The sequence below is a fragment of the Roseobacter sp. FCG-D35 genome (assembly GCF_033436665.1).
In the GTDB taxonomy this organism is placed as follows: Bacteria; Pseudomonadota; Alphaproteobacteria; order Rhodobacterales; family Rhodobacteraceae; genus JAWQFO01.
Genome location: NZ_JAWQFO010000007.1, coordinates 168142 through 222454, shown reverse-complemented (window position 1 = coordinate 222454; position 54313 = coordinate 168142). Strand labels below are relative to the sequence as shown.

The following is a 54313-nucleotide window of genomic DNA, read 5'->3' as shown; positions in this document are numbered from 1 at the left end:
GCACCGCCTGCTGCTCGACGTCATCAAGGACGAGTTCGAGCGTGTCGGGGTGCTTGAGATCAACGCGGTGCAGGCGCTTTTGCTTTTCAACATCGGCGAGAACGAAGTGACGGCGGGCGAGCTCAAGACCCGCGGCTACTACCAGGGCAGCAATGTCAGCTACAATCTCAAGAAACTCGTCGACATGGGTTACATGCATCACCAGCGCTGCGACATCGACCGCCGCTCGGTCCGGGTCAGGTTGACCGAAAAGGGGCGCAAGATCCGCGATGTCGTCGCGGCACTTTTTGCCAGGCATGCCGACGGGCTCGAACAAAAGCAGGTGCTTGGCCCGGAAGGCATCGACGACATCACCCGCTCGCTCAAGCGGATGGAACGGTACTGGAGCGAACAGATCCGCTACATCTACTGACGTTCGGGCGCTACCGCGTCTTCGTCCGCCGCGACCAGTCGGGCGTCGCCGGGCAGATCGAGCCGGCTGACCAACTCCCCGTCAAGTTCCCGCCGCAGCTTTCGCGTCATCGCCTCGGCGTAGGCCTCGTATCCAAGCGCGGTCTCGACGAAGGCGTCCGGTCCCACGATGACCTCGGCCCGGAAATAGGCCGACAGCTCGGCGATCTCGCCCATGCGCCCCTCGCCAGTCCGGCGCGCTTCGGTACCAATCACGAGACCGTTGACCGTCACGCCGGAGGCCGCGACCGATGCTTTCACGTCGCGCGGCCGCGGCCCGAGGTTGGACTTCCCGTCACCGGACAGATCCAGCGTGTGCCGCGCGCAACCCGGCTGTTGCGCAAGATAGGCGACGCCGACGCTCATCGCCTCGCCAAGCGCTGTTCCGGGCGTCGCGTCGCGCCGGCTGGTCGCGGCAAGCACGGCGCTGATCGCGGCAATGTCGCCACGTGAGGTCACGGGCGTCCATGGAACCAGTGTCGCCTGGTCTTCGGGGCCGCTCCATTCGAAGATGAGCAGCGATATCGGTGCATCGGGGCGGCTCAGAAGGGCGCGCACCACGCCGTCGTCGTTCAGCGCAGTCACCACCCCGTCAAGCTGCATCCGGTACTCGCGCAGGTCGACCGATCCCGAAACATCGAGGCCGAGCGCGAGCGCCTGCCGGCAATCGGCCTGCGCCTGTGCGCAAAGGCCCAGAAACGCCACAAAGACGCCGACCGCGCGCAGCACCCGCTCAGCCCCGCCCGCCGGGGCCGGCACCCGGCGCCGCGCCGACAACGGGCGCGGTCAACTCGCGCTCGAGCTTGCGGCGCATGGCGCGTTCGTAATCCTCGAACCCGTCGGCGATCTCGAGAAAGGCGCCTGCGCCCCGGATCACCTCCTGCCGGTAGAACGCGATCAGCCCGGTCTCGACCTCGAAGTCCGCGCCGTTGACCACCAGCCCGTTGACGGTAACGCCGTCGAAGGGAAACTCAGCGTAGGCGAGCGCCGGGGCGAAACCTTCGTTGTTCTGTCCGTCCCCGGCGATGTCCAGCGTACGCGACAGGCAGGGCGGCGCCTCGGCCAGCAGGCCCGCGCCGAACCCCAGCGCATATCCCATCGCCGTTGGAAAGTCGTTGTGGCTCCGCCGGCTCTCGGCGATCGTGAGCGCGGCATCGAGCAGCTTGGCATCGCTGTCGATCAGCACCCAGTCAAGCAGCACTTCCTGATTGTAGCGCCCGGACCATTCGTAAACGGCCAACGCCACCGGCATGTCGGACGAGAAGAAGGCGGCGCGCACCTCCGGGGCAGCCAGCGCCGCGGCCATGCCGCCGCGCTGCAACCGGTCCTCGGCAGCATCGACCGAGCTCGACACGTCGAGCGCAAGAAGCAGCGCGAGTCGGCACGGCCGCGCCTCTGCAGCGCTCGCGCCGAGGGCCAGCGCGAGCAAGGTCGCCGCCGCGCGCTTCACCAGTGGCCGGTGTTTTCCATGCTCTGCCAAGGTTCCGCCGACGGCAGATCGTCGCCTTCCTGCAGCAATTCGATCGAGACGTTGTCGGGCGAGCGGACAAAGGCCATATGCCCGTCGCGCGGCGGACGGTTGATCGTCACGCCGTTGTCCATCAGCTTTTGGCAGGTTTCGTAAATGTTGTCGACGCGGTAGGCGAGGTGCCCGAAATGCCGGCTGTCCGAGGGCAGCCCCTCGTCACCGTCCCAGTTGTAGGTCAGTTCGACGGGACACTCCTCCTGCCCGGGAGGTGCCATGAACACCAGCGTGAAGCGGCCCTTGTCGTTCTCCATCCGGCGCGTCTCTTTCAGGCCGAGCAACTCGTAGAAGGCCATCGACTTCTCCAGATCCTTCACCCGGACCATCGTGTGCAGATACTTCAGGCTCATTGCGCGTTCCTTTCACGTTCCATCGCGCCGGAACCTAGCATGCCCCGCCACGGTTGCCAGCGCGATCAGAACTTCGATTCGATGCCGACCGACACCGAGGTCTCGCGCGTGTCGAAACGGCTCACGTTGGAATACTTGCGCCCCGTGCTGATCCGCAGGTTGGGCGCGAAGCCCGCGTAGTCGATGTCGGGAAAGAAGAAGTTCACGTCCCCGTAGACCGACTTGTCCTGGCGACCGCCCGGTACTTCGAAGACCGCGATGTAGTCCGGGTAATCCGAATAGCCGAGCGTCAGACCAGCCGTGACCCGGGCCGGGCCAAGCTTGCGGTCGAAGCCGTAGACCGCCCGGAGCGCGGCGGAGTCGTAACGGGCGTTCTCGAAGTCCGAGGTGATGCGCTGCAGGTTCAACGACATGCCGATGGCGTCGCCGTTGGCAAGTTCGTGATCGACCGCGCCCACGAGTTCGTATTCGGTAGCGTTGAACAGCGAGGCGAAATCGTTGAACTGTCGCTCGACAGATCCGTCGAGAGACAGCGCAGTCGCATCGCCCAGTCTCCAGCTTCGACCGGCATTGAGCTCGATGAAGTCGTAGCTCGGATCGCCACCGTACCACAGCCGCCCGACCGCCCCGCCGACGCGGGCGACGCCCTTTGCCTCGCCCACCGCAAACGCATGGTCGAGCGTAGCGGCGAGGTAAGTGTAGCCGAAATCGCTGTTTGAGACCTCGGGCGCTTTGTCGCGCGCCTCGTCGTTGAGGGCGACGCGCTGGATGTAGACGCGGAGACCCGCGGAGGTCTGGCTGCGATCATCGGCCCGCAGCCTGTAGCCGAGATTGAAGTCGGTCGCGAAAACGGTTCCGGGCAGGGCGAGCGCGGCGCCGCTCAGCACGCCGGTGAACGGAATGCCGTCGATCACCTGCAACGCGGAATCCGCCCCGTCATTGACATTGTCCGACGGCCGCACGGCGGTCCGCAGGTAGAAGCTGAACGGGTTGATCCGCCGCACCCGGGCATAGTCCTCGGCGATACGCTGCTCGATCTCGACGCTCGGCGCGTATTGCGCCGCGCGCCGCAGCCAGATCTGGGTCGTGGTCGGTCGTGAATCGGCAAATGCGAGCCGCGCGGCGAGCTCGGCCGACTGGAACCGGCTCAGATCGTCCCCGGAAAGCCGGTAGGCGCGCGCCGCCGAGCGTCGCCCCCTGCCGGGCCGGCCCAACTGCCCCTGTGCCTCGGCGACGAGATAGTGGACGACCGCGTCGTCGGGGTTGGCGGCCAGCAGCGCCTCGCCGAGCCGCACCACCAGCTCCGGCGCGTCGCCGGCTGCGGCCGCCTCGATCGCGATGCCACGGGCCTCGTCGACCGAAAGCGTGACCTCGTCCGGTTCCGTGTCAGCGCCGGCGGTCGCCGCGCTCAGGCAAAGACAAAGCGCCACGGCCCTCGGGACGTGGCGCATGGCCCGGGCTGCCGCGCGCAAGAGCACCTAGGGCTTGGGCTGTTTGCAGAGGCGGTCCTGCCCCTTCTTGCCACAGGCTCCCATGACGAACACGCCGTGCTCGATGATGCCGTCGAAGCCGTTGATGTGCTCTTCGGCCTTCAGGACGCCCGCGACCTCCGAGGCGCCCTTGCCGCCGAAGACGCCGCCGTAGCTTCCCTTGACGGTGTTGCCCTGAGAGACGGTACTTGTGAAGCTGCCGTTGTCGTCGATGTTGCCCGCGTCCAGTGCAAGATCGCGGACCCGCAGTGTGTCGCCGTCGCCGTCGACGTAATCGACCACCTTGCGGCGGGTGATGATGCCATCGACGCGCCGGTCCGAGAAACTGCCGGTCACCAGCGCCCGGCCCGTGACCTCGGCGGCCTGTTTCGAGCGGAAGGATTGCGGCGTGCCGTCCTTGACCTCGATCAGGTCCTCGCCCGACCCCTCGATGTTGAGCATGCCGACATAGCGCCCGGCATAGCTGATCAGGCCGCGCTGCCGGTTGCTGCCCTCGTCGACCGGGGCGGAATAGGTCTTGGCGGAGTAGCGACCGCCGGCGAAGAACTCCTCGAACTGGCCGCCGGTGACCACGACCGCGGCCCGGGTGCCCCGGATATCCTTGACGTAGGCCGTGCTGTGCCGGTCCAGGGACCCGTCCTGCTGGGTGTAGGCCTCGTAACCCGCGCGGTCGAGATTGGCGCGGCGGCGGTACTTGGCACGGAACGGGCTGTCCTCGAGGTCGACGCCGCGGATGGTCAGCGTTTCCTTGTTCGGGTTGTAGCTGAAGCCGCGCAGGTTGCCGGACAGCTCTTCCGGAATATCCGGACCGGTCGGCTCTTCCGTGCCGGGGCCTTCGGACGCGCTGTCCTCTTCGAACGGGTTGCCGTCGCCGCAGGCCGCAAGCGAAAGGCACAGCACAAGGCTGAGGGTTGGAAGTTTCATGCTCGACTGCCTCTGTCTCGAATTTTTTCGACAGTTTCCTTCCGCGCCGCCTTTTGTCAATTACACCAAAGCGATGCGCACGGCGTGTGTTGCAGCCTTGCCGATGCGCAATACCGCATATCGCGGTTCCCGCCTGCCGACCTGCCAGATATAGTGCGACACGACTCATCTGGTAGAAAGGACCGTCCCATGCCGCTCAGCCCCGACCAGCAGGCCGAAATCGACGCGTTGCGGGCCGAGCCCCGGCCCACCCTGCGTGCGGTGAGCGAAGGCATGGAGGCGCATCTCTACAAGGCCGTGCCGGTGCTTGACCACGGTTTTGTGCGGGTCATCGACTACATGGGCGACGACGCGGCGATCTGCCAGGCGGCGCGGGTCAGCTATGGCCGCGGCACGAAATCGGTCTCCAACGACGAGGGGCTGATCCGTTATCTCATGCGCCACTGGCACTCGACTCCGTTCGAGATGTGCGAGCTGAAATTGCACGTCAAGCTGCCGGTCTTCGTCGCCCGCCAGTGGATCCGGCACCGCACCGCCAACGTCAACGAATACTCCGCGCGCTACTCGATCCTCGACCGCGAATTCTATATCCCCGCGCCCGATGCGCTGGCCGCGCAATCGACCGTCAACAACCAGGGCCGCGGTGCGGCGCTGGAAGGCGCCGAGGCGGCGCGGGTGCTGGAGATCCTGAAGGCCGACAGCAACCGGTGCTACGACCATTACGAAGAGATGATCTCGCAGGAGGGGCAGAACGGGTTGGCGCGCGAACTCGCCCGCATGAACCTGCCCGCGAACGTCTACACCCAATGGTATTGGAAGGTGGACCTGCACAACCTTTTCCATTTCCTGCGGCTTCGCGCCGACACCCACGCCCAATACGAGATCCGGGTCTACGCCGAGGCGATCTGCGACATGGTCGCCGACTGGGTTCCGGCGGCATATCGGGCGTTCGAGGATTATCGCCTGGGTGGGGCGACGCTCTCGGGCAAGGCGCTGGAGTGCCTCCGGCGGATGCTCAAGGGTGAGGAGGTCACGCAGGAGACGTCCGGTATGAGCAAGGGGGAATGGCGGGAGTTTGAGGGGGTGATTGGGTAATGGCGAATGGTCGGTCCGTTCGACTCTACCTCGCAGACGGTACTGCGACTGGAATTCTCACTGCTGAAATTATGAATTGGACTGGTCATGTACTCGCTGCGCCTCGCACTCGCCTCGAAGATGCACTTGGCAGATCCGAACTGAAACGAACAGGTGTGTATTTGCTTTACGGCCCCGATGATCAGGGGAGCAGTCTGACAAGAGTTTATGTTGGCGAGGGTGATGAGATTGGCAAGCGCCTGTATGAGCACAATAAGTCTAAAGATTATTGGGATCATTTTATTGCTGTTACGAGCAAGGATATGAACTTGACCAAGGCGCATGTGCGTTTTCTCGAGGGACGAGTAATTGGGTTGATTGAATCCGCTAAAAGATCGGTAATCGATAATTCCACAGCGCCATCGTTTGAATTACTTCCTGAGGCAGACATCTCAGATATGCATACTTTCTTAGAAGAAATGCAGTTGATTTTCCCGGTCATTGGCTTTGATCTCCTGAAACAACAGAAGAGTAAGGCTGGTGGAACCGCCATAAGGCATACGGCGACTCAACTTGAGCCAGAGCTAGCGGAAGTTACCTTCATTCTAGAAAACAAGGGCGCCGGAATATCTGCGCGCGCAGTGGAGAGCGAAGGTGAGTTCGTTCTGATGGCGGGGTCTGTAGGTTCGCTCAAGGAAAAGGTTTCATTTAATGAAAAAGTTAAATCATTCCGTGATGAAGCGAAGAATTTTGGAATTATGGTTCACGAGGGTGAGAGGAATTTTCGCCTTTGTGAGGATGTTTCTTTTGGGAGCCCTAGCGCAGCAGCTGTTTTTCTCTTTGGAACATCTCGTAATGGACGAACTGATTGGATAGTTGAAGGTCGTAACGTAAACTACGGGACATGGAAGCAGGAACTCATCGACGCTATGTCTGCCCACAAAGGTATGGAAAATTAGCCCGACTTCGGTGTTTCTCGCTCGGCAACGCCGGGCAGCACCCGACCCGCCCCTCAGGGCGGAAGCTTCTCGCCCACCCTCGGGTCCGGCGCTACCCTCATCGCGTAGACGAACTCCGGCGCACCCGAAAACCTTCCGAACCGGCGCTGGGCGCAAAAGACCTACGCAGAATGCCGATCTGCCGCATCGCAGAAAAAAGCCGCGCCCGAAGGCGCGGCAGTCGAGGCAGGTCTCAAAACTCAGGCGGCTTGGCGATCGTGGCGGCCTTCCTTCACTTCCTCGATGATCTTCGCCACGAAGGCGTCGAGATCTCCGGGGTTGCGGCTGGTGATGATGCCATGGTCGGTCACCACCTCGGCATCTGTCCACTTGCCGCCGGCGTTCTCGAGATCGGTGCGCAGGGACGGCCAAGAGGTCACGTTGCGGTCGCGGGCGACGCCGGCTTCGACCAGCAGCCACGGTCCGTGGCAAATCGCGGCCAGCACCTTGCCGGAGTCAGCGAAGCCCTTCACCAGCGCAATGGCCTCTTCGTTCATGCGCAGGATGTCGGGGTTGATCTGCCCGCCGGGCAGGACCAGCGCGTCGTAGGTCTCGACAGACGCCTCCGAGATCGACAGGTCCGCCGGAACGCTCTCGCCCCAGTTCTTGTCATCCCAGCCGGTGATCTCGCGGCCTTCGGGCGAGGCGACATGCACCTCGGCGCCGGCCTCGCGCAGTTTCGTCAGCGGCACCTGCAGTTCGGACTGTTCGAACCCGTCGGTAGCCATGATCAGGATTTTCGCATTGGTGATCTCGGTCATGTCATGCTCCTTTCTCTGTCGCCCCGCGGCGCGGGGATCACCCGCACAACGGGCATCGTGGCGCGAGGTTCCATGTCGCCGCGCGCCGCGCGATCACGGTGCCGTCACCCGTCGACTGCGCGGCCCCCGGAACGCAGCGCCGTGAAATCGCTGGCGTGGCGCGACCGCCGGTGCTAGAATTCTATCGGTGGTAGTGACATTCCCGGCCGGGCCCTGCAGCCGGAGCGCGCACCCTCACGCGGCTCCGAATGGTCCGGCGGCATTGCGCGCTTCGCCGGTTCGCGCCTGCCCGCCCTCGGGGGCGTGCAAGGGCAACAACCGACGGAACTCCTGACCTCCCCCGGGGCAGCGCGATGCGCCAGCCGCCCGGTCGCTCCGGGCGGCTGTTTTCATGGCGGGGGACGATAACCCTTTGACAGCGCGGGCGCGTCGGTGACACTCGCGCCCATGCTCATCCTCGACGCTCTGCCGGACGACTTCACCGAGAACCCGTTTCCGCATTACGACCGGCTGCTGCGCGAGGCGCCGGTCTGCCCGCAGCCCGACGGCTCTGTGCTGGTGGCGCGCCATGCCGACCTGACCGCGATTTACCGCGATACCGAAACCTACATCTCGGACAAGCACGCGGTCTTCGCACCCAAGTTCGGACCCGGCAGCCCGCTCTACGAGCACCACACCACGAGCCTCGTGTTCAACGACCCGCCGCTGCACACGCGGGTCCGGCGGATCATGACCTCGGCCTTGACCCCGCGGGCGCTGCAGCGGATGGAGCCGGGGCTGATCTCGACCATCGACGCGCTGCTCGACGAGATGCCGGACCAACCGGACCTGATCGAGGACTTCGCGGCCTCGATCCCCATCCAGGTGATCGGCAACCTGCTCGACGTGCCTACAGCCGAGCGCGGGCCGCTGCGCGACTGGTCCCTGGCGATCCTCGGCGCCCTCGAGCCGGTGCTGAGCAGGCAAGAGCTTGACCGGGGGCATGAAGCCGTGCGGGGGTTCAAGGCCTACCTTGCGGATCTCATCGCGCGGCGACGGGTCGCTCCGGGGGATCCCGAGACCGACGTTCTGACCCGGCTGATCGCGGGCGACGCCGACGGCAAGCTGTCCGAGATCGAGCTGATCCAGAACTGCATCTTCATTCTCAACGCCGGGCACGAGACCACGACCAACCTGATCGGCAACGCGCTGGCGCTGCTCCACGACCATCCGGACCAGAAGGCGCGGCTGCAGCTAGAGCCCGGGCAGATCGACAGTGCGATCGAAGAGGTGCTGCGGGTCAACTCGCCCAACCAGTTCGGCAATCGCGAAACTGCGCGGGCGGTGACGCTGGGCGGCGTGTATATCCCCGCGGGCACCAACCTGCACCTGTGCATCGGGGCGGCAAACCGGGATCCGGAGGTGTTCGAGGCGCCCGACCGGTTCGACATCGCGCGACGCCCGAACCGTCATCTGGCCTTCGCCGGCGGCCCGCATGTCTGTGTCGGGCTGACGCTGGCACGGATGGAAGGGCGGATCGCTGTCGCAAGTTTCCTACAGCGATACCCGGATTACGAGATTGCTGCCCGGCGGCACGGTGGGCGCGTGCGGTTTCGTGGCTACGCGTCGCTCGAGGCGCGTCTCGGCTAGACCGCGCGCGTCGGCCCTGCGATTGGTGTCCGACCCTGGCGGATCGGACGAGGCGAATTCTTCCGGGAGCCGTCTCTGACGGGCCTTCGAATTGCGATGAAGCGGGTCAGGCGACCCGTGAAACCGTCAGAGCAGTTTCAGGTCGGTCGCCATCTTGCGACCGTCGCGTCCCTCGGACAGCTCGAAGCTGACTTTCTGATTGTCGGCCAGCCCGGTCAGACCGGAGCGTTCGACGGCCGAAATATGCACGAAAACATCCGACCCTCCGCTCTCGGGCGCGATGAAGCCGTAGCCTTTCGTCGTGTTGAACCATTTCACGGTGCCATTTGGCATGGTTTCCGTGCCTCCTTTAGACAGTCTTGCCGCACGACAAGTCGCGTGCGGGCATTCAAGTGCGGAGGAAGACGCGGTCAGCAACCCTCCCCCACGTAAGGAGATTGCACGTCGGATTGAAAAATCAAGGCAAACAGGATGAAAGTTGCGGAGATTCGCGATGCGCAACCGGAGGGAGGGAAAATCGAGTGCAACTCTACGGTCTGAAGACATGCGACACCTGCCGGAAGGCGCTGAAGGCGCTTCCCGAGGCGGAACTGGTCGACGTGAGGGCCGACGGCCTGCCCGCAACGGTGTTTCGCCGTGCGCTGGATGAATTCGGACCGGCGCTGGTCAACACGCGCTCGACAACCTGGCGCGGGCTCGATCCGGCAGAGCGCGATTTGCCGCCCGCCGATCTGATCGCGCAACACCCCGCGCTGATGAAACGGCCGCTGATCGATGCTGGCGGAACGCTGCACCTCGGCTGGACGGACGAGACGCGCGCGGCGCTGGGAGTCTGACCTAGCTGGCGAACCGGCGCAGGGCGCGGTCGGCCGAGAGTGGCCCGGCGCCCTTGAGGACGAGGACCAGCAGGACGAAGACCCAAAACGTGCGCTGGTCCATGATCACGCTGTCGGGGAACCGGTCGAACCAGGCGCCCATTGTCGCCGGGTCTTCGAGTGCGCCGTGGCCGTAGATGTCGGTGAGGCTCTGGACCACGACGAAGCCGATCATGCCGAGGGCGGCGAGGCGGGTCAGCAGGCCGATGACTATCAGAAGCGGCAGCACGAACTCGGCGACGGTTCCGGCGAACACCACCGCCCAGTGCCAGAAGGCAAGTTGCGAGGTGTCGTAGCCGACGGCCTCCATCGCTTTGGGAAAGATCTGCGCATAGGCGCCTACCGAGGGCCGGAAGAGGCCGAAGATCCCGTCGCCCAGCTTGGTGACGCCGGAAACCCAGAAATAGAACAAAAGGGTGGCCGCGAAGACGAAGCGCGCCAGCAGGCTCAAAAGCCAGTCGGACCGGTTCAGGCGATCGGCGATGTGAAGGTAGACTGAATTCATGGCGTTTCCGATTCCACTTCGAGTTTCAGGGCGCCCGTGTCGAGCGCGAGCGTGAGGGTCGCGGCAAGGTCGAAGTCCGGATGTCCAGACAGCACCGCCTGCTGCGCGGCACCAAGCGTCTTCCCGTCCTCCAATGCCTCAAACCACGCCGCCGCTCCATTCCGCAGAAGATGCGGCGCGGGGTCGTAGTCGGTCCGGACCACCAGAACGTCCTGCGCCACGGCGCGCGGTTTCGGCGCGCCCGGCTGCATCGTGAAACGCCAGATGTCGAACAGCGGCCAGTCAGAACGCAGAACGATGCTGGAGGGGGCCAGCTTCAGCCGGAGATCGTCGAGGGTGTCGGGATCGATATGCAGGTCCTCGGGCGCCAGCGGCATGCAATCCGCCGCGTGGTAGGAGCGCCGCAGGGCGAGGTCGAGCCGGGCGCAGTCGGGCAGGTATCCGAGGTGCGCAAGCGGTTCGTAGGACGCCAGAAAGCGGGGCATCGTATCCCCGTAGAACATCATCACCGGCGAACTTGGTGGCGACGTGCGCAGATAGGCCAGCGCCAGCGGGTCGAACTTGTCCCCGACAAGCCTGCGCAGCAGCGGAAACGCGACACGCAACGCGTCCAGCAGCGAAACCGTGACATTGTTGCGATAGACCGAGAAACGCCGTCCGGCGGTGCGGTCCGCGGCATCGTGCAGCCCTTCCGGCACGGGCGTTTCGGGGTTCAGCAGGGCGGCCCTGAAATCGCTCTGCGAAACGCTCATGCGGCCTCTTGTCGCGACAGGCTGGCGGCGACTCGGCCCGCTTCGGAGCGCAGCCCGGCCCAGTCCGGCACGTCGTTGTCGCGCTCGAGCAGAACGGGACGTGGGCCGGAGCGGGCGAGGGTGTAGTCGAGAAGCGCCCAGACCGGTTCGACCACCGGCTTGCCGTGACTGTCGATCAGAAGCGGCGCCCCCGTGTCGTCGGCATCCTCGTCATGCCCGCCGACGTGCATTTCGCCGACATGCTCCAGCGGGAAAGCGTCGATGTAATCTTGCGGCGACTGGTCGAGGTTCACCGCCGAGACGAATACGTTGTTCACGTCAAGCAGGAGTCCGCAGCCGGTGCGCGCCACGAGTTCAGACAGAAAATCGGTTTCCGACCACGTGCTTTCGGCGAACGTCAGGTAGCTCGACGGATTCTCCAGCAGCATTCGGCGCCCAAGCGCCTCCTGCACTTCGTCGATGTGCCTCGCCACGCGCGTCAGCGTTGCCGTGGTATAGGGCAGCGGCAGCAGGTCGTTGAAATACTCCGCGCCGTGGGTCGACCAGGCGAGATGCTCCGAAAACGATGCCGGCTGGACCGTCTTCACCAGATGCGCCAGCCGCGCCAGATGCTCGGGGTCGAGCGGACCCTCTCCACCGATGCTCAGACCGACGCCGTGGACCGACAGCACGAAGCGTTCGGACAAGGCCCGCAGCTGCGCCTGCGGACGTCCGCCGTCGCCCATGTAGTTCTCGGCATGCACCTCGAGCCACGCGACCGGGCCGGGGTCGGCCATGAGGTCGGCGAAATGCTGCGGCTTGTAGCCGACGCCGGCAGCATTGGGCAGCCGTTCGAATCTGTCCGGGGTGTCTTTCATTCCGACCATCCAGCGATGGGGAGCTCGCGCGCAAGACCAGCGGGATCGCAGCGGCGGGCGGTGGTCCGCCCGCCGGTTCGAACGCGGGTCAGGCCGGCAGATCGCGGTCCAGCGGCTCCAGCGAGCCTTCGCGCGGCGTGCCATCAGCCATCTCGGGCAGGTCGATCTCGGTGCATGTGCCCTTGTCGACCAGCGTCCAGGCATTGCCCTGGTAGTCGGTCACAGAAGTGCCGGCGCAGGTCGTGCCCGGTCCGGCTGCGCAGTCGTTCGCGCCAGCCAGAGACACACCATAGCATTTCTCTTTCGCGGCGGCCTGTGCCGGCGTGGAATGCGCGACGAGGGCCGCGGCAACGGCACCGGCGACAGCAACGGTTTTTACAGTATTGGACATGGTTAGCTCCCTTGCACGGTTCTTTCGTGTGGACATTTGTAACTCGCCGGGCATGCGCGTCGCTACTCACGACCGGGTGAGTCACGCTCGCGTCAGCACTGCGTGTCGCATAGCGCTTGAAACCGACCGCGTGCACGCCCGAGAGGTGAGAAATGTTACAATCGCGCGAGGCAGTTGCGCAAGCGCGTCGCGCAAACCGCGGGATTGTTACAACTGATCCGGCGGTGTCGCTTCTCGGGCAAGGGCCGCTGTAACATCGTCGAGCGGCTCTACCGCGGTGCGCTTTTCGCCAAGGCGCCGCACGGTCACGGTCCGGTCCTCGACCTCGCGCGCGCCGACGGCCAGGATGACCGGCACCTTGCCCACCGAATGCTCACGGACCTTGTAGTTGATCTTTTCGTTCCGCGTATCGGCCTCGGCCCGGATACCGGCGGCGCGCAGGGTATCGACGACCTCCTGCACGTAGTCGTCCGCATCCGAAACGATCGAGGCCACGACCACCTGCCGCGGCGCCAGCCAGAACGGCAGCTTGCCTTCCCAGTTCTCGATCAGGATGCCGATAAAACGTTCGAACGAGCCGAGGCAGGCGCGATGCAACATGAACGGGCGGTGCCGGTCGCCGTCCGCGGCGATGTAATTGGCACCCAGCCGCTCGGGCAGGTTCGGGTCGACCTGGAAGGTCCCGCATTGCCAGACCCGTCCGATTGCGTCGGTAAGGTAGAAGTCGAGCTTCGGACCGTAGAACGCGCCATCGCCGGGTTCGAGCACGTAGTCGCGGCCCACCGCCTTGATCGCATTCTCCAGCGCCGCCTCGACGTAATCCCAGCTTTCCTCGGTCCCGACGCGTTTCTCGGGCCGGGTGGCGAAGCGGATCTCGAACGACTCGAACCCCAGTTCCGCGTAGACATTGGCGAGGAAGTCGATGAACCGCGCGCATTCCGATTGGATCTGCTCTTCGGTGCAGAAGATATGCGCGTCGTCCTGGGTGAAGCCGCGCACGCGCATGATGCCGTGCAGCGCGCCCGACGGCTCGAACCGCGCACAGGAGCCGAACTCGGCCAGCCGAAGCGGCAGGTCGCGGTAGGACTTGAGACCCTGGTTGAAGACCTGCACATGGCAGGGGCAGTTCATCGGCTTCAGCGCGTTGATCCGGGTCTGGTCCTTGTTCTTGGCCGAAGCATCGTCGGTCTCGCCATCACGGCTTTCGTCGACTTCGACGAGGAACATGTGGTGCTGATACTTCTCCCAGTGGCCGGACGCCTCCCAAAGCTTGCGGTCCACCACCTGCGGCGTGTTGATCTCGCGGTAGCCCCCGGCGCGCTGCTTGCGGCGCATGTAGTCCTGCAGGGCGGTGTAGATGGTCCAGCCATTGGGGTGCCAGAACACCTGTCCCGGCGCTTCTTCCTGCATGTGGAAGAGATCCATCTCGCGGCCCAGCTTGCGGTGGTCGCGCTTGGCGGCCTCCTCGAGCATTGTGAGGTGGGCCTTCAGCTTCTCTTTCCCGGTGAAGGCCACGCCGTAGATGCGCTGGAGCATCGCGCGCGAGCTGTCGCCGCGCCAGTAGGCGCCGGCGATCGACATCAGCTTGAAGGAGTCCGCCGGCACCTGCCCGGTGTGCTGCAGGTGCGGGCCGCGGCAGAGATCCTGCCAGTCGCCGTGCCAGTACATGCGCAAGGGCTCGTCGCCCGGGATCGCCTCGATCAGCTCGACCTTGTAGGGCTCGCCATTGTCCTCGTAATGCCTGATCGCGCGCGCACGGTCCCAGACCTCGGTCCGGACCGGGTCGCGGGCGTTGATGATCTCTTTCATCTTCTTTTCGATCAGGCCGAGATCCTCGGGCGTGAACGGCTCTTCCCGGTCGAAATCGTAGTACCAGCCGTTCTCAATCACCGGGCCGATGGTGACCTTGGTGTCAGGCCAGATCTCCTGCACGGCGCGGGCCATGATATGTGCGAGGTCGTGACGCACCAACTCGTTGGCCTGCGCCTCGTCCTGCATGGTATGGATCGCGATGCTGGCGTCCGCCTCGATTGGCCAGGCGAGATCCCAATGCTTGCCGTCGACCGTGGCGCTGATCGCCTTCTTGCCCAGCGAGGTCGAAATACCGGATGCGACTTCGGCAGGGGTGATCCCGGCGTCGAATTCGCGCGCATTGCCATCGGGAAAGGTCAGGGAGATTTGTGCCATATCGGCCATCCTCGTCGGTTTGGCGCCTACGAGACGCCCGGTTGCGGGTTATGTGCGCGGTCTATGTGCAGCCACGCCTGCGGCAAGTCAACCCAAGCGGTCGGTTCCTTGTGGTTCAGGGTCCGGCGCGTGTTATGCTGACACCTTCCCCGCGCCCCGGAAGGAGCCACAATGCCCAAGCCGAATCCCAGCTTCGACCTCAGCATCCGCGATATCGACCTGATCGAGGCCGCGCTGCATACGGTCATCCGCGACCTGTCGATTGATCGTATCGAGAACCCGGAACTGCCGGCGGATGCCGATGCCGACCCGCTGCGCCAGATCCACGACCTGCTGGGACGGCTGCACAACCAGAAGACATTTTTCCGGCCGGGCGCGGATACCTACATCGGTGGCTGAAAACTGCTGACAGGCTTTGGCAGCCGATCTTCTGCCGGGGATTGAAGCCCCGGAGAACTCGTGGGCATGATCGCCTTCAAAGGAGATCCCATGCCAGAACCGAACTACCTCGACACGCCGCAGGGACGGCGCATCGGCTATCACCGCAGCGATGGCCAAGCACCCTGCGTGGTCTTCCTTGGCGGGCTCAAGTCCGACATGGAGGGCACCAAGGCGCTGCATCTCGAAACCTGGTGCCGGGCGCGCGGCCAGGCCTTCCTGCGCTTCGACTATTCGGGTCACGGAATCTCATCCGGCACGTTCGAAGACGGCTGCATCGGCGGCTGGGCCGAGGACACGTTCGAGGCCGTGCATGCGTTGACCGACGGGCCGCTGATCCCGGTGGGGTCTTCGATGGGCGGCTGGCAGGCGCTGCTGCTCGCCCGGCGCATTCCCGAAGGCATCGCGGGGCTGGTCACCATCGCCGCGGCGCCAGATTTCACCGAAGACGGCTACTGGGCCAGCTTCACCCAAGAGCAGAAAGACACGATCGAAGCAGGCGGCACGGTGGAACTGCCCTCGGACTACATGGAGCCTTACGTCGTCACCCCGCGCATGATCGAGGACGGGCGGCGCAACCTTGTGCTGCGCGATCCGCTGGCACTGCCGTTTCCGGTGCGCTGCCTGCAAGGCACTGCCGATACGGCAGTCAGTACTCAGACCGCCCTGCGACTGCTCGATCACGCGCGCTGTCCGGACATGCGTCTCACGCTGGTCAAGGATGCCGATCATCGATTCTCGGACCCACCCTGCCTTGGCCTCATCGAAGATGCGGTGGCCGAGATCATCGACATGGCGGGCTGAAGACGTGGAGCAGCGGATCAGCCTCGTCACGCTTGGCGCCCGCGACGTTGCGGCGCTCGCCAGCTTCTACGAAGCGCTCGGCTGGCAACGCGTCGACAGCCCCGACGGGGTCGTGGCCTTCGACCTGCTTGGCCAGACGTTGGGGTTGTTCGGGCTTGAGGACCTGGCCGCGGACATGGGCGTGCGGGTCGAAACGCTCGGCCACGGGGCCGTCACGCTGGCGCACAACCTGCACACGCCCGAAGAGGTCGATGCCCTGATGGCGCGCGCCGAAGCCGCCGGGGCGCGCATCGTCAAGCCGGCGGCAAAGGCGTTCTGGGGCGGCTATCATGGCTACTTCGCCGACCCCGAGGGACACATCTGGGAGATCGCGCACAACCCGTTCTCGCCCCTGGGACCCGGCAACCGGTTCCGCTGGAACGGTTACGGAGGCTGACGCCATGCGCCGCCCGGCAAGCATGTGGAGCCTCGAGACACTGGGTCGGGTGCGGCTGTCGCGACACTTCTACATGCGCGACTTCCTCTATTCCGAGATCAACGGATTTCACGGCGTCCCGAATGTGCCGGCAAACCCCGATCTCGCCATCGCAAACGGGCGGATGCTCTGCACCGAACTGCTCGATCCGCTGGAAGAAACGTTCGGGCGTATCGCGATCCGCTCGGGGTACCGCTCGCCAGAACTCAATGCCTTCGGCAATGAAAACAGGCTCAACTGCGCGCGCAACGACAACCCGCTGGAGTGCCACATCTGGGATCGGGATGAAGGCGAGATGGCCATCGCGGGCACCTCGCTTGTGATCCCGTGGTTCGCCGACCGCTACGCCGAAGGTCGCGACTGGCGCGATCTGGCGTGGTGGGTGCACGACCATCTGCCTTTTTCCGAGATGTGGTTCTTTCCCAAGCTTGCCGCCTTCAACCTCGTCTGGCGCCCGAAACCGCTGCGCACGATTTCGAGCTACATCGCCCCGCGCGGAATGCTGCTGCGGGCGGGTGAAACACCAGATGAACCTTTCGAGGCCCGGCGCAGGCGCTACGCGGATTTTCCGCCGTTCCGGGGCATCGATCTGCCCTGATACGCGGTACGTCGGCGGAAATCCGGCGCTCCCGCTTGCAGGGCATCCGCGGCCTGATAGTGTTGCCGCGGGCAGGAATTCAAAGGCTGGCGACACGTGAAACCCGCGACGGATCAGGTCGAGACGGTGCTCGAGCATGGCTGAACCGCTTGTCCTTCTGCCTGGCATGATGTGCGACGCGCGGCTCTTTGGCCCGCAGATCGCAGAGCTTTCGGCCAATATCGCCGTGACCGTCGCGCCGATCACCGGCGGCGAGCGGATCGAGGAGATCGCCTCGGGCCTGCTCGACCTTCTGCCGCGGCGTTTCGCGCTCGCCGGAGCCGGCTTGGGCGGCAACGTCGCCATGGAACTTCTGCGCCGTGCGCCCGAGCGGGTCAGCCGCATCGCCCTGATCGCGACCAGTCCGCTGGCCGAGACGCCGCAGGTCGCCGGCGAACGCGAGTCCCAGATCATCGCGGCGCGCACCGGCCGACTTGTCGCGGCGGTGCAGGAGCGGTTGCCGAAAAGCGCGCTGGCGCCTGGGGCCTACCGGGACGAGGTCGTGGCATTGATGCTCGACATGGCCGAGACCCTGGGCGCGGATGTCTTCGTGCGCCAGTCCCGGGCGCTGCAGCGGCAGCGCGACCAGCAGAAGACCCTGCGAACCTGCAAGGTGCCGGCGCTGGTGCTCTGCGGCGTGCATGACACCATCTGCCCGGTCCAGCGCCACAGCTTCATGGCAGAGCTCATCCCCTCCGCCGAACTGGTGGTCCTCGACCACTCGGGACATCTGCCAAGTCTCGAGCAGCCCGGTGAAACCACCGATGCTCTGCTGCGCTGGATGAAGGCGCCGATGCTGCTGCGCTAGGCGTGCGCACCTTTCGGCGCGGCGTCGGCGACGGTCGGCAGCTCGCGGACGTTGTCCTTGTTCACGGTCTTCGATCTGCCGCCGGACCCCTGCTTGCTGCCGGCGCCGTTTGCGTCGATGAATTCCAGTACCAGCGGGCGGATGTTGTTGCGCCAGCTTTTGCCGGCGAAAATGCCGTAGTGCCCGGCACCCTCCTCGAGATGGCTGGCTTTTTTGTCGTCGGGCAGGCCGGTCAGCAGGTCGAGCGCGGCGACGCACTGTCCGGGCGCCGAGATGTCGTCCTTGGAACCTTCCACCGTCTTGACGGCCACCGTGGTGATCTTGCCGATGTCCACCGCCTTGCCGGCGACGGTGAAGCTGTTGCTGGCGATCTCGCCGTTCTTGAAGATGCGTTCGACCGTGGACAGGTAGAATTCCGCCGTCATGTCCATGACCGCGAGATATTCGTCGTAGAACTTGTTGTGTTTGTCGTGATCGGCGGCTTTGCCCTGAGCGACCCGGTTAATCTGGTCGCGGAAGGCCTTGAAATGCGTCTCGGCGTTCATCGAGATGAAGGATTGCAGCTGCAGCAAGCCCGGGTAGACCATGCGCCCGATGCCCGGGTACTTCATCCCGACGCGCTGGATCATCATCTCTTCGAGCTGGCCCATCGTCACGCTGTGGCCGAAGTCGGTCACCTCGGTCGGGGCCGCGCCGGGATCGATCGGACCGCCGATCAGCGTCAGCGTCCGCGGCTGTGCCGAGGGATCCTCGTCGGCGAGGTAGGCGGTTGCGGCCAGCGCCAGCGGCGCGGGCTGGCAGACCGCGATGACATGGGTGTCGGGGCCAAGTTCACGCAGGAAATCGACGAGGTAGAGCGTGTAATCCTCGATGTCGAACTTGCCTTCGCTGACCGGGATGTCGCGGGCGTTGTGCCAGTCGGTAATGAAGACATCGGCATCCGGCAGCAGGCTGATCACGGTCGAGCGCAGAAGCGTCGCGTAATGGCCCGACATGGGTGCGACAAGCAGAATCTTGCGCGCCTGCGTCTTGCGACCGGGCACCACGAATTGCAGCAGGTCGCCGAAGGCACGCTCGACCACGATCTCGGTCCGGACCGGGGTCTCCTTGCCGTCGCCGCGGACCATCGGCGGAATGTTCCAGTCCGGCTTGACCACCATGCGCTGGAACGTCCTCTCGGTCACCTCGCCCCAGGCGCTGAGCCAGGTCAGGGCGGGGTTCGGCATCAGTGCGAACGCGGGGTAGCCGCCGATGGCCTGGGCCGTCGCGCCGAGCCACTGGTTGGTGTTGCGGATCGTCTCGATGAGGTCATAAGTCGCCAACTGGCGCATGGGGGGTCTCCTTGTTACAATCCGGATTTATCCGGCCTCCGACGTTTCGCCCCCTGAAGCCAACGGCGGAATGCTGCACCTGCGAAGATAGGGAGGAAACATTAACATGACAACACAAACCAAGGTGGACTCCCCAGCTTCCACGGAATCCCTGGAACGGATGACCGAGAATCTAAAAAAGGTTGAGGAACTCACCGAGCGGTTGCAGCGTGTCCTGACAAACCGCCAGCCGCATAACCCGGCGCTCGACGGCCCGAATCAGGAATTGTTCGGAAGGGCCGCGCAGGCCTACTGGGCGGAGGCGATCAACAACCCCGCCCGCGTCATCGAACGGCAGATGTCCTACTGGTCGGATACGATGAAGCATTTCGTCGAGGCCCAGCAGACGCTCGCCAAGGGGCGTCTGGCGGCCCCCGAGGATCCCGGCCCAAAGGACCGCCGCTTTGCCAACCCGCTCTGGGACACGCACCCCTATTTCAACTTCGTCAAACAGCAGTACCAGATCAACGCACAGGCCTTGATGCAGGCGGTCGACGACGTGTCCGACATGGACCCGAAGGAAAAGCGCCGGCTGGCCTATTTCTCGCGCCAGATCGTCGACATGATGTCGCCGACCAACTTCCTCGCCACCAACCCCGACGCGCTGGAGCGCGCGGTGGCGACCGAGGGGCAGAGCCTCGTGCAGGGGCTCGAGAACATGATCCGCGATCTCGAGGCCAACGACGGCGAGCTGATCGTGAAACTCGCCGACGAGACCGCCTTCGAGGTTGGCGGCAACATCGCGACCACGCCAGGCAAGGTGGTATTCCGCAACCGGATGATGGAGCTGATCCAGTACGCACCGGCGACCGAGAAGGTCTACAAGACCCCGCTGATCATCTTTCCGCCCTGGATCAACAAGTTCTACATTCTCGATCTCAAGGCCCAGAACAGTCTCGTGAAATGGATCACCGAGCAGGGCTATACCCTCTTCGTCGTGTCTTGGGTGAACCCGGATCCCAGCTACCGCGAGATCGGGATGGAGGATTACATCGAGGATGGCTACCTCGCCGCGATCCGCGAAGTGAAGGAGATCACCGGCGAGAAGCAGGTCAATGCCATTGGATACTGCATCGCGGGCACGACCCTTTCGCTGACGCTGTCTCTGCTGAAACAGAAGGGCGACAAGTCGATCAAGTCCGCCACCTTCTTTACCGCACTGACCGACTTTTCCGACCAGGGCGAATTCACGCCCTTCCTGACTGACGACTTCATCGACGGCATTGAGGCCGAAACTGATGAGAAGGGGCTTCTGCCCTCGGCGATCATGGCGCGAACCTTTTCCTTCCTGCGCTCGACGGATCTGATCTACAGCCCGGCGATCAAGAGCTACATGATGGGCGAGACTCCGCCGGCCTTCGACCTGCTCTACTGGAACGGCGATGGCGCGAACCTGCCGGCGAAGATGGCGATGCAGTACCTGCGCGGGCTCTGCCAACGCGACGAGTTCGCGCGCGAGGGGTTCGACCTGCTGGGGCACAAGCTGCAGCTTTCGGATGTCGACGTGCCGCTGTGTTCGATCGCCTGCGAGGGCGACCATATCGCGGCCTGGAAGGATTGCTACCGCGGTGTCCAGCAGATGAGCTCGAAGGACCGGACGTTCATTCTCGCCCAGTCGGGACATATCGCCGGCATCGTCAACCCTCCGACCAAGAAGAAGTACGGCCACTACACCAACCCGGACCTCGACCTCGAACACGACGACTGGCGTGCCGGCGCGGATTTCCACGACGGGTCCTGGTGGCCGACCTGGGAAGCCTGGTTGAGGAAGCGATCGGGCACCAAGGTCGAATCGCGCGAACCGGGTGATTCCACGCATCCCCCCCTGTGCGATGCGCCCGGAACTTACGTAAGGTCAAAGACCGGCGGTTGAATTTCCATACATTCCCGCATCTTGCGCCTGTTTGCTGCGCTGCAGAAAAAACCTTGAAATGCCGCACCGCAGCATGTATGTAATCGACAGACGCAATGAGGCGGGATCGACCTGCCGGCGAGAGAAAAGGAATTTGGAAATGAGCAAGACCCCCGATATGACCGTCATGTTCAAGGACGTCATGGGCGCCTTCCCGGTCGACACCAAGGCGATGGAAGAGGCTTTCAAGACCACCGCGACGCTGAACGAAAAGCTGAGCGGCGTTGCCCTGAACGCAGCCGAGAAGTCGACCGAACTGTCGACCAAGTGGACCCAGGACACCCTGACCAAGCTGGGCCAGATGTCCAAGGCCAAAGCCGAGCCGGCAGACTACGCCAAGGCCGCTGCCGACTTCGCATCCGCCTATGCCGAAGGTGCCGCCGAGCACATGGCCGCTTACGCTGAAATCGTGAAGAAGGCGCAGATGGAAACCGTCGAGCTGATGATGGCCGCCGGCAAGGACATGAGCGAAGACGCGACTGCTGCCGTCAAGAAGGCCGCCAACGACGCGACCGCCGCCGTCAAGAAAGCTTCGGCAGCGAAGTAATCCTCCGCGACCCTGCGCCGACGGCCTCCCACGCCGGCGCGATCGCGACGGGCGGGCTTGCAAAAGCCCGCCCTTTCTTTTTGCAAAACGCTGTCCTAAGCTGCGCTGCAGCACGTTCAGGCGGGGAGATGGCCGGTGACCGACAGTGACAAGAAACCCTTGCTCATCAAGCGTTACGCCAGCCGACGGCTCTACAATACCGAGACGAGCGATTACGTCACGCTCGAGGATATCGCGGGCTTCATTCGCGAGGGGCGCGAGGTCCAGATCGTCGACCTGAAATCCGGCGACGACCTGACCCGGCAATACCTTCTGCAGATCATCGCCGAGCATGAAAGCCGCGGAGAATCCGTTCTGCCGGTAGACGTGCTCAACGATCTGGTGCGCAGCTACATGACGCCCGGAGCGAGCGTCGTGCCGCAGTTCCTGCAGGCGTCCTTCGAGATGCTGCGCAACGGGCAGTCACAGATGCTGGACCAGATGTCTGCGCTGAATCCGATGGCCAAGATGCCGGGGTTCGAACTGATGCGCGCGCAGCAGGAGGCCTTCATGAAGGCGGTGTCCGGCGGCGTCGGCTGGGGCGCGAGCGGCCCGCAGCCCGAAGAGGACGAGGGCGCCGGCAAGGAAGACCTCGACGCCATCAAGAAGCAGCTCGCCGAACTCCAGGACAAGTTGTCGAAGCTGAAATAGCGTCCGCGCCTCAGGCCACCGCGCGGGCCGGTGCGACCTTCTCGACGGCTGTCAGCAGCACGTCGGCAACCGCGTCGAGTTCCGCCCGTTCCAGCCGAACGGGCAGGCGCACGTCACAGGCCCGCATCAGCATCGCCCGCGTGCGTGGCAGGTCCGGCAGATCCTCGATGAACCGCCAGTTCCAGAATGCCCGCGCATTGTCCGGGCTGGCACCGAAGACCTGAACCTTGACGCCCGAGGCACCGGCGGCGTCCGCAAACGCCGTCACGGCGTCGTCGTCGAGACCCACCAGGTTGAACTGGATCGAGTCCGGTGCGCGCTCTTCGCCAGGCAGCGGCTGCGGCACCTCGATCCACGGCGAGGCGTTCAGCCGTTCCGCGACATGGTCATGGTTGCTCCGTCCCGCCATGACCCGGCGGTCCAGTTCGGGCAGTTGCGCGCGGATGATCGCGGCAGAGAGGTTCGACAGGCGCAGGTTGTAAAGCGGCAGGCGGTTCTGCCATCTGGCGAAGGCGTCCTGCAGGACGGGATGTTTCTTCCAGTTGTGCTCGTAAGCGCCGGACATGATGATCGCGCGGGCCACGAGATCGGCGTCACCGGTGACGAGGATGCCGCCTTCACCGGCATTGATCATCTTGTAGGACTGGAAGGAAAAGCAGCCGACGCGCCCGATGGTGCCGATCTTGCGACCCTTCCACAGCGTGCCGAGCGAATGTGCGGCATCCTCGATCACCGGAATGCCCGCCGCATCGCACAACGCCATGATCGCATCCATGTCCGAGGTGTGCCCGCGCATGTGGCTGACGATCACCGCCGAAATGTCCTGTGCGAGTTTCGCTTCGAAATCCGCAAGGTCGATCCGGTAGTTCGCGCCCACCTCGCAAAGCACCGGCTTGCAGCGCGCATGGATGACCGACGACGGCACGGCCGCAAAGGTGAACCCCGGGATCAGAACTCGCGCGCCCTGGGGCAGGCCCAAGGCTTCGAGCGACAGGAACAGCGCGGCCGAGCAGGACGACACGGCGAGCGCGTATTTCATGCCCATCATCTCGGCGAACTCGGCTTCCAGCAGCGACACCGGCGCGTCTTTCGCCGCGGTGTAGCGGAACAGGTCGCCGGATTGCAGCAGCCGGTCGATCTCGCCGCGCACCGCGTCGGGGATCGGTTCGGCGGCATGCATGTCGGGAAGGGGCATATTTCGATTTCCTTATACAAGGTTTTCGAAATACTAAATCAGCCGCGCCCGGTTCGAAAGTGAAACTTGCGTGACGAGATGCCGCGTGAATCAGACGCCCAGACGGTCACGCATGGCATACCAACTCATCGCCAGCACCAGCAGGGGCGAACGCAGCGCCGCACCGCCGGGGAACGCCGGCGTCGGAATTGCTCCCATCGTGTCGAAGCCGTCGCTCTGACCTTCGACGGCCTGCGCCATCAGTTTGCCGGCATGGGTCGCCGTGCCGACACCGTGGCCGGAATAGCCCGAGGCCGACAGCACGTTCGGCGCGACACGTGCGAGGTAGGGGAACCGCTTGATGGTGATCGCGAGTGTCCCGCCCCAGGCGTAGTCGATCTTGACGTCCTTGAGGTGCGGGAAGACCACGCTCATCGGCTTGCGCACCTTGGCGGCGATATCCGTGGGAAAGCGGTAGCCGTAGCTCTCGCCGCCGCCGAAAAGCAGCCGCCCGTCATGGCTGAGCCGGAAGTAGTTCACCACGAAGCGGCTGTCGGCCACTGCGACGTCCTGCGTCAGGACTTCCTGCGTCCCCTCGCCGAGCGGTTCGGTGGCGACGACGAAGTTGTTGATCGGCATGACCCGCGCCGCGACCTTGCTGTCGAGCGACGACAGGTAGCCGTTGCAGGCGAGGATGACGTGATCCGCCGTGACCTGTCCGGCATCGGTCCGCACCACGGCGGGCGAGCCGTGGTCGATGCGATGCACCTCGGAGCGCTCGCAGATCCGCACGCCGGCCTTTTCGGCGGCACGGGCCAGGCCCAGCGCGAAGGCCAGCGGATGCAGATGCGCCGCGTCGCGGTCGAGGATGCCGCCCTTGTAGTCGGGAGAGGGGCAAAGCGCGTTGCACGCGGCTTCATCCAGCACGTCGAGCTTGTCGTAGCCGTAGCGGTTTTCGAGATGCGCGGCGTAGCCGTGCAGGTCGCGGACCTCCGACGCCGTCGATCCGGTCCAGGCCACGCCGGGCTTGAGGTGGCAGTCGATCTCGTGCCGCCCGATCAGGTCCTTGACCAGCGCCTTGGCCTCTTCGCCAAGCTCCCAGAGCGCGCGTGCCTGCGCCTCGCCGGCCATCTTCTCGAGCGTCACCTGGTCCTGCCGCTGACCGCTGCCAAGCTGTCCGCCATTGCGCCCGGACGCTCCGAAGCCGACGCGATGGGCGTCGAGCAGGATTACCGACCGCCCGGCCTCGGCGAGATGCAGCGCCGCCGAAAGCCCCGTGTAGCCGCCGCCGATCACGCAGACATCCGCCTTTGCCGCACCCTTGAGCGGGGCAAAGGGCGGCAGGTGTTCGGTGCTCGCGGCGTACCAGCTTTCGGGGTACGCGCCGCGCGTGTCGTTGGCGTGCAGCAGGTTCACGGGGCCTCGCAGAAAAGGATCCAAAGATCAGACGTTGAGCAGAAGGTGCTCGCGCTCCCAGGGCGAGATCACCTGCAGAAATTCCTCGTATTCCGAGCGTTTCACGATGCCGTAGACCCGGGCGAACTCCGACCCCAGCACTTCGTGCAGGCTGGTCGCATCCTCGAAAAGATCCAGCGCCTCGCCGAGCACGCGCGGGATGTCGCCCTCGCCGACATAGGCATCGCCCTTGAACTCGGCTTTCGGACGCTTGCCCTCCATCAGCCCGAGATACCCGCAGGCAAGGCTGGCCGCGATGCCGAGGTAGGGGTTGCAGTCCATCCCGGCGAGGCGATTCTCGACGCGGCGCGCAACCGGGCTCGACAGTGGAATGCGGATGCCGGTGGTGCGGTTGTCGCGGCCCCATTCTAGGTTGATCGGCGCGGCGTGATCCTTCACGTAGCGCCGGTAGCTGTTGACGTAGGGCGCGATCACCGCGAGGGCCGCGGGCATGTGGTTCTGAAGCCCGGCGATGAAGTGGTAAAAGGCCTCGGTCTCGTTGCCCTCGGCATCGGAGAACACGTTCTCGCCGCTTTCGAGATCGAGCACCGAGTGGTGGATATGCATGGCACTTCCCGGTTCGTCCGCGATCGGTTTAGCCATGAAGGTCGCAAAGCAATCGTGCCGCAGCGCCGCCTCGCGGATCAGGCGCTTGAAGTAGAACACTTCGTCGGCCAGTCGCACCGGGCTGCCGTGGCGCAGGTTGATTTCGAGCTGTCCGGCCCCGCCTTCCTGGGTGATGCCGTCGATCTCGAATCCCTGCGCTTCGGCAAAGTCGTAGATGTCGTCGATGACCGGCCCGAACTCGTCGACCGCGGTCATCGAGTAGGCCTGGCGCGCCGCCGCCGGGCGGCCGGACCGGCCCATCATCGGCTTGATGTCGTGCGCGGGGTCGAGGTTGCGCCCGACGAGGAAGAATTCCATCTCCGGCGCGACCACCGGCTTCCAGCCCTGGTCGTTGTATAGCTTGCAGACATGCTTGAGCACGTTGCGCGGGCTGCAGGGCACCGGTGCGCCCGTCCGGTCGAAGGCGTCGTGGATCACCTGCAGCGTCCAGTCTCCGGTCCAGGGCGCGGCGGTCGCCGTGCTCATGTCGGGGCGCAGGATCATGTCTTTTTCGATGAACCCGTCCTCGCCCGCGGCCTCGCCCCAGTCGCCGGTGATGGTCTGGTAGAAGATGCTGTCCGGCAGGTGAAAATAATCCTGCCGCGCGAATTTCGACGCCGGGACCGCCTTGCCGCGCGCGATGCCGGGAAGGTCCGAGATGATGCATTCGACCTCGTCGAGCCTGCGGCCTTCGAGAAAATCCTTCGCTGCCTGCGGCAGCTGTTCCATCCAGTCGGCCATCAGGCCCTCTCTTTCCTGAAGAATTCCGCCATCCGGCGGGCCACGTCCATGCGGTCCGTGGGCGTGTCGAGCTGTGCGGTCGCCGCGGCGAGAATTCCGGGATCGACCAGCCCCTGTCCGCGTGTCCGGATCAGCCCGTCGATGAAGTCCGAATCGTATTCGGGATGCGGCTGGATCGTCCAGATCCGGTCGCCGTAGGCCAGCCCGGCATAGCGGCAGAAGTCGTTGTGCGCGATGACCTCGGCCTCTTCGGGCTTTTCGACCACCTGGTCCTGGTGCCAGGCATTGATCGTGACTTCCCGGCCATCGAGCTCATAGGCGGTACGGCCGACCGACCAGCCGCCGTCGAATTTCTCGACCCGTCCGCCCAGAGCCTGCGCGATGATCTGGTGCCCGAAACAGACGCCGATCATCGGCCGCCCATCGGCGTGAACTACGCGGATGAAGTCTTCGAGCGGCGGAATCCAGTCGTGCGGCTCGTAGGCGCCGTGCTTGGAGCCGGTGATCAGCCAGCCGTCGGCGTCCTCGATGCTGTCGGGAAAGATGCCGTCGACCACCGACCAGCTGGCATAGCTGAATTCGTCGCCCAGAAGGCGCTCGAAATAGGCGTCGTAGTCACCCTTGTCGCTGAGTTCTTCGGGCGGGTGCCCGGTGATGAGAATGCCGATCTTCATTGGGGGCGTTCCGTTGGTTTTCCTGTCGTCCGTCAGACCGTGTCGAGATAGATCGTGACCTGCTCGGACGGAGTGAGTTCCTGCATGTAATGCAGCTCCTGCCGCTTGGTCAGCACGAAGTTGCGAATGAGCTCGGTCGGGAAGATGCGCTTGATCTGGTCGCACTCCTCGAAGGCGGCGATGGCGCTGTCCCAGTCGCCGGGAACCTGCGGCAGGTCGGCGGCATAGGCGTTGCCAGTGATCGGTTCGGGTGGTTCGATCCCGTCCTCGATCCCGTTGATCGCGGCGCCGAGGACGGCGGCCAGCATCAGGTAGGGGTTCACGTCGCCGCCCGAGACCCGGTGCTCGATCCGCCGCGCCTTGGGGCTGCCCGAGGGGATGCGGATCGCCGAGGTGCGGTTCTCGTAAGCCCAGCTGATGCCGGTGGGCGCGTGCGCGCCGGGCACCATTCGGTCGTAGCTGTTCAGATGCGGCGCGAAGACCAGCGTCGAGCCGACCATCGCGTTCATGCAACCCGCGACCGCGTGGCGCAGCAGCGCCGAGCCTTCGGGCCCGTCGTTGTCGAAGACGTTGTTTCCGTTCTTGTCGAGCACCGAGAAATGCGTATGCAGGCCGGAACCGGAGTAGTCCTCGTAGGGCTTGGCCATGAAGCTCGCCGCGAAGCCGTGCTTGCGTGCCATGCCCTTGACCAGCATCTTGAAGAGCCAGGCATCGTCGGCGGCGCGCAGCGCGTCGTCGCAGTGCATCAGGTTGATCTCGAACTGGCCCAGCCCGGCCTCGGAGATCGCCGTGTCGGCGGGAATGTCCATTTCCTCGCAGGCGTCGTAGAGATCGGTGAAGAAGGTGTCGAACTGGTCGAGCGCCCGGATCGACAGCGTTTCGGCCGCCTTGCGCCGCTTGCCCGAGCGCGGCGAGACCGGCACCTCGAGGTTGCGGCCCGAGTCGTCGATCAGGAAGAATTCGAGCTCGACCGCACAAACAGGCGTCAGGCCGCGGTCCTTGTAGCGTTCCAGAACGCTGCGGAGGGCGTGGCGCGGATCGCCTTCGTAGGGCCGCCCGTCCTCGCGGAACATCCAGATCGGCAGCAGGGCGGTCGGCGCGTCGAGCCAGGGCATCGGCATGAAGCCGCGTTCGGTCGGTCGCAGGACACCGTCGCGGTCACCGGATTCGAAGACCAGCGGGCTGTCGTCGATGTCCTCGCCCCAGATGTCGAGGTTCAGCACCGACATCGGGAACCGGGTGCCGTCCTCGACCACCTTGTCGGCGTAGCGGCTGGGGATGCGCTTGCCGCGGGCCTGCCCGTTGAGGTCTGCCGCGGCCACACGGATCGTGCGGACCTGCGGATTCTTGCGAAGCCAGTTCTTCATTGGTCACCTGTTGGCGGGCTGGCTTGCGGGCGTTTCGGCCCTTGCGATGGCCAGCGCCACGCGTAATTTGATCAAATTCCTGATACTACCGGATCAGGTTCGGACGCAACCGCAATTTGCTGCGTGTCTGCCGCGGCAGGTGACGGTTGAGCCGGGCGTTTATGAGGCCGAAGACCGAGATCACCACTAGTGTCAGCAGGATGAAGTAGCCGGCAAGGATCGGGTAGGGCACGAAGGGGTTGAAGGTCTTGTCCGCGAAGTAGTTGGCGTAATAAAGCGCGTCGCCGCGCTGCTGCCAGGCAGGAAACCCCGAGAAAAACACCAGCGCCGTGGCGTGGAACAGAAAGATCGCCTCGTTGGTATAGGCGGGCCAGGCGAGGCGCAGCATCGTCGGCCAGACGATACGCCGGAAGCGCGGCCAGCCGGTCATGCCATAGGCGTCCGCCGCCTCGGTGTCGCCTTTCGGGATCGACTGTAGCGCGCCGTAGAAAATCTCGGCGGAATAGGCCGAGGTGTTGAGAAACAGCACGATCAGCGCGCCGAGCCAGGCGGCGGTGAAGGGATCGAAGAACGGATGCACGCTCTTGAGATTGAGAAACAGGAAGTAGCCGAAGAAGAACTGAATGAAGAGCGGCGAACCCCGGAAGATGAAGATGAACCACTCCGAGGGCTTGCGCAGCCAGCGGTTCGGAGACGCCTTACCGAGCGCGATGAGCGTCGCCATGAAGAAGCCAAGCGCCAGGGCCATGACACCGAAATAGACGTTCCAGATCATGCCCGACCCGATCAGCGTCACCTGCTGGCAGATCGTGAAGTCGTCGCGCGGCAGCAGACGCTCACCGAAGCCCAGCGAGCGGAAGGCATAGTCCTGTACCGTCTGCCAGCAGCTCATGCCGGCGCCTTTCGCTGGCGCTCGCCGCCTGCCGTGGCCTGCCCGAAGGTCAGTCGCGCCATCAGGCGGTTCAGCGCCTTCTCGGACACCCAGGTCAAGGCCAGGTAGAAGACCAGCAGAGCGAGGAAATACCACATGCGCCAGTCGCCGTGCGGATAATCGGTGAAGCGCGGCGTTTTGGTGCCGCCAAGCTCGCGCGCCCAGTAGACGATATCCTCGACCCCAAGCAGGAACAGCAGCGGTGTCGCCTTGATCAGAACCATCCAGAGGTTCGACAGGCCGGGCAGGGCATAGACCCACATCTGCGGCACGAGGATGCGCCAGAAGGTCTGTCGGCGCGACATGCCGTAGGCTTCTGCGGTCTCGAGCTGGGCGTGGGGCACCGCGCGCATGGCGCCAAAGAGCACGTTGGCGGCAAAAGCCCCGAAGACGATGGCGAAGGTGAAGACCGCAACCGCGAAGCCGTACCCTTCATGCACCCATTGCGGGGCCGTGCTCAGCGGCATCTTGGCGGCTTGGCAGACCACGAAGTCGTTGCCCTGCCAGACCGGCTGTTCCCATCCGGGGCACAGCACCTTGTGGCGCAGGAACTCGATCGCCTGGTCAAGCGCGATGACGAAGAACAGGAAAAACGCGATGTCGGGCACGCCGCGCACGATGGCGATGTAGCCCTTGGCGATCCAGCGCAGGGGCGGGATCTGCGACCGCGCGGCGGAGGCGAAGGCGAACCCGAAGGCAAGTGCCACCGGGGCGGTGACGGCCAGCAACAGCAGCACCGTGATGACCGATCCGTAGAGCGACAGGTGCACGCCCGTTGTCAGGTAGCAGGCCATCCACTGCCAGTCGGGCAGGGTGCTCGGATCTGTGCAGAAGCTGAAGATGGGGGGCCTCGTCGCTGGCGTCCGCGGATCGGTGCGCGGGTCGTGCCCGGGGCGGGTTCAACCCGCCCCGGACAGTCGTGTCAGTAGGTGGCGGTATCGTCGCCGAACCACTTCTTGAGCATTTCGTTCAGCGTGCCGTCTTCCTTCATCGCCGTGATGGCAGCGTCGAACTTTTCCTTCAGCTCGGTATCGCTTTCGCGCAGGCCCATGCCGATGCCGCCGCCCAGCGGAACCTCGTCGCCCACGAACATCAGCTCTCCGCCGGAATCCTCGACCAGCGGTGCGAGGTAGTCCTTGTCGGCAAAGACCGCGTCGGCCTCGCCGTTGCGCACGGCGGCGACGGTTTCCTCGGGCGTGGCGAACTCGACCAGGGTCGCGCCGCTTTCGGCCACATGCGCGGCCTGGATGGTCGAAGTCTGGGCCGCGACGACGCCGCCTTCGAGATCCACGCCTTCAGCGGCCGCGACGTAGGCCGAGGCGGTCGGCGGGAAATAGTCCTGCGTGAAGTCGATGACCTCGTCACGCTCGTCGGTGATGCTCATGCCGGCCATGATCGTGTCGTAGTTCGACGACACCAGGTTCGGGATGATGCTGTCCCAGTCGTTCTTGACCCACTCGCAGGTCAGCTCGGCACGGGCACAAAGTTCGTCGCCAAGTTCCTTCTCGAAGCCGTCGACCTCGCCGGCATCGTTGATGAAGTTGTACGGAGGGTAGGCGCCTTCGGTGCCCATGCGCACGGTCTTGTCCTGCGCGATGGCGGCTCCCGCGGCCAGGGCCAGTGCGGCCGTGGTCAGGATGAGTTTATTCATTGATCTTACTCCCGTTGTCATTGCTGTCACGCTGCCTGGGTCGCGGAAAGAAACCCGCGCAGTCGTTCCGATTTCGGAGCGCCGAAAAGGTCTTGCGGCGCTCCTTCTTCCTCGATCAGGCCCTGGTGAAGAAAGACGACGTGATCGGACACGTCGGCGGCCATCTTCATGTCGTGGGTCACGATCAGCATGGTCCGGCCTTCCTCGGCCAGCGCCTTGATGACGCGCACCACTTCCTGTTCCAGTTCCGGATCGAGCGCCGAGGTCGGCTCGTCGAAGAGCAGCGCCTCGGGTTCCATGCACAGCGCCCGTGCGATCGCGGCGCGCTGCTGCTGTCCGCCCGAAAGCTGGGCGGGGTAGACGTCGCACTTGTCGCCGATGCCGACCTTGTCGAGATAGCCGCGCGCGGCCTCCTCGACCTCGTGACGGTCGCGGCGCAACACGGTCAGGGGGGCCTCCATCACGTTCTGCAGGATGGTCATGTGCGCCCAGAGATTGAACTGCTGGAAGACCATCGAGAGGTTGGTGCGGATGCGGGTCACCTGCGCCGCGTCCGACGGGCGCCGGGAATGGCCTTCGCCTTTCCAGCGCACCGGGTCGCCTTTGAAGATCACCTCGCCCTGCTGGCTGTCCTCGAGCAGGTTGCAGCAGCGCAGCAGCGTGGACTTGCCGGACCCCGAAGAGCCGATCAGCGACGTCACGTGACCCTTGGGGGCGGTGATGTCGACGCCCTTGAGCACCTCGAGCGCGCCGTAGGCCTTGTGCAGGTCTTTGATCTCGATAACCGGTGTGGTCGGGGTCAAGGGGCAGGTCTTCTGTCTGTTTCCAGCCGGTATAAGGCGGGAAAATCGGCCGATTTGCAACTTGGAAAGCGCCGTTTTGCACCCACGCACGCCGCAAGTGACCGGACGGAAGTCGCGTCCCTGCCTAGTTTTCGCGCGCAGGTATGGGTTCGGCGAGGTAGGCGTCGACGGGGATTCGCACCACGCCCTTGATCAGCAGTCGCGCGCGGTCATGACCCGACAGCCTTTCCAGCGCGCGGCCACTGGCCTCGAACAGACGCTCGGGATCCCGCCCGCGGGCCGTGATGTATGGCAGGCCCGGGGTCGGGCGGGTGCGCGCGATCACCCGTAGTTGCCCGGCGACGTCGGTCTCGCGTTTCAGGAGCAGCCAGGTCACGGCGTCTATGGCCGCGATATCGGCCGCGCCCGAGGCAACCGCCTCGGCCGACCGCCCGTGCGCACCGGTGTCGCGAACTGCGCCGAAGAAACCCGTGGCGTCGTCCATCTCGAGGTGGCCGAGCAACGCGGCCCAGCCCGATTGCGACAGCGCGTCGTTGCGCGCGCAGGTGGCCCCGGCAAAATCGGCGAGTCGGCTGCGCGGCTCGTCCTTCCGCACCACGATCACCGAGCGGTAGTAGCCCGGTGGACAGCCCCGCAGGCCGAAGTCCGGAGTTCCGACATAGGTGACCTTGTCATGCAGACGCGCGCGAAACGGCAGGCCGCAGGTTTGCGAGAAGACAAGATCGGGTGCCAGCCATTGCGCGAAAAGATCATGGTCGCGGGTCAGCCGGTCCGGGCCGTCTCCGATATCCTCGCGGATCGCCTTCCAGTAGCGGTCGTTCGCCGCGACAGTCGTCGGGCGGTCGTACATCGGCAGGCTGGCGATCATGCGCCGTCTTCGATCCTTTGGCGCGCCAGCGCCGAGTCGCGGTCGCTGACCCCGAGGAAGTTCGACACCATGCGCAGCAGCGCATCCTCCTCCTCGGCGCGCTCGCCGTCGGCAAGAACGACTTCCCACAGCACCTCGATCACGCTCAGACGTTCCTCGTAAGGGACGGCATCCTTGATCGCGCGGGTAAAGCGCACCGTGTCGGGGGCCTGCGATTCCAGCGCCTCGGCCTCGGACCGCAGCGCCTGCGCGCCGGACTCGGTCAATCCGTAACGGCGCTGCGTGATGCGGTCGATCCGCGCGGCCTCGTCGGCTTCGTACTGTTCGTCGGCACGCGCGATGCGCACCAGCAGCGCGGTAAGCGCGAGGCGGGCATCCGTGTCGTCGAGGCGGGGAGGTTCGGGCTGCGTGAGCCGCTTGAGAAGATCACCGAGCATGGGGGTGATATATTCCGGCGGGCGGGGAGTTCCAAGCGCGCAGGGTCATGGTCGCGCATACCGGCCCAGCGCCGTCGCCCGCGCAACCGCGATGTCGGTGTCCGACAGGCCGAGTGCGGTCTCGATAGCGATCAGCTGGATCTCCTCGCTGGCATCACGCTCGCCGTCGACAAGCGCCACCGACCACATCGCGTCCGCGAGCGCCTTTCGGTCCTCGTAGGGGACCTCTTCGCGCAGGATCTCGGCGAACTCGGGCGTTCCGGGCGCGTGGCGTTCGAGGGCCTCGCAGCTGGCGCGCAACTTGGCCGCCTCGAGCGGCTTGAGATCGAAGGTGCGCGCGAGGATCTTGTCGATCTGGCCTATCTCGGCCGCGCGATACTGGCGGTCGGCAAGCGCCACACGCACCAGCAGGGCGCCGAGGGCAAGCTGGGCATTGGGTTGCGGAAGGGGTTCTGGGTCAGGCGCACGGCGCGGGAACAGTCTCGAGAGCATGACCGGGTTCTAGCTCAGATCCGGCGCGCGTCCAAAGCGCAAATTGTCGATCGCAAGCCCCTGCGGATCCTCGTTGGTGATCACGATGCCTGCGATGTCGGACTTGCCGCCCGCGCGGGCAAATCCGATGGCGCTTTCGCCGGTTTCCTGCAATGTGATCCCGGCAATGATCGAGCCGTCACGCCGAAGAAAAAGCGCGTGTGCATAGCCCGCCTCGCCGCCGCGGATCTGGAACGAGAGCTCGGACTGATCGTCGTCGAACAGCACCGCGATCGCTCCCTCACCCTGGCCGTCGCGCTTGGGAAACCCGGCGGGCCCATAGCCGTTCAGCACGTTCTCGCCGGACATGAACACGATAGACAGGTTGCGGCCCTTCTCCCCGGTCATCAGCGTAAGCGGGCGCAGGGCATCTCCGGTCACGCTGTCATGGTTCCCGCGGGGCTCAAGAGCCTGTCCCGCAAAGCGCTCGCCAAAGCTCGCCCCGTCCAGCACCAGCAGATCGTCGATGAGCCGCCCGGGCCCGCTGGCCGACTGGGTCTCTTCGAAAGTGATGATCCGCGTCAGCGCCAGCGCATCGGGATCGACGACGCAGACCGCGTCCTCGCAGGCAAGCGCCGCGCTGGAAAGGCAGGCAAGGGCAAGGGCGAGGGCGGACCGCATTGCGCGACTATGCCCGATTCTCGCTCAGCCGTCATAACCCTCTGCGATGACAAGCTGCGCCTCGGCTGCCGCGTCCCGGATCGCCTTGGCCGAACGGTAGGCGGGGCTGTCGTAGCAGGCCGTCGCATCGGCAAGGCTGGGGAACTCGATCACCACGCTGCGCGGATTGAGCGACCCTTCGCGGATTTCAGACCCGCCGCCGCGCACGAGGAACCTGCCGCCGAAGTCGTCGAGCGCCGCGCCGACGGCGGCCCGGTACCTGTCGTAGGTTTCGGCATCGCGAACCTCGACATGGACGATCCAGTATCCTTTTGCCATCACACTATCCTTTCAGGCTGTCGAAATGTCTGGAAAGATTCGCCGCCGCGTCCTCGAACCCGTAGGGCGCGCGCAGGACGAACAGGCCGGACCCGATCATACCATGCCCCGGACGCGCGGGGGGAAACGTGACTTCGTGACGGATCGCCTCGGGATGCGCCTTGGTCAGGGCGCGCAGCATTCCGCGATGCGCGTCAGAGGTCAGGATCGGGTACCACAGGGCCACGATGCCGACGTTCCAGGCCCGTGCGATGCGCGCGATGTGGCCTGGGATCGTCTCGTAATCCGACTTGATCTCGTAGCTCGGGTCGATCAGCAGCAGGCCGCGCCGAGGCGTGGGCGGGCAGAGGGCATGCGCCAGCTCGAACCCGTCGCGGCGATGCACCCGTACCGGCCAATCCGCAAGCGCAGCTCTGAGACTGGCCTCTTCGGCGGGGTGCAGTTCGGCAAGGTCGATCCGGTCAGTCGAGCGCAGAAGCCGCGCGGCGATCATCGGCGAGCCAGGATAGGCCTGCGCCCCATGCGCCGCGTGCACCTCGTCCAGCACCCGGGCATAGGGGTGTTCGGCCTTGAACCAATTCGCGACCTTGCCGATGCCCTGCGCCGCCTCGCCGGTCTTTACCGCCGCGGCATCGCCGAGATCGTAGAGCGCACGGCCGGCATGCGTCTCGATATAGCTGAGCGGCTTGTCCTTGCGCGTCAGGTAGTCGAGCATCCAAGCCAGCATCGCGTGCTTGTGGACATCCGCGAGGTTCCCGGCGTGGTAGATATGCTGGTAGCTGAGCATGTTCTCAGCCTCTATCGCAGCGCGCCCGCGATGCAATGGGTTTCATGCCCGGTCACCCGAACGGATTGACGCCCGCGAAGGATCCCACGGCGCTGGCGATGATCGGAGCGATGATCGACAGCACCGCCTTGAACGCGTCCATCGAGCCGATGCGCCCGATGTCGAACCCGTCGATGCTGCGCGCCGCCTCGGGGATCGACTTGCCCTCCGCCGCGGTCTGGAAGCGTTCGATCCGGACCATCAGGATCAGGCTCACGGGCATGTAGAAGGACAAAATCAGCACCGAGTAGCTCACACCCCGGAACAGCGAGACCGAGTCGACCAGGGCGCGGAACTCTTCGCGCTGGGCTTTGTCCGCGATCAGGTCGGCGGGCCAGTTCATCCACGCCAGCCCCATCATCATGCCCACCGTCAGCAGGATTCCCGAGCAATAGAGATAGCGCCGCACCGTCCGTTGCGCGGTCTCCAGCGCCTGCGCCTCGCGCATCAGCCCGTCCGGTGTCGAAAGCTCCGGCGGATGCGCCCGTGCCAGCGCGAGCACCATGCCGGCGATCACCGCGGCGGTCGAGAACGACGCGATGAAGTTGGTCTTGTCGAGCAGGAAGGTCATCGCGAAGAAGGCGCCATGCGGGCCGCAGCGTGGCTCCATCGGCGCGCCCGGGGCACAGATCGGCAGGTGGCCAACGCCGAGCGCCGCGGTGAAAATCTCTGCCCCGAGCAATTCGTAGGCTTCGAAGCTTCCCATCCATGCCGGCTCGAACACCGAGAAGATCAGCGAGATGAAGATGACGACGATCAGCGCGACGATGGTCATGCAGCAGGATTGCCAGGTGTGGCGAGCCTTCAGATCGGCTACGAACACCGCGATGAAGGTGAAGGCGACGGCGCTGTAGAAGAACCAGACAGCCATGAACCTATAGCGCCCGGCAAGTTCGACCATCCGCCCGGCCTCGACGATGGCGACCGGGCCGGGATCCATGTCGGTGTCGGCGAAACTCGCCAGCATGATCTCGGAGACTGTCAGCACGACGACCGGCAGCAGCAGGATCAGCAGATGCTTGGGCGCAATCGTCAGTTTCGTCGTTCGCGGCTTGTCTTGCATCCCTGTCCCTTGCCGCCGCGTCGATGCATGGCGATCCTTGGCCGAAGGATGCAACAGCTCGACGCTGTCCGGCAAGCGACGTGCGACCTTGACCTTGCCCGATTTTTTGTTCGGACCTGTGGCGCGGTGGGCACGACCCGAGAGGCGAGAAGGCGACAAAGCGCGCATGACGTGGCGTTTTGGGCGGAATTCGGCGCGGATTGCCTCCCTCAGAGGATGAAGTTGGCATGACCGCTGTCTTGCTGAACAAATCGCGATGTCCGGTTGTGGTCTTGCCCGGACATCCCTGAAGTCGACAGGTTCCGGAGAGTATGATGTCGATAATCCTGCGTTTTCCCGCAATCGTCGGGTTTGGCCTGATGGTTGCGTCCGCCGCCCAGTCCTCACCCGTCACGACATCATATGACCTGGCGACGCGCCTCGAAGCCGTCCGGTTCGTCGACGTCGAAGTCTTCGACGACAGCGGTGCCGTCAATTACGGCACAGTGGATCAGGCCGATTATGTCTGGGGTTTCGACCGTTGGCTTCCGCGTCTCACCGTCGGCGACGCGAGCCGTTTCGTCGCGACTTTCGTGACGGACGGCTTCGGCTACCTGGAATCGCTCACCGGTTGCAGTTTCGCGGGCTTCGACTGCGCAGCGGGTGACGTCAATCCATTCGTGACAGCCGACGCCGACAGCGTCGCGTTCGACATCCTCGAAGGGATAACAGGCTACGACTACACCAGCATCTCTGGCGGCACGGAAGTCGGCGACCGACTGCGCCTGTCACTGTTCGACGCGGGTCCGACGAGCCTGTTTTCGGACCCTGACGTGCTTGTTCTTGCCAACCTGATCGAACTCGATTTCCGCGTCACCGGCCCGCAGCTCTCTGCCGATCCGCTCTTGCCGGTTCCTGTCCCGGCGGGGCTGGTCTTGCTGCCGATGGGGCTGGCGGCCTTCGGGTTTGCGCGCCGGCGGCCCGGCGCGCGGTAACCGCCGCCGGCTCAGACCAAGCGCGAGACTTCTTTCGCGGCCCGCACGAAATCCTTGAACAGGGGGTGCGGGTCGAAGGGCTTGGACTTGAGTTCGGGGTGGAACTGCACGCCGATGAACCACGGGTGATCCGGCCATTCGATGATCTCCGGCAGGCGCCCGTCGGGTGACATGCCCGAGAAACACAGCCCGCTCTCCTCGAGCTTGTCACGGTACTTGATGTCGACCTCGTAGCGGTGTCGGTGTCGTTCGTCGATGTCGGTCTTGCCGTAGACCTCGGCAACCCGTGTTCCGGGCGTCAGAACCGCGTCATAGGCCCCGAGCCGCATTGTGCCGCCCTTGTCGTCGCCAACCTTGCGTTCGACCTTGGCGTTGCCCTTCACCCATTCCTTGAGGTGATAAACCACCGGTTCGAAGCGTTTCTTGCCCGCCTCGTGGTCGAATTCCTCGGACCCCGCGCTGGCCAGGCCCGCAACGTTGCGCGCCGCCTCGATCACCGCCATCTGCATCCCGAGACAGATGCCGAGATAGGGCACCTTGCGGGTGCGCGCGAACTCCGCGGCCTTGATCTTTCCTTCCGTCCCGCGTTCACCGAAACCGCCCGGCACCAGGATGGCATGGAAGCCCTCGAGCCGCGGGGCCACGTCTTCGGCGCTGTCGAAGATTTCGGCGTCGACCCATTCGATGTTGACCTTGACCCGGTTCGCCATGCCGCCGTGGGTCAGCGCCTCGGCGATCGACTTGTAGGCATCTTCGAGCTGCGTGTACTTGCCGACGATGGCGATGTTGACCTCGCCCTCGGGATTGTAGATCCGGTCGGCGACGTCTTCCCAGCGCTCGAGGTTCGGCTTCGGCGCGGGCGTGATCTGGAAGGCGTCGAGCACGGCCTGATCCAGTCCCTCGCGATGATACGCCAGCGGCGCCTCGTAGATCGACTTCAGGTCCTGCGCCGCAATCACCGAGTCGGGCCGGACGTTGCAGAACAGCGCCAGCTTTTCGCGTTCCTTCTCGGGGATCGGTCCCTCGGAGCGGCAGACCAGGATGTCGGGCGCGATCCCAATCGAGCGCAGCTCCTTGACCGAGTGCTGCGTCGGCTTGGTTTTCAGCTCGCCCGATGCCTTGATGTAGGGCAGCAGGGTCAGGTGCATGAAGATGCACTGCCCGCGCGGGCGGTCCTGGCTGAACTGGCGGATCGCCTCGAAGAACGGCAGGCCCTCGATGTCGCCCACCGTGCCGCCGATCTCGCAGAGCATGAAATCGACCTCGTCGTCGCCGATCGAGATGAAATCCTTGATCTGGTTGGTGACGTGGGGAATGACCTGGATGGTCTTGCCGAGATAGTCGCCGCGGCGTTCCTTCTCGAGCACGTCGGAATAGATCCGCCCCGAGGACACGGAATCGGTGCGCCGTGCCGCGACCCCGGTAAATCGTTCGTAATGGCCGAGGTCGAGATCGGTCTCGGCCCCGTCGTCGGTCACGAAGACCTCGCCATGCTCGAACGGCGACATCGTGCCGGGATCGACGTTGAGATAGGGATCGAGCTTGCGCAGCCGGACCGAAAAGCCGCGCGCCTGCAGCAGCGCGCCCAGTGCCGCCGAGGCGAGACCCTTGCCGAGCGAGGAGACCACACCACCGGTGATGAAAATGTATCGGGCCATGGCGGTCGGTATCCCCCGTGTATCGTTGCGGTTTCAGGTTTGCGCCTTGAAAAAAGCCGCGCGATCCGGCTGCGAGTTTCCGCAGCACCACGGGACTTAATCATAGCAGGATTCGAAATACGAAGGCAAGGCGTGCCGCAACATGCTGCGGGGCAGAACGCCGTGCCCTCAAGGTCTTGTATTGCGCGGGTCGGTCGTCAGTCGGCGGACGGCACCAGTGGCTCGCTGCCCTCGGGACCGGGCGGCAGCAGACTGTCGTCCGACGGCAGGCTCGGCGTCAGGGTCTCGTCGTCCGAGGCAGGCGCGGTGCCCAGTCGGTCGATGACCGAGGTGCCCGCCGCGTTCTCGGCGGCGAAGATGGTCAGGGTGATCGAGGTGCAGATGAAGGCGATCGCCAGCAGCCATGTCAGCTTGCCGAGTGCCGTCGCTGCTGCACGTCCCGATACGGCGCCGCCGCCACCGCCGCCCATGCCCAGACCGCCGCCTTCGGAGCGCTGCAGCAGCACCACGGCGATCAGGCTCAGCGCGAGGATGAGGTGGACGATGAGGACGACGTTTTCCATGGAAACCTGCGGGCTGGTTTTCGGCGTTTGGCGGTATCTATGCAAGATTGCCGGAAGGGGCAAGGGCGGTTGCGGCATCGGCGCTGGACAAACGCCGCGTCGCCGCTCCAGACTGCCGCCATGCCACACGACCATTCCGACCCCGAGCATCCGCACAGCCTGCTGCCCTCCGACCCGGCGCTGCGGGTCAAGGCGCTCGAGACCCTGCTGGTGAGCAAGGGGCTGGTCGATCCTGCAGCGCTCGACGCGATCATCGACACCTACGAGAACCGCATCGGGCCGCGCAACGGCGCCCATGTCGTGGCAAAGGCCTGGAGCGATCCGGAGTTCCGCGCAGCCCTTCTGAAGGATGCGACCGCGGCGGTTTCGGCATTGGGCTATTACGGCCGGCAGGGTGAGCACATGGTCGCGGTCGAGAACACGCCGGATGTGCATAACATGGTCGTCTGCACGCTGTGCAGCTGCTACCCGTGGCCGCTGCTGGGCATCCCGCCGGGCTGGTACAAGTCGGACGCGTATCGCGCCCGTGCCGTGCGCGAGCCGCGCAGGGTGCTGGCCGAGTTCGGGGTGACGCTCGACCCCGATATCGCAGTGCGGGTCTGGGATTCGACCGCGGAGGTGCGGTACCTGGTGATCCCGCGTCGCCCGGAAGACACCGAAGGCATGGACGAGGCCGCGCTTGCGGCGCTCGTCACCCGCGACAGCATGATCGGCTGCGGCCTGGCGAGCGCGCCATGAGTCGGGTGCATGACATGGGCGGACGGTTCGGTGACGGTCCGGTCCGGCCCGAGCCGGAAGAGGTCCGGTTTCACGCCGACTGGCACCCGCGGGCCCTTGCGCTGACGCTGGCTGCCGGGGCGCTGGGCCAGTGGAGCATCGACATGTCGCGGCGGTCGCGCGAAAGCCTCGCGCCCGCCGATTACGCGCGGTTCTCCTACTACGAGAAATGGCTCGCCGGGCTGTCGGACCTGCTTGTCGAGACCGGTGTGATAACGGCCGAGGAGCTTTCCGGCGCAGCGCCGCAAAAGAGCGCGCTGGGCACGCGGGCGCTTGCGGCGGATCGGGTTGCCGAGACGCTGGCGCGAGGCGGCCCTGTCGATCGGCCTTGCGACGGCGCGCCCGCTTTCGTGCCAGGTGATGCGGTCCGGACCCGAAGGATAGCCGGGAACAGGCTGGTCTCGGGCGGCCACACCCGGCTGCCCGGTTACGCCGCCGGGGCCGAGGGGCGCATCCTGCGGTGTCATGGTTGCCACGTGTTGCCGGACAGCAACGGCCACGGGCTCGGCGAGGCGCCGCAACCGGTCTACGCGGTGGCCTTCCCGGCGGCGCAACTCTGGGCGCACCCGGAGGATCCGCGGGACGAGGTGGTGCTGGACCTATGGGAAAGCTACCTGGAGCGCGTGGAGTGACCCGCCCCGAGCCCGCCTTCGAGGAACCGTGGCACGCGCAGCTCTTCGCTCTGACGGTCCACTTGAACGAAAGCGGTCTGTTCACATGGGCGGACTGGGCCGAGCGCTTCGGCGTGACGCTCGCGCGGCATGGGATGGCACGTGAACTTAACGGTGGTGACGACTACTTTCTCGCCTGGCTCGAGACCCTCGAGGGACTACTCGGCGGACAGGGTATCGCCGATGCGGCGCGGCTGGCGAAACTGAAGGAAGGCTGGCGATCCGCCTATCTGCGTACGCCCCACGGCGCGCCGGTACGGCTCCAGGGCTGACCCGTCGCGGACTGGCGACGGCCGCGGCGGAGGGACAGAAGAACTTCATGCCTCCGGCGGGGATATTTTCGAACCAGAGAGGGCGGGGCGCGGCTGGGCGGCGCGCCAAGTTTTCGGTTTCGCCGCCTCGGCGGGATCGGTATACGGGCGCGGGTTTCAACCGCATCGGAAAGACTTGTCATGGCCAATGTTGTCGTCGTCGGCGCCCAGTGGGGCGATGAGGGAAAGGGCAAGATCGTCGACTGGCTAAGCGAGCGAGCCGACGTCATCGCGCGCTTCCAGGGCGGGCACAACGCGGGCCATACGCTGGTCATCGACGGCGAGGTCTACAAGCTGAGCCTGCTGCCTTCGGGCATCGTGCGGCCCGGCAAGCTGAGCGTGATCGGCAACGGCGTGGTGCTCGATCCCTGGCATCTGAAACAGGAGATCGAGGGGCTGCGTGCGCAGGGTGTTTCGATCACGCCCGAGACGCTGATGATCGCCGAGAACACGCCGCTGATCCTGCCGATCCACGGCGAGCTCGACCGGGCGCGCGAGCAGCAGGCCTCGGTCGCCAAGATCGGCACCACCGGCCGTGGCATCGGGCCGGCCTACGAGGACAAGGTCGGCCGTCGCTCGGTGCGGGTGGCGGATCTTGCCGATCGTGCGACGCTCGAGCTACGGGTCGACCGCGCGCTGGTGCACCATGACGCGCTGCGGCGCGGGCTCGGGCTTGATCCGGTCGATCGCGACGCGCTAGTGGCGCAGCTTCTCGAGATCGCGCCGGTGGTTCTCGAATACGCGGCGCCGGTCTGGAAGGTGCTGAACGAAAAGCGCCGGGCCGGGCGGCGCATTCTTTTCGAGGGCGCGCAGGGTGCACTGCTCGACATCGATTTCGGCACCTATCCCTTCGTGACCTCTTCGAACGTGATCGCCGGGCAGGCAGCGACCGGCAGCGGTCTTGGACCCGGGGCGATCGATTTCGTGCTCGGCATCGTCAAGGCCTATACCACCCGCGTGGGAGAGGGTCCGTTTCCGGCCGAGCTCGAGGATACCGACGGCCAGCGTCTGGGCGAACGCGGGCACGAGTTCGGCACCGTGACGGGGCGCAAGCGCCGCTGCGGCTGGTTCGACGCGGTGCTGGTGCGCCAGACCTGCGCGACCTCGGGCGTCAACGGCATCGCGCTGACCAAGCTCGATGTGCTCGACGGTTTCGAGACGTTGAAGATCTGTGTCGGTTACGAGCTTGACGGGCAGCGCATCGACCATCTGCCCACCGCGGCCGATCACCAGGCGCGGTGCACGCCGATCTACGAGGAGATGCCGGGCTGGTCGGAAAGCACCGAGGGTGCGCGCAGCTGGGCCGACCTGCCGGCCAACGCGATCAAATACGTGCGCCGCGTCGAGGAACTGATCGACTGCCCGGTGGCCCTGCTGTCGACCTCGCCGGAACGCGACGACACCATTCTCGTCACAGATCCGTTCCAGGACTGAGGCGATGGCGCTGAGCTGGAAAGCGCGTCGCCGCTGGGCACTGGTCATCCTGCTGCTAGGTTTGCCGGCCTATATCGTCGTCTGCGTGAGCGTGGTGAACGCGCTGGACCGCCCGTCGCTGTTCGTCGAACTGCTGGTCTACGTCGGTCTCGGCATCCTATGGGCCTTGCCGCTGCGGTTCGTCTTTCGGGGGATTGGCCAGGCCGAGCCCGAGGACGAGCGGGACGACGCGTCGCAGGACTGACGTCGGCGCTTAACGCCCTTATTGGATCCTGGCTCGGCGTCCGGCGGCAGCGACGGCCAAAGCGGGCTGCCGCCGCATGAAAATGAAAGCGGCGGGCCGGGGCTCGCCGTCCGAATGCAAATGGCGACCGGTTGTCAGCCGGCGGCGCGGTGATCGGGCTTGAAGCCGATGCGCTCGGAAGCCGAGAAGCGGCCGCCGCGAATTTTCTCGATCTTGCCGGAGCGGATCAGCTGCCCGAAAGAGCGAAGGCTGTCCTCGCGGCTGAACGCGTCGCCGGCCTTGACCTGGCGCAGTCGCTGCATGAGCTGCTGGCGCGAGAAGTCGTCGCGGCCTTCCACGAAGGAGAGGTAGGCCGCGGCCGCCTCGAGAACTTCGGGCAGTTCCACGGCCCCTTTCGCCTCGGCGAACTCGGCGAAGCCCTCGCCGCTCTCGTCAGCGCTGTCCTCCGCGGCGAGGCTGGCGACGCGGCGTGGCTGCACGGGGCCCGCCGGACGCGGCGCCTCGGCGTCGATTCGTTGCTCTGCGACCAGTTTGAGCGGTGCCGGGCGCGACTCTGAGCGCTCCTCGCTGCGGACCGGACGACGCGGCTTCACCGCTTCGGCAAGGTCGTTGCGGTAGGCGCTCTGGTCCTCGGTCTCGGGCTCCTCGGTTCCGAGCGCCTCATCGGCCTTCTTGGCGGCCACGGCGGCGCGCAGATGCGAGAAGGCCTGGCGGCGATCGCTGGTTTCGGGGTCGCCCATCTTTTCTTCGGCCTCGGCCATGAGGCGCGTGACGTCCTCGTCGTCGGCGTGGCGCTGGTGGCGCGACCGAGGTGCTGCTTCGGCGACCATGTCGTCTTCGGCCTCGACATCCGCGAGTTCGCGCCGCAGCGCCTCCTCTTCTTCGGGCGTCAGAGTCGATCCGGAGACTTCCGCATCGTCGAGAACGACATCCTCGATCTCCGACTCGGAGGCCTCGGCCTCGAGGCTTTCGGTCTCGGCCACGTCAGCCCCGTCATCCATTTGCGGCTCGACAATGCGCGCTTCGAGGATCAGGGGCTCGTCGGCGACTTCGTCATCGAAATCATCCTCGAAATCGGCGTCGTCGAAGCTGTCCTCGTCGTCCTGGTCGTAGCCGATGGCGACGGCCTCGCCCGGTTCGGCCCAGTCGTCCTCGGCGACGTCGGCGACGATGCTGTCCTCGCCCATCGCGTGATCCGTCGAGCCGTGCTCGAGCGTCTCCGGTTCGGCAAAGACATTGTCGGAGGCTCCGGGCGTCACGCCCATCGCGTCGTTGAGCTGGCTGCGGATGGCCGTGAGGTCCATGCCGTCGTCGTAGTCCTCCTCGTAGACCTCGGCATCGAGCGACAGGGCGGAGACCGCCGCCGCATGCGGCGCGTCCGTGTCATCCGAAATCTCCGCCACGTCGGTTTCCGACGAGTCCGCTTCGGCCATGTCCTCCGCTCTGAAGACCTCCGCATCTTCGGCTGTGCCCGACATCAGCATCGCGTCAAGTTCGTCGTCCGCGTTCAGCGCATCCTCGATGTCGCGCGCGGCTGCGGTCAGCGTGTCGTTGGCGTCCGCGATCGCGCCAGCAGGGGCCGCGTCGAGGTCGTCCTGCACAGTGTCGTCCTCGCGGGACGCCGGCGTCTCGACAGCGTCATGGCGCTTCATGACGACGTCGCGGATGCGCTGGAGCTTGGCGGCGATTCCCTCGCGTTGCGGCGCTGCCGCCGGGGCGGGGTCCACAGCGACCGCATCCTCGCCGTCGAAGTCCGCCAGTGTTTCCGGCTCGGCTGTCTCCTCGACCCCGTCAGGGGTGGAGACATTCGCGGCGGTCTCTGCTTCGGCTTCGTCGGTGGCGAAGTCGTGTTCGACGGGTTCGTCCGCGACATAGGCGGGGACGTCCATCCCCTCTGCCGCGGCAAAGCCCTCGTCCTCGGTCGCGACGACATCGTCGGTCACGGGCAAATCTTCGACCGCGTGATCCTCGGCGACCCCGATAGAGATGGCGTCGACAATCGCGTCATCTTGGTCGTTCTCGTCCGCCACGTCGACCTCGGATGCGGCTTCATCAGCTTCGTAGGTCTCGACTTCGGGCTCTGCCGGGTCTTCGATCTCGGGCTCGGGCCGATGCGCTTCGACCTCGGCGGCCGGCATGACCTCGGCAACGATTTCGGACGACGGAGCTGGCGTCTCGAGGTCCGGACCGGTCGGCATCACCTCGGTCGCGGCCGGGGCGGCAGCGGCAACCAGCGCCGCGGCCGAGGGGCCGGGCGCCGCCCGCACTGGTGTTTCCGGCACCGTGACTTGAACCGGCTCCGAGACCGGTTCCCGAACCGGGCCCGGGCGCGCGGCTTCTTCGCGGGCTTCCTCGGCGCGCAGCATGATCCGGCCATCCTGTTCGCGCGCCTCGACCCGGCGCGAGATCTCGCGTTGCGCGATCCGGGCGAGCATGTCGGCATCGGGCTGCGGCGGTTCTGCGCCGAAATAGCGGTCGTCCGCGGCCAGATCCCTGAAATACTCCGCGATCGCCTTCATGGTCCCGAACGAATCGTCGAAGCCTTCGAGCGTGCAGGAGAAAGTCCCGTAGGAAACGGTCAGGATCTTGTTGTTGCTCATCATCGGAGTATGCGTCCTCTGCGATTTATTCAACAAACTGTTTACCATCGGGGACGGGGCCAAACCGGCCCGATTCTGTGCACATATACGTATCATTTCGTGGCAGCATTGTGGCCGTGCTGCAGAAAGGGCATTAATATCCAATGAAAACAAAGAGGTTATCGAGCCCATCTCCGGTCACCTTGCTGGGCGGAGGGGACCTGGGCGAGGGCGACCTGGCGCTGGCTCTTGGTCTCGCCCCGCTCTGCATTGCGGCAGACGGTGGGGCCGAGCCGGCGCTCGAGGCGGGCATCGATCTCGCGGCCGTGATCGGAGACATGGACTCGGTGCGGCCCGAAGCCCTTGCGCGGGTTCCGCCCGACCGCATTCACCGGATCGCCGAACAGGACAGCACCGACTTTGACAAGGCGCTGCGCAGCGTCGCGGCACCGCTGGTGATCGCGGCGGGTTTCACCGGGCTGCGCATGGATCACCAGCTCTCGGTCCTCAACACCATGGTACGCCGCGCGGACCGCGCCTGCCTGCTGCTCGGCGCGCTCGAGATCGCCTTCGTGTGCCCGCCGGCGCTGGACCTGCCGACACGGGTCGGCGACGTCGTCTCGCTGTTTCCGCTGCAGCCGGTCACGGGGCGGTCGGCGGGGCTGGAATGGCCGATCGAAGGGCTCGACTTTGCGCCGGGGTATCGGGTCGGCACCTCCAACCGCGCACTCGGTCCCGTGCGGATCGAGATGGACGGGCCGGGGATGATCTGCCTGCTGCCGCGCGATCTCATTGCACCGGTTGCGCGGTCACTCCTGGAACTGCCAGCGCACGCGCGGTGGCCCGCTCGCGAAGAACCACGTAGAGGCCCGCCCCGATCGTGATCAGGATGCCGAGACCCGCGACCGGGTTCGGAAGGTCGCCGAAAACGACCAGTCCGATGATGGTGGCGACCGGAATCTCGAGGTACTGCATCGGTGCCAGCGTGGCCGAGGGGGCGTAGCGCAGCGACCAGGTCATCAGCAGATGCGCAAGCGTTCCAATGACCCCGATCGTCATCATCAGCACCCAGTCCCGGCGCGTGCCCGCCACCAGGTCCAGCGCGGCGACACCGCTGTCCTGCCCAACAAGCAGCACGGGCGTCATGATCACCAGCGCGATCCCGCCCGACACGGCCTGGAGACCGATCGGGTCGGTCTCCTTCGCGATCTGTCGCGTCACCAGCATGAAGAAGGCAAAGTTGACGGCGACACCAAGCGGCAGCAGTGCCGGCCAGCCGACCTCGGCAAAGCTCGGCTGGACCACGAGCATCGTGCCGAGAAAACCGACCGCACTGGCCGCGATCCTGCGCGTACCGACAGTTTCACCCAAGACGAAATGTCCGAGGACAAGCATGATGAAGGGCATCACGAAGGCGATCGCGACAGCATCGGCCAGCGGCAGGTACTGAAGCGCCGTCACCATCATCCCGATGCCCATGATATGAAGGATCGTGCGCAGTACAGTGAGCCACAGGACACGGCCGCGCATCCGCCAAGCGCGCCCGGTCATCCAGACCATCGGCGCAAGCACAAGGGCCTGAACCGCGAACCGCACCCAGACCATCTGACCCACCGGAACGGTCTCGCCCAGAATCTTGGCGACAGCATCGCCCATCGGCGCGAGGATGCAGAAGCCAAGCATCAGGACGATGCCGAACAGCGGGCGGTCGAGTGTCATTCAGGCGGACCCCAAGTCAGGTTCGATCTGCGGCGTCGGGTTCCGTTAACCCTATCCCAGAACAGGGTTAACGCTTTATCAACAGTTCGGAACATTGACCGCAAGGCCGCCCAGGGATGTTTCCTTGTACTTGTCCGACATGTCGGCCCCGGTCTGGCGCATGGTCTCGATGCAGGCGTCGAGGGGCACGAGGTGCGTGCCGTCGCCGCGCAACGCGAGGCTCGCCGCCGACACCGCCTTGATCGCGCCGAGGCCGTTGCGCTCAATGCAGGGGACCTGCACGAGCCCGCGGATCGGGTCGCAGGTCATGCCGAGGTGATGCTCGAGCGCGATCTCGGCGGCATTCTCGACCTGTTCGGGCGTCCCTCCCATCACCGCGCAGAGCCCGGCGGCGGACATCGCCGCGGCCGATCCGACCTCGGCCTGGCACCCGGCCTCGGCGCCCGAGATCGAGGCGTTGAACTTGACCAGCCCGCCGATAGCGGCGGCGGTCAGCAGGAAATCTTCGATATGGCGCTCTGAGGCGCCGGGCACATGGTCGATATAGTAGCGCAGGGTCGCAGGCAGGACCCCCGCCGCGCCGTTCGTCGGCGCGGTGACCACCTGGCCGCCGGCGGCGTTCTCCTCGTTCACGGCCATCGCGTAGACGCTCATCCAGTCGTTGATCGCATGCGGCGCCGAGAGGTTGCGCCCGCGCTCGGCCAGCAGCGCGTCATGGATCGCCTTGGCGCGGCGCTTGACCTTCAGCCCGCCGGGCAGCACGCCATCCGCGGCAAGCCCGCGGTCGATGCAGTCGTTCATCACCTGCCAGAGCCTTCGGGTTCCGGATTTCAGCCGATCCGCGCCGCCGCGCGTTTCCTCGTTGGCCCGCTTCATCTGGGCGATGGTCTTGCCTGAGCTGCGCGCCATCTCGAGCATCTCGGCGGCGGACTTGAAGGGGAAGGGCACCGGCGCGCCCTCGTCGGTGTTCTTGCCTGCGGCAAGCTCGGCCTCGGTCATGACGAAGCCGCCGCCGATGGAATAGTAGGTCTCGCGCAGGATCACGTCGCCTTGCGCGTCGGTCGCCATCAGCATCATGCCGTTCGCATGGCCCGACAGCACCGTGTCGTAGTCGAAAACCAGATCGGTCTCGGGATCGAAGCGCAATGGTGGCAGGTCCGGGGGTGTCACTTCGTGGCGCTCTCGGATCCGCGACAGCTCCGCCTCGGCCTTCTCGGCGTCGTAGCTTTCGGGATCGAAGCCGGCGAGCCCCAGGATCGTGGCACGGTCGGTGGCATGGCCCGCGCCGGTAAACGCAAGCGAGCCATGCAGCGAGGCGCGCAGTCCGGTGGCGTGGAATGGTGAGACACGCAAGGCGTCGAGAAAACGCGCGGCGGCGACCATCGGCCCCATCGTGTGCGATGAGGATGGGCCGATGCCGACCTTGAACATGTCGAAGACGGAGAGAAACATCAGGTGGCGTTTCCTTCGGGGGGTTGTGGCTGTCGCGGCGCTGTGAACGGCGTCGGGCCAAGACCCTCCGCGCGTTGCGCCGCGGCGACCGAGGCGCGGGATTCGAGACTTTCCGCCATGACGCGCAGCGCCGGATAGGCGCCAAGGTCGAACCATGTGGTGTCGCTGCCGCGCGGATAGAGCGCCAGCCAGCGCAGCATCGGCGCAAGATAGAGCGCCAGCAGCAACGGCGGCGCGGCTTTTGCCCAATGGTTGTCGAGCGCGGCGAGGTACTCGGCGATCCGACCGCGCTGGGTATCACGCAACTGCTCGTGTGCCACGGGTTCCGGGCCCACGTAGCGCGCGGGATAGAACAGCATGCGCAGCGCTGGATGCAGGGTGTTGGACAGAAAGAACAGCCACTTCAGCAGCGCCCCGCGCTCGGGCTCCGTCGGTGCCGGGGCGAGGCCGCCGTGCCGGTCGGCGAGCCAGAGCAGGATGGCGGCGGTCTCGAACATCGGGCCGTCGCGGGTCTCGAGAACCGGGATCAACCCGTTCGGATTGAGCTGCAGGTAGGCCGGGGTCCGCTGTCCTTGGGCGGACCGGTCGACCAGCACGGTCATATAGGGCGCGCGCAATTCCTCCAAGGCCAGACGGATGACCAGCGAGGCGTTGTCGGGCGCATAGTGAAGGCGGTAGGGCGTCATGGGCCGGTCATATAGAATGCGCCGCCCGATGCCGACCGGAAACCGACATCGCGCGGCGCAAAGCGGACATCGGCGGCAACAGAAGAGGCGGGCTAGTCGGTCGCTGCCTCGGTGACCTCGTGCACTTCGATCACGTTGCCGTCCGGGTCGAAAAAGAAGATCTGGTGCCAGCCCGCGACCGCGGCATGACCCCAGTCCGAATAGGGCACGCCTTTCGCCTCGAGATGCGCCTTGAAGGCGGCGAGATCATCCGTCCGGTAGGCGATGTGGCCGCGCGCGACGGGGTTGACCACCTGCCCGGTCGCAAAGCCCGCCAGCACGTCGCGCCGCGCAAGATGGGTCTGGATGCGCCCATCGGTCACGAAAGCCACGTCGCCCGAATACCCCTTGTCCTTTTCCAGTACCGGCAGGCCGTGGCTTTCGCGCTCCAGCCCGAGCACGTCGCGATAGAAGCCGTCCATCCGGTCGACGTTCTCGGTACAGAGGTTGACATGGTGCAGCGTCAGTTTCACGGCCGGGCCTCACGATCCCTGTTCCGGCGACACTGCCCGCAAAGGGGCCGGCACCGCAAGGCCAGCACGGCTGAACCCCAGCCGAGGCTTGCAGGCCGCAGGGCGGGGCGCTAAACGGCGCGCAAAGAAGGAGGCTTGCCCCCATGTCCATCGACCAGTCCACCGCCGCCCGCGTCGCCAAGCTTGCCCGCATCCGCGTCGAGGAGGCCGACCTGCCGGCCATCGCGCAGGAATTCAACGCGATCCTCGGCTTCATCGAGCAGCTCAACGAGGTCGATGTCGAAGGGGTGGAGCCGATGACCTCGGTCACGCCGCAGAAGCTCAAGCGCCGCGAGGACGTGGTGACCGACGGCGACCAGCAGGGCGCGGTGCTGAAGAACGCGCCGGATGCCCGCGAGGGCTTTTTCGCGGTTCCAAAGGTGGTGGAGTAAATCATGGCCAGCGATCTCAATACCCTGGGTCTTGCCGAGGCGCGCGACCTTCTGCGCAAGGGCGAAACCACCTCCGTAGAACTGACCGAAGCCTGCCTCGCGGCCATCGATGGCGCCGGTGCGCTCAACGCCTTCGTGCACCACACGCCCGAGATTGCACGCGCCGCCGCAGCCGAGGCCGACAAGCGCATCGCGGCAGGTGACGCGCCGGCTATGTGCGGCTTGCCGATCGGCATCAAGGATCTGTTCTGCACCAGGGGCGTGCCGAGCCAGGCCGGCAGCCGCATCCTCGAAGGCTTCCTTCCGCAGTACGAATCCACCGTGAGCCAGAACCTGCTGGACGCAGGGGCCGTCATGCTGGGCAAGCTCAACATGGACGAATTCGCGATGGGCTCGTCCAATGAAACCTCGGTCTACGGCAATGCCGTGAACCCCTGGCGGCGCGGCAACGACGGGACGGAGCTTACCCCCGGTGGATCGTCCGGCGGCTCGGCCTCGGCCGTTGCGGCCGATCTCTGCCTTGCCGCGACAGGCACCGACACCGGCGGCTCGATCCGCCAGCCGGCGGCCTTCACCGGCACCGTGGGCATCAAGCCGACCTACGGGCGCTGCTCGCGCTGGGGCATCGTCGCCTTCGCCTCCTCGCTCGACCAGGCCGGGCCGATGACCAAGTCAGTGCGCGACGCGGCCATCATGCTCGGGGCGATGGCTGGCCACGATCCGAAGGATTCCACCTCTGCCGAGCTTGCCGTGCCCGACTTCGAGGCAGCCCTTACCGGCGACGTGCGCGGCAAGAAGATCGGCATTCCGCGCGAATACCGCATGGAAGGCATGCCGGAGGAGATCGAGGCGCTCTGGCAGGACGGCATCGCGATGATGAAGGACGCCGGCGCCGAGATCGTCGACATCTCGCTGCCGCACACGAAATACGCGCTGCCGGCCTATTACGTGATCGCGCCCGCCGAGGCCTCCTCGAACCTGGCGCGCTACGACGGGGTCCGCTACGGGCGCCGGGCCCGGCTCGAGCAGGGCGATGGCATCACCGAGATGTACGAAAAGACCCGCGCCGAGGGCTTCGGTGACGAGGTGAAGCGCCGGGTGATGATCGGCACCTACGTGCTCTCGGCAGGCTTCTACGATGCCTATTACAACCGCGCGCGACGCGTGCGCACGCTGATCAAGCGCGACTTCGAAGAGGTCTTCGCGCAAGGCGTGGACTGCATCCTGACCCCGGCGACCCCCTCGGCGGCCTTCGGTCTCGGAGAGATGGCGGATGCCGACCCGGTGCAGATGTATCTCAACGACGTCTTCACGGTGACCGTGAACCTCGCCGGCCTGCCGGGGATTTCGGTGCCCGCGGGGCTCGACCGAAACGGCCTGCCGCTCGGACTGCAGCTGATCGGACGTCCCTGGGAGGAAGCGGACCTGCTGACCGCCGCTCATGCGCTCGAAACGGCGGCGGGTTTTGTGGCAAAACCCGGAAAATGGTGGTAGGTCTTCCTCTCTCCTGAAACCGGATCTTGCCATGCTGTTTCGCAATCTTCTGATCGCACTCACTCTTTCGGGGCTCGCCGCCTGCGCGCCGCAGATTCCCGATTCGGGCCAAGGCGTGGGCTTCGACAATTCGCCCGAGGCCCAGCGCGCCCGTGACGAGGCGCTCGCCCGCTCGCGGATCGACGCGCAGCAACCGCAGACGGTGCTTCCGCCGGCCGCGCCGGTATCCTCGGGCCCGCTCGATGCGACTGGGATCGGCGCTGGAGCCGGTGCGGTGCCGGGCAGTGCCGCGGCGACGGCGGCCGAAACCCAGCGCATCCTCGTCGAAACCCGTCCCGAGCTTGGATCGCAGCTTCCCGCGACTGAGGCGCCCGCATCGCCGGTGACGCTGACACCGCAGCGACCTGCCGCAAGCGGCGCAAGCGAGGTCGGCATTTCCGACGAGAACGATTTCGGCGCGGTGGCCGAGCGCGAAACCATCGAATCCGACGCGGCACGGCTGCAGGAGAATGCTGCGCAGTTCGAGGTGATAGCACCCGAGGCGCTGCCCGAGCGCACCGGCAACGAGGGGCCGAATATCGTGGCTTATGCGCTGCAGACATCGAACCCGGTGGGCCAGCGTGTCTACAGCCGGTCGAGCCTCGGGGCGGCCTCACGCGCGGCGCGCAACTGCGCGCAATACGCCTCGCCCGACAAGGCGCAGATGGATTTCCTCAGCCGGGGCGGACCGGAACGCGACGCCAAAGGGCTCGACCCGGACGGCGACGGCTATGCCTGTTCGTGGGATCCGCGCCCCTTCCGCCGGGCGTCGCAGGGCTGAGACTTGGCTGACGGCGGCCCGGTCATTGCCGAGCACCTGTCGCCCAATCGCGGCGCGCGGCGCAACGGCCTGACCCCCAGCCTCGTGGTCCTGCATTACACGGCCATGGCCAGCGCCGAGGCGGCGGTGGAACGCCTGTGCGACCCGCGCTGGGAAGTCTCGGCGCATTACCTCGTGGCGCGCGATGGGCGCATCACCCGGATGGTGCCCGAGGCCGAACGGGCCTGGCATGCCGGGGCCGGAGAGTGGATGGGGCAGGATGACATCAACTCACGCTCGATCGGCATCGAACTCGACAACGATGGCGTCGCGCCCTTCAGTGCCCCGCTGATGGACGCGCTGGAGCGCCTGCTGGCGGATATCCTTTCGCGTCACGGGATCGCACCGCAGGGCGTCATCGGACATTCCGACATGGCGCCGGGGCGCAAGCACGATCCGGGCCCGCGTTTCGACTGGGTGCGGCTTGCACGGCAAGGACTTGCCGGCAACACCGACGCGCCGGCGCAGAACGCGGAGGACGGAGTTGCGGACGTCGACGCCTTTCGCCGCGCGGTCCACGCCATCGGCTACACGGCGCAAGTACCGGACGAGGTGCTGCTCGAGGCCGTGCGCCTGCGCTTCGCGCCGTGGCGGCGTGGGCCGCTGTCGCGCGCTGATTTCGACCTGTCCCACAACCTCTGACCCACCCGGGGCATTGACCCGCGCGGCATTCCGGCGCAGATGTGGCCGCGCACGGAAGGCCGGATGGCCGCGGCCCCGCTCGCGGGGTCGAGGAAAGTCCGGACTCCATGAAGCGACGGTGCCGGGTAACGCCCGGGCAGGGCAACCTGACGGAAAGCGCCACAGAAAGCAGACCGCCACGCCTTCGGGCGCGGCAAGGGTGAAACGGTGGGGTAAGAGCCCACCGCGCCGCTGGCAACAGGGGCGGCATGGCAAGCCCCACCGGGAGCAATGCCGAATAGGGACCGCGCGCTGCCGGGCAACCGGCGGCGGGGCCGCTTCAGCCCCAGCAGGTCCGGGTTGGCAGCTTGAGCCGTGCGGGCAACCGGGCGGCCAGAGGAATGGTCATCCAGGGGGCGCAAGCCCCTGGACAGAATCCGGCTTACAGGCCTTCCGTGCACCCTGACCTCCGGGCCCCGGATTTTTGCAAAAATCCGGCCCGGAAAATTCGAATTTTCCGGGGCGTCGCGCGACGGTCGGGAAATAGCGGTTGACTCGCCTCGGCAGATGGCTAGAAGGCGAGGCTCAGAATTCACGCAGCCCTCCCACCGCGGAGCGGTGCCGCAGGAGACAGACCATGGCGAAGCCGACAACCATCAAGATCCGCCTGAATTCCTCGGCGGGGACCGGCCACTTCTACGTGACCAAGAAGAACGCGCGCACGATGACCGAGAAGATGGTCATCCGGAAGTACGATCCCGTCGCGCGCAAGCACGTCGAGTACAAGGAAGGCAAGATCAAGTAAGATCTTCC

61 protein-coding genes and 1 other RNA gene (1 of these 62 cut by a window edge) are annotated in these 54313 nt (G+C 65.5%); 26 read left to right on the top strand and 36 right to left on the bottom strand.

The window, feature by feature from the left end; all coding sequences use genetic code 11:
- Positions 1–412, top strand: the 3' portion of a protein-coding gene (locus R5H30_RS16840) for a MarR family winged helix-turn-helix transcriptional regulator (protein WP_318329711.1). Its footprint begins 101 nt before the window's first position; the window shows 412 of its 513 coding nt (coding positions 102–513); its start codon lies beyond the left edge, outside the window; its stop codon occupies positions 410–412.
- Here R5H30_RS16840 and R5H30_RS16835 read toward each other — a convergent pair.
- The 5 genes from R5H30_RS16835 to R5H30_RS16815 all read right to left on the bottom strand — a co-directional run bounded on the left by R5H30_RS16835 (position 406) and on the right by R5H30_RS16815 (position 4739).
- Positions 406–1179, bottom strand: coding sequence for a DUF1194 domain-containing protein (locus tag R5H30_RS16835; protein ID WP_318329710.1), 774 nt, complete (start codon positions 1177–1179; stop codon positions 406–408). The two genes, R5H30_RS16840 and R5H30_RS16835, sit on opposite strands and share 7 nt — an antisense overlap.
- Positions 1180–1183: 4 nt before the next feature.
- Complete coding sequence (locus R5H30_RS16830) at positions 1184–1900, bottom strand: DUF1194 domain-containing protein (RefSeq protein ID WP_412105149.1); 717 nt, start codon at positions 1898–1900, stop codon at positions 1184–1186.
- Positions 1897–2325 carry a VOC family protein gene (locus tag R5H30_RS16825; protein ID WP_318329709.1) on the bottom strand — a complete coding sequence of 143 codons (429 nt, stop codon included), beginning with the start codon at positions 2323–2325 and terminating at the stop codon, positions 1897–1899. The genes R5H30_RS16830 and R5H30_RS16825 overlap by 4 nt, the downstream gene beginning before the upstream one ends.
- Before the next feature lie 65 nt (positions 2326–2390).
- Positions 2391–3776: a tetratricopeptide repeat protein gene (locus tag R5H30_RS16820; RefSeq protein WP_318329708.1), complete on the bottom strand. Its 1386-nt coding sequence runs from the start codon at positions 3774–3776 to the stop codon at positions 2391–2393.
- Positions 3777–3803: 27 nt separating this feature from the next.
- Positions 3804–4739: a thymidylate synthase gene (locus tag R5H30_RS16815; RefSeq protein WP_318329707.1), complete on the bottom strand. Its 936-nt coding sequence runs from the start codon at positions 4737–4739 to the stop codon at positions 3804–3806.
- Positions 4740–4928: 189 nt separating this feature from the next.
- On the opposite strand from R5H30_RS16815, the gene thyX reads away from it, so the two are divergent.
- Positions 4929–5834, top strand: coding sequence for an FAD-dependent thymidylate synthase (gene thyX / locus R5H30_RS16810; protein WP_318329706.1), 906 nt, complete (start codon positions 4929–4931; stop codon positions 5832–5834).
- Positions 5834–6772, top strand: a complete 939-nt coding sequence (locus R5H30_RS16805) for a GIY-YIG nuclease family protein (protein WP_318329705.1) — start codon at positions 5834–5836, stop codon at positions 6770–6772. The genes thyX and R5H30_RS16805 overlap by 1 nt, the downstream gene beginning before the upstream one ends.
- Before the next feature lie 239 nt (positions 6773–7011).
- Here R5H30_RS16805 and R5H30_RS16800 read toward each other — a convergent pair whose 3' ends face one another.
- The gene (locus tag R5H30_RS16800; protein ID WP_318329703.1) at positions 7012–7572 is read right to left on the bottom strand and encodes a type 1 glutamine amidotransferase domain-containing protein; all 561 of its coding nucleotides are present in this window, start codon (positions 7570–7572) and stop codon (positions 7012–7014) included.
- 447 nt (positions 7573–8019) lie between these two features.
- On the opposite strand from R5H30_RS16800, the gene R5H30_RS16795 reads away from it, so the two are divergent.
- On the top strand, positions 8020–9201 hold the full coding sequence (locus R5H30_RS16795; protein WP_318329701.1) for a cytochrome P450: 1182 nt from the start codon (positions 8020–8022) through the stop codon (positions 9199–9201).
- A 126-nt stretch (positions 9202–9327) separates the two neighbouring features.
- Here the strand turns inward: R5H30_RS16795 and R5H30_RS16790 are convergent, their stop codons facing one another.
- On the bottom strand, positions 9328–9534 hold the full coding sequence (locus R5H30_RS16790; RefSeq protein ID WP_318329700.1) for a cold-shock protein: 207 nt from the start codon (positions 9532–9534) through the stop codon (positions 9328–9330).
- Between the two features lie 188 nt (positions 9535–9722).
- Here R5H30_RS16790 and R5H30_RS16785 point away from each other — a divergent pair, with 188 nt between their 5' ends.
- Complete coding sequence (locus tag R5H30_RS16785) at positions 9723–10037, top strand: arsenate reductase family protein (protein WP_318329699.1); 315 nt, start codon at positions 9723–9725, stop codon at positions 10035–10037.
- A 1-nt stretch (position 10038) separates the two neighbouring features.
- Here R5H30_RS16785 and R5H30_RS16780 read toward each other — a convergent pair whose 3' ends face one another.
- The 5 genes from R5H30_RS16780 to thrS form a co-directional block, all read right to left on the bottom strand.
- The gene (locus R5H30_RS16780; RefSeq protein WP_318329698.1) at positions 10039–10581 is read right to left on the bottom strand and encodes a DoxX family protein; all 543 of its coding nucleotides are present in this window, start codon (positions 10579–10581) and stop codon (positions 10039–10041) included.
- Entirely contained in the window at positions 10578–11333 is a 756-nt protein-coding gene (locus R5H30_RS16775) for an HvfC/BufC family peptide modification chaperone (RefSeq protein WP_318329697.1), read from the bottom strand. The genes R5H30_RS16780 and R5H30_RS16775 overlap by 4 nt, the downstream gene beginning before the upstream one ends.
- Entirely contained in the window at positions 11330–12190 is an 861-nt protein-coding gene (bufB, locus tag R5H30_RS16770; RefSeq protein WP_318329696.1) for an MNIO family bufferin maturase, read from the bottom strand. Before bufB ends, R5H30_RS16775 begins: the two co-directional genes overlap by 4 nt.
- An 88-nt stretch (positions 12191–12278) precedes the next feature.
- On the bottom strand, positions 12279–12581 hold the full coding sequence (locus R5H30_RS16765) for a BufA1 family periplasmic bufferin-type metallophore (protein WP_318329695.1): 303 nt from the start codon (positions 12579–12581) through the stop codon (positions 12279–12281).
- A 207-nt stretch (positions 12582–12788) separates the two neighbouring features.
- Positions 12789–14768, bottom strand: a complete 1980-nt coding sequence (thrS, locus tag R5H30_RS16760) for a threonine--tRNA ligase (RefSeq protein WP_318329693.1) — start codon at positions 14766–14768, stop codon at positions 12789–12791.
- Between the two features lie 171 nt (positions 14769–14939).
- Here thrS and R5H30_RS16755 point away from each other — a divergent pair, with 171 nt between their 5' ends.
- From R5H30_RS16755 to R5H30_RS16735, 5 genes are all read left to right on the top strand, one after another.
- Positions 14940–15167 (top strand): hypothetical protein, encoded by a 228-nt coding sequence (locus tag R5H30_RS16755; protein WP_318329691.1) that lies wholly within the window; start codon positions 14940–14942, stop codon positions 15165–15167.
- A gap of 90 nt (positions 15168–15257) precedes the next feature.
- Positions 15258–16010, top strand: coding sequence for an alpha/beta hydrolase (locus R5H30_RS16750; protein WP_318329690.1), 753 nt, complete (start codon positions 15258–15260; stop codon positions 16008–16010).
- Between the two features lie 4 nt (positions 16011–16014).
- The gene (locus R5H30_RS16745) at positions 16015–16446 is read left to right on the top strand and encodes a VOC family protein (protein WP_318329689.1); all 432 of its coding nucleotides are present in this window, start codon (positions 16015–16017) and stop codon (positions 16444–16446) included.
- Positions 16447–16468: 22 nt separating this feature from the next.
- Positions 16469–17083 carry a hypothetical protein gene (locus tag R5H30_RS16740; protein ID WP_318329789.1) on the top strand — a complete coding sequence of 205 codons (615 nt, stop codon included), beginning with the start codon at positions 16469–16471 and terminating at the stop codon, positions 17081–17083.
- 136 nt (positions 17084–17219) lie between these two features.
- On the top strand, positions 17220–17930 hold the full coding sequence (locus R5H30_RS16735; protein WP_318329688.1) for an alpha/beta fold hydrolase: 711 nt from the start codon (positions 17220–17222) through the stop codon (positions 17928–17930).
- Here the strand turns inward: R5H30_RS16735 and phaZ are convergent.
- On the bottom strand, positions 17927–19261 hold the full coding sequence (phaZ, locus tag R5H30_RS16730; RefSeq protein ID WP_318329687.1) for a polyhydroxyalkanoate depolymerase: 1335 nt from the start codon (positions 19259–19261) through the stop codon (positions 17927–17929). The genes R5H30_RS16735 and phaZ overlap by 4 nt on opposite strands.
- A 106-nt stretch (positions 19262–19367) precedes the next feature.
- Here phaZ and R5H30_RS16725 point away from each other — a divergent pair, with 106 nt between their 5' ends.
- From R5H30_RS16725 to phaR, 3 genes are all read left to right on the top strand, one after another.
- Entirely contained in the window at positions 19368–21173 is a 1806-nt protein-coding gene (locus tag R5H30_RS16725) for a PHA/PHB synthase family protein (RefSeq protein WP_412105148.1), read from the top strand.
- Positions 21174–21312: 139 nt separating this feature from the next.
- On the top strand, positions 21313–21759 hold the full coding sequence (locus R5H30_RS16720) for a phasin family protein (RefSeq protein ID WP_318329685.1): 447 nt from the start codon (positions 21313–21315) through the stop codon (positions 21757–21759).
- 135 nt (positions 21760–21894) lie between these two features.
- The gene (gene phaR, locus R5H30_RS16715; protein ID WP_318329684.1) at positions 21895–22449 is read left to right on the top strand and encodes a polyhydroxyalkanoate synthesis repressor PhaR; all 555 of its coding nucleotides are present in this window, start codon (positions 21895–21897) and stop codon (positions 22447–22449) included.
- A gap of 10 nt (positions 22450–22459) precedes the next feature.
- Here the strand turns inward: phaR and R5H30_RS16710 are convergent, their stop codons facing one another.
- From R5H30_RS16710 to R5H30_RS16635, 16 genes are all read right to left on the bottom strand, one after another.
- The gene (locus R5H30_RS16710) at positions 22460–23644 is read right to left on the bottom strand and encodes a DegT/DnrJ/EryC1/StrS family aminotransferase (protein WP_318329683.1); all 1185 of its coding nucleotides are present in this window, start codon (positions 23642–23644) and stop codon (positions 22460–22462) included.
- Between the two features lie 90 nt (positions 23645–23734).
- A complete protein-coding gene (locus R5H30_RS16705) occupies positions 23735–25039 on the bottom strand; it encodes an NAD(P)/FAD-dependent oxidoreductase (protein WP_318329682.1) in 1305 nt (434 codons plus the stop codon).
- A gap of 27 nt (positions 25040–25066) precedes the next feature.
- Positions 25067–26425, bottom strand: coding sequence for a glutamine synthetase family protein (locus R5H30_RS16700; RefSeq protein ID WP_318329681.1), 1359 nt, complete (start codon positions 26423–26425; stop codon positions 25067–25069).
- Positions 26425–27099, bottom strand: coding sequence for a type 1 glutamine amidotransferase (locus R5H30_RS16695; RefSeq protein ID WP_318329679.1), 675 nt, complete (start codon positions 27097–27099; stop codon positions 26425–26427). The genes R5H30_RS16700 and R5H30_RS16695 overlap by 1 nt, the downstream gene beginning before the upstream one ends.
- Before the next feature lie 32 nt (positions 27100–27131).
- Positions 27132–28466 carry a glutamine synthetase family protein gene (locus tag R5H30_RS16690; RefSeq protein ID WP_318329678.1) on the bottom strand — a complete coding sequence of 445 codons (1335 nt, stop codon included), beginning with the start codon at positions 28464–28466 and terminating at the stop codon, positions 27132–27134.
- A gap of 85 nt (positions 28467–28551) precedes the next feature.
- Positions 28552–29358, bottom strand: coding sequence for an ABC transporter permease (locus tag R5H30_RS16685; protein WP_318329677.1), 807 nt, complete (start codon positions 29356–29358; stop codon positions 28552–28554).
- A complete protein-coding gene (locus tag R5H30_RS16680; RefSeq protein ID WP_318329788.1) occupies positions 29355–30239 on the bottom strand; it encodes an ABC transporter permease in 885 nt (294 codons plus the stop codon). The genes R5H30_RS16685 and R5H30_RS16680 overlap by 4 nt, the downstream gene beginning before the upstream one ends.
- Before the next feature lie 80 nt (positions 30240–30319).
- Positions 30320–31048, bottom strand: a complete 729-nt coding sequence (locus R5H30_RS16675; protein ID WP_318329676.1) for a transporter substrate-binding domain-containing protein — start codon at positions 31046–31048, stop codon at positions 30320–30322.
- 26 nt (positions 31049–31074) lie between these two features.
- Positions 31075–31851: an ABC transporter ATP-binding protein gene (locus R5H30_RS16670; protein WP_318329675.1), complete on the bottom strand. Its 777-nt coding sequence runs from the start codon at positions 31849–31851 to the stop codon at positions 31075–31077.
- A gap of 124 nt (positions 31852–31975) precedes the next feature.
- Complete coding sequence (locus R5H30_RS16665; RefSeq protein ID WP_318329674.1) at positions 31976–32719, bottom strand: phosphate/phosphite/phosphonate ABC transporter substrate-binding protein; 744 nt, start codon at positions 32717–32719, stop codon at positions 31976–31978.
- Positions 32716–33156, bottom strand: coding sequence for a tellurite resistance TerB family protein (locus R5H30_RS16660; RefSeq protein WP_318329673.1), 441 nt, complete (start codon positions 33154–33156; stop codon positions 32716–32718). The genes R5H30_RS16665 and R5H30_RS16660 overlap by 4 nt, the downstream gene beginning before the upstream one ends.
- 45 nt (positions 33157–33201) lie before the next feature.
- Positions 33202–33648 carry a tellurite resistance TerB family protein gene (locus R5H30_RS16655; protein WP_318329672.1) on the bottom strand — a complete coding sequence of 149 codons (447 nt, stop codon included), beginning with the start codon at positions 33646–33648 and terminating at the stop codon, positions 33202–33204.
- A 9-nt stretch (positions 33649–33657) separates the two neighbouring features.
- A complete protein-coding gene (locus tag R5H30_RS16650) occupies positions 33658–34308 on the bottom strand; it encodes a hypothetical protein (protein ID WP_318329670.1) in 651 nt (216 codons plus the stop codon).
- A 24-nt stretch (positions 34309–34332) separates the two neighbouring features.
- Entirely contained in the window at positions 34333–34626 is a 294-nt protein-coding gene (locus R5H30_RS16645) for a DUF1330 domain-containing protein (RefSeq protein ID WP_318329669.1), read from the bottom strand.
- A gap of 4 nt (positions 34627–34630) precedes the next feature.
- Positions 34631–35413 (bottom strand): 23S rRNA (adenine(2030)-N(6))-methyltransferase RlmJ, encoded by a 783-nt coding sequence (gene rlmJ / locus R5H30_RS16640; protein WP_318329668.1) that lies wholly within the window; start codon positions 35411–35413, stop codon positions 34631–34633.
- A gap of 52 nt (positions 35414–35465) precedes the next feature.
- Entirely contained in the window at positions 35466–36515 is a 1050-nt protein-coding gene (locus R5H30_RS16635; protein ID WP_318329667.1) for a hypothetical protein, read from the bottom strand.
- 314 nt (positions 36516–36829) lie between these two features.
- Between R5H30_RS16635 and R5H30_RS16630 the strand changes: the two genes are divergently transcribed.
- The gene (locus tag R5H30_RS16630; RefSeq protein ID WP_318329665.1) at positions 36830–37489 is read left to right on the top strand and encodes a hypothetical protein; all 660 of its coding nucleotides are present in this window, start codon (positions 36830–36832) and stop codon (positions 37487–37489) included.
- An 11-nt stretch (positions 37490–37500) separates the two neighbouring features.
- Here the strand turns inward: R5H30_RS16630 and pyrG are convergent, their stop codons facing one another.
- A complete protein-coding gene (pyrG, locus tag R5H30_RS16625; RefSeq protein WP_318329664.1) occupies positions 37501–39147 on the bottom strand; it encodes a CTP synthase in 1647 nt (548 codons plus the stop codon).
- Positions 39148–39344: 197 nt separating this feature from the next.
- Entirely contained in the window at positions 39345–39710 is a 366-nt protein-coding gene (gene secG / locus R5H30_RS16620) for a preprotein translocase subunit SecG (RefSeq protein WP_318329662.1), read from the bottom strand.
- Between the two features lie 120 nt (positions 39711–39830).
- Between secG and nthA the strand changes: the two genes are divergently transcribed.
- The 5 genes from nthA to R5H30_RS16595 all read left to right on the top strand — a co-directional run bounded on the left by nthA (position 39831) and on the right by R5H30_RS16595 (position 43147).
- Positions 39831–40448 carry a nitrile hydratase subunit alpha gene (nthA, locus tag R5H30_RS16615; RefSeq protein WP_318329661.1) on the top strand — a complete coding sequence of 206 codons (618 nt, stop codon included), beginning with the start codon at positions 39831–39833 and terminating at the stop codon, positions 40446–40448.
- A complete protein-coding gene (gene nthB / locus R5H30_RS16610) occupies positions 40445–41119 on the top strand; it encodes a nitrile hydratase subunit beta (RefSeq protein ID WP_318329660.1) in 675 nt (224 codons plus the stop codon). The genes nthA and nthB overlap by 4 nt, the downstream gene beginning before the upstream one ends.
- Positions 41089–41430 (top strand): nitrile hydratase accessory protein, encoded by a 342-nt coding sequence (locus R5H30_RS16605; protein ID WP_318329659.1) that lies wholly within the window; start codon positions 41089–41091, stop codon positions 41428–41430. The genes nthB and R5H30_RS16605 overlap by 31 nt, the downstream gene beginning before the upstream one ends.
- Positions 41431–41610: 180 nt before the next feature.
- Entirely contained in the window at positions 41611–42903 is a 1293-nt protein-coding gene (locus tag R5H30_RS16600; RefSeq protein WP_318329658.1) for an adenylosuccinate synthase, read from the top strand.
- Between the two features lie 4 nt (positions 42904–42907).
- Entirely contained in the window at positions 42908–43147 is a 240-nt protein-coding gene (locus R5H30_RS16595) for a DUF2842 domain-containing protein (protein ID WP_318329657.1), read from the top strand.
- A gap of 134 nt (positions 43148–43281) precedes the next feature.
- On the opposite strand, the gene R5H30_RS16590 is transcribed toward R5H30_RS16595, so the two are convergent.
- Complete coding sequence (locus tag R5H30_RS16590) at positions 43282–45750, bottom strand: hypothetical protein (RefSeq protein ID WP_412105147.1); 2469 nt, start codon at positions 45748–45750, stop codon at positions 43282–43284.
- 140 nt (positions 45751–45890) lie between these two features.
- On the opposite strand from R5H30_RS16590, the gene R5H30_RS16585 reads away from it, so the two are divergent.
- Complete coding sequence (locus R5H30_RS16585) at positions 45891–46610, top strand: thiamine diphosphokinase (protein ID WP_318329655.1); 720 nt, start codon at positions 45891–45893, stop codon at positions 46608–46610.
- Here the strand turns inward: R5H30_RS16585 and R5H30_RS16580 are convergent.
- The 4 genes from R5H30_RS16580 to R5H30_RS16565 all read right to left on the bottom strand — a co-directional run bounded on the left by R5H30_RS16580 (position 46516) and on the right by R5H30_RS16565 (position 50095).
- Entirely contained in the window at positions 46516–47445 is a 930-nt protein-coding gene (locus tag R5H30_RS16580; protein ID WP_318329654.1) for a DMT family transporter, read from the bottom strand. The two genes, R5H30_RS16585 and R5H30_RS16580, sit on opposite strands and share 95 nt — an antisense overlap.
- A 78-nt stretch (positions 47446–47523) precedes the next feature.
- A complete protein-coding gene (locus tag R5H30_RS16575; RefSeq protein WP_318329653.1) occupies positions 47524–48897 on the bottom strand; it encodes an L-serine ammonia-lyase in 1374 nt (457 codons plus the stop codon).
- Positions 48897–49583: a glutathione S-transferase family protein gene (locus R5H30_RS16570; protein WP_318329651.1), complete on the bottom strand. Its 687-nt coding sequence runs from the start codon at positions 49581–49583 to the stop codon at positions 48897–48899. The genes R5H30_RS16575 and R5H30_RS16570 overlap by 1 nt, the downstream gene beginning before the upstream one ends.
- A 92-nt stretch (positions 49584–49675) precedes the next feature.
- Positions 49676–50095, bottom strand: coding sequence for a VOC family protein (locus tag R5H30_RS16565; RefSeq protein ID WP_318329650.1), 420 nt, complete (start codon positions 50093–50095; stop codon positions 49676–49678).
- A gap of 143 nt (positions 50096–50238) precedes the next feature.
- On the opposite strand from R5H30_RS16565, the gene gatC reads away from it, so the two are divergent.
- The 6 genes from gatC (at position 50239) to rpmG (ending at position 54305) form a co-directional block, all read left to right on the top strand.
- A complete protein-coding gene (gene gatC / locus R5H30_RS16560) occupies positions 50239–50526 on the top strand; it encodes an Asp-tRNA(Asn)/Glu-tRNA(Gln) amidotransferase subunit GatC (RefSeq protein ID WP_318329649.1) in 288 nt (95 codons plus the stop codon).
- A gap of 3 nt (positions 50527–50529) precedes the next feature.
- A complete protein-coding gene (gene gatA, locus R5H30_RS16555; protein ID WP_318329648.1) occupies positions 50530–52020 on the top strand; it encodes an Asp-tRNA(Asn)/Glu-tRNA(Gln) amidotransferase subunit GatA in 1491 nt (496 codons plus the stop codon).
- Positions 52021–52051: 31 nt separating this feature from the next.
- A complete protein-coding gene (locus R5H30_RS16550) occupies positions 52052–52840 on the top strand; it encodes a hypothetical protein (RefSeq protein WP_318329647.1) in 789 nt (262 codons plus the stop codon).
- Between the two features lie 3 nt (positions 52841–52843).
- Positions 52844–53521 carry an N-acetylmuramoyl-L-alanine amidase gene (locus R5H30_RS16545; RefSeq protein ID WP_318329646.1) on the top strand — a complete coding sequence of 226 codons (678 nt, stop codon included), beginning with the start codon at positions 52844–52846 and terminating at the stop codon, positions 53519–53521.
- 51 nt (positions 53522–53572) lie between these two features.
- Positions 53573–53961, top strand: an RNA gene (gene rnpB / locus R5H30_RS16540) — RNase P RNA component class A.
- A 176-nt stretch (positions 53962–54137) separates the two neighbouring features.
- Entirely contained in the window at positions 54138–54305 is a 168-nt protein-coding gene (gene rpmG, locus R5H30_RS16535; RefSeq protein ID WP_013961079.1) for a 50S ribosomal protein L33, read from the top strand.
- Positions 54306–54313: the final 8 nt, after the last annotated feature.

Coding starts and splice junctions, on each gene's coding strand:
- R5H30_RS16580 (WP_318329654.1), bottom strand. CDS start 47,445: ATGACACTCGACCGCCCGCTGTTCGGCATCGTCCTGATGCTTGGCTTC.
- R5H30_RS16775 (WP_318329697.1), bottom strand. CDS start 11,333: ATGAGCGTTTCGCAGAGCGATTTCAGGGCCGCCCTGCTGAACCCCGAA.
- R5H30_RS16750 (WP_318329690.1), top strand. CDS start 15,258: ATGCCAGAACCGAACTACCTCGACACGCCGCAGGGACGGCGCATCGGC.
- R5H30_RS16815 (WP_318329707.1), bottom strand. CDS start 4,739: ATGAAACTTCCAACCCTCAGCCTTGTGCTGTGCCTTTCGCTTGCGGCC.
- R5H30_RS16735 (WP_318329688.1), top strand. CDS start 17,220: ATGGCTGAACCGCTTGTCCTTCTGCCTGGCATGATGTGCGACGCGCGG.
- R5H30_RS16700 (WP_318329681.1), bottom strand. CDS start 26,425: ATGGCCGACTGGATGGAACAGCTGCCGCAGGCAGCGAAGGATTTTCTC.
- R5H30_RS16780 (WP_318329698.1), bottom strand. CDS start 10,581: ATGAATTCAGTCTACCTTCACATCGCCGATCGCCTGAACCGGTCCGAC.
- pyrG (WP_318329664.1), bottom strand. CDS start 39,147: ATGGCCCGATACATTTTCATCACCGGTGGTGTGGTCTCCTCGCTCGGC.
- R5H30_RS16595 (WP_318329657.1), top strand. CDS start 42,908: ATGGCGCTGAGCTGGAAAGCGCGTCGCCGCTGGGCACTGGTCATCCTG.
- thrS (WP_318329693.1), bottom strand. CDS start 14,768: ATGGCACAAATCTCCCTGACCTTTCCCGATGGCAATGCGCGCGAATTC.
- R5H30_RS16600 (WP_318329658.1), top strand. CDS start 41,611: ATGGCCAATGTTGTCGTCGTCGGCGCCCAGTGGGGCGATGAGGGAAAG.
- rlmJ (WP_318329668.1), bottom strand. CDS start 35,413: ATGCTCAGCTACCAGCATATCTACCACGCCGGGAACCTCGCGGATGTC.
- R5H30_RS16665 (WP_318329674.1), bottom strand. CDS start 32,719: ATGATCGCCAGCCTGCCGATGTACGACCGCCCGACGACTGTCGCGGCG.
- R5H30_RS16720 (WP_318329685.1), top strand. CDS start 21,313: ATGAGCAAGACCCCCGATATGACCGTCATGTTCAAGGACGTCATGGGC.
- bufB (WP_318329696.1), bottom strand. CDS start 12,190: ATGAAAGACACCCCGGACAGATTCGAACGGCTGCCCAATGCTGCCGGC.
- phaZ (WP_318329687.1), bottom strand. CDS start 19,261: ATGCGCCAGTTGGCGACTTATGACCTCATCGAGACGATCCGCAACACC.
- R5H30_RS16675 (WP_318329676.1), bottom strand. CDS start 31,048: ATGAATAAACTCATCCTGACCACGGCCGCACTGGCCCTGGCCGCGGGA.
- R5H30_RS16725 (WP_412105148.1), top strand. CDS start 19,368: ATGACAACACAAACCAAGGTGGACTCCCCAGCTTCCACGGAATCCCTG.
- R5H30_RS16690 (WP_318329678.1), bottom strand. CDS start 28,466: ATGAAGAACTGGCTTCGCAAGAATCCGCAGGTCCGCACGATCCGTGTG.
- R5H30_RS16755 (WP_318329691.1), top strand. CDS start 14,940: ATGCCCAAGCCGAATCCCAGCTTCGACCTCAGCATCCGCGATATCGAC.
- nthB (WP_318329660.1), top strand. CDS start 40,445: ATGAGTCGGGTGCATGACATGGGCGGACGGTTCGGTGACGGTCCGGTC.
- R5H30_RS16630 (WP_318329665.1), top strand. CDS start 36,830: ATGTCGATAATCCTGCGTTTTCCCGCAATCGTCGGGTTTGGCCTGATG.
- rpmG (WP_013961079.1), top strand. CDS start 54,138: ATGGCGAAGCCGACAACCATCAAGATCCGCCTGAATTCCTCGGCGGGG.
- R5H30_RS16575 (WP_318329653.1), bottom strand. CDS start 48,897: ATGTTTCTCTCCGTCTTCGACATGTTCAAGGTCGGCATCGGCCCATCC.
- R5H30_RS16585 (WP_318329655.1), top strand. CDS start 45,891: ATGAAAACAAAGAGGTTATCGAGCCCATCTCCGGTCACCTTGCTGGGC.
- R5H30_RS16740 (WP_318329789.1), top strand. CDS start 16,469: ATGTGGAGCCTCGAGACACTGGGTCGGGTGCGGCTGTCGCGACACTTC.
- gatA (WP_318329648.1), top strand. CDS start 50,530: ATGGCCAGCGATCTCAATACCCTGGGTCTTGCCGAGGCGCGCGACCTT.
- R5H30_RS16695 (WP_318329679.1), bottom strand. CDS start 27,099: ATGAAGATCGGCATTCTCATCACCGGGCACCCGCCCGAAGAACTCAGC.
- secG (WP_318329662.1), bottom strand. CDS start 39,710: ATGGAAAACGTCGTCCTCATCGTCCACCTCATCCTCGCGCTGAGCCTG.
- R5H30_RS16655 (WP_318329672.1), bottom strand. CDS start 33,648: ATGCTCTCGAGACTGTTCCCGCGCCGTGCGCCTGACCCAGAACCCCTT.
- R5H30_RS16570 (WP_318329651.1), bottom strand. CDS start 49,583: ATGACGCCCTACCGCCTTCACTATGCGCCCGACAACGCCTCGCTGGTC.
- R5H30_RS16790 (WP_318329700.1), bottom strand. CDS start 9,534: ATGCCAAATGGCACCGTGAAATGGTTCAACACGACGAAAGGCTACGGC.
- R5H30_RS16590 (WP_412105147.1), bottom strand. CDS start 45,750: ATGATGAGCAACAACAAGATCCTGACCGTTTCCTACGGGACTTTCTCC.
- R5H30_RS16650 (WP_318329670.1), bottom strand. CDS start 34,308: ATGCGGTCCGCCCTCGCCCTTGCCCTTGCCTGCCTTTCCAGCGCGGCG.
- nthA (WP_318329661.1), top strand. CDS start 39,831: ATGCCACACGACCATTCCGACCCCGAGCATCCGCACAGCCTGCTGCCC.
- R5H30_RS16635 (WP_318329667.1), bottom strand. CDS start 36,515: ATGCAAGACAAGCCGCGAACGACGAAACTGACGATTGCGCCCAAGCAT.
- R5H30_RS16800 (WP_318329703.1), bottom strand. CDS start 7,572: ATGACCGAGATCACCAATGCGAAAATCCTGATCATGGCTACCGACGGG.
- R5H30_RS16550 (WP_318329647.1), top strand. CDS start 52,052: ATGCTGTTTCGCAATCTTCTGATCGCACTCACTCTTTCGGGGCTCGCC.
- R5H30_RS16795 (WP_318329701.1), top strand. CDS start 8,020: ATGCTCATCCTCGACGCTCTGCCGGACGACTTCACCGAGAACCCGTTT.
- R5H30_RS16805 (WP_318329705.1), top strand. CDS start 5,834: ATGGCGAATGGTCGGTCCGTTCGACTCTACCTCGCAGACGGTACTGCG.
- gatC (WP_318329649.1), top strand. CDS start 50,239: ATGTCCATCGACCAGTCCACCGCCGCCCGCGTCGCCAAGCTTGCCCGC.
- R5H30_RS16820 (WP_318329708.1), bottom strand. CDS start 3,776: ATGCGCCACGTCCCGAGGGCCGTGGCGCTTTGTCTTTGCCTGAGCGCG.
- R5H30_RS16605 (WP_318329659.1), top strand. CDS start 41,089: ATGGGAAAGCTACCTGGAGCGCGTGGAGTGACCCGCCCCGAGCCCGCC.
- R5H30_RS16765 (WP_318329695.1), bottom strand. CDS start 12,581: ATGTCCAATACTGTAAAAACCGTTGCTGTCGCCGGTGCCGTTGCCGCG.
- R5H30_RS16645 (WP_318329669.1), bottom strand. CDS start 34,626: ATGGCAAAAGGATACTGGATCGTCCATGTCGAGGTTCGCGATGCCGAA.
- R5H30_RS16660 (WP_318329673.1), bottom strand. CDS start 33,156: ATGCTCGGTGATCTTCTCAAGCGGCTCACGCAGCCCGAACCTCCCCGC.
- R5H30_RS16825 (WP_318329709.1), bottom strand. CDS start 2,325: ATGAGCCTGAAGTATCTGCACACGATGGTCCGGGTGAAGGATCTGGAG.
- thyX (WP_318329706.1), top strand. CDS start 4,929: ATGCCGCTCAGCCCCGACCAGCAGGCCGAAATCGACGCGTTGCGGGCC.
- R5H30_RS16710 (WP_318329683.1), bottom strand. CDS start 23,644: ATGCCCCTTCCCGACATGCATGCCGCCGAACCGATCCCCGACGCGGTG.
- R5H30_RS16685 (WP_318329677.1), bottom strand. CDS start 29,358: ATGAGCTGCTGGCAGACGGTACAGGACTATGCCTTCCGCTCGCTGGGC.